The following is a 55,859-nucleotide window of genomic DNA, read 5'->3' as shown; positions in this document are numbered from 1 at the left end:
TCGGTGACGTCTCCGACGGGGTGGACGCGTGGACCCAACGCGCGTCCACCCCGGAACCCCGGCCGAACGACGCTCCGCCGGACGACCCGTGGCTGGCGGCCCGCGAGTCCCGGCCGGTCGATGCCTGGCCGGCCGCCCGCGGGTCCCGGCCGGTTGAGGAGGGCGCGCAGCGCCCGTCTCGAAACCCGCCGGGCCAGCGTGGCAAGCGCTCCACCGGCACCCGCCGCGGCCGCGGCCGCCGCGACCCGGACGCCCCGCCGCCCGAGGACACCGTCGCGGCCGGGCCGCCGGCCGACCCGGAGGCAGTGGCCCGCAAGATCCTGCTCGACCAGCTGACCGGCCAGGCGCGCTCGCGCCAGCAGCTCGCCGACAAGCTCGAGGCCAAGGACGTGCCGACCGACCTCGCGAACCGCCTGCTCGACCGGTTCGAGGAGGTCGGGCTGATCGACGACGAGGCCTTCGCCCGGTCGTGGATCGCCAGCCGCGGCTCGGCCGGCTCCAGCGGGGGCCGCCTGCTGGCCAAGCGGGCCCTGGCGCAGGAGCTGCGCCGCAAGGGGGTCGCCGACGAGGTCGCCCGCGAGGCGCTGGACGAGATCGACCCGGCCGACGAGGAGGCCGCGGCCCGCGCGCTGGTGCGCCGCAAGCTCCGCTCGCTGGCCCGCGTCGACGACGTCACGGCCACGCGGCGGCTCGTCGGCATGCTCGCCCGCAAGGGGTACGGCGGCGGGCTGGCGTACGCCGTCGTCCGCGACGAGCTGGCGAACGCCGGCCGGGACGACGCGGACGACCTCGACGGCGTGCCCGACCTCGACTGACCCGGCGTACCGGCATGGGGGCGGGACGCCGAACGGGCCGGGCACCGGCCGGAGCCGGGTGCCCGACCCGTCAGGTCGGTGCTGTGCTGGTGCTCAGGACTGAGGACCAGCGCCGCTCAGTAGCGGTAGGTCGTGCCGGTGATCTTCGTGGCAGCGAAGCCCTTGCTGCCCTTGAAGGTGATCTGCCAGCGGAACTTCGCGCCGCGACGACCCGGCGCCGGCAGGACGACGCGGAAGCGGCCCTTGTTGTTGGAGGCGGCGGTGCGGAACTTCTTCCACTTCTTGCCGACCTTCTTCTTCACGATGATCTTGACCTTCGCCTTGGGGCTGAGCTTGCCCTCGAAGCCGGTCTTGCGGCCGCTGATGCCGTTGATGTCGACGTCGCGCTGGGCCTTGACCGAGCTCTGGGCCGACGCCGGGGCGTACTCGGCGTTGCCGGCGTAGAGGACCCGGTAGGAACCGGTGCCGAGGACCTTGACGGTGTCGTAGAGGTAGGCCGAGGTCGAGGTAGCGATGGTCTTCCAGGACTTCTCGCTCTTCAGCTTCCGCTGGACGGTCAGGCCGCCGTCGTAGACCTGCTCGCCGGCGGCGTCGGCGACGTTGATGGAGAGCGAGATGGTGTCGCTCTTGTAGACCGCGGCGCCCTTCCCGGAGTACTTGTTCACGTGGAGCCAGGAGCGGCCCTCGGAGCCGCTGACGATCTGGGTGGCGGTCGCGGCCGCTGCGGGAGCGGAGGTGGCGACGACGGCGGCGGTCGGAGCGATGAGGCCGGTCGTGACGACGGCGGCGAGGAGGCGACGTACGCGCAAGGGGGAGGTCCTGTTCTGTTCTCGTGCTGGTGAAGGGGGGCAGCGTCCCGAGCCGCCCGCCCCTCCTACCTCCTGCATCCGCCTCCCAAACCCCACCAGCCCACCTGGCCCCACGGCCGACCTCGTCGTCTACGCTGCGCCGGTGCTGCCCGTGGTCCCCGTGACGCGCTACGTCACGCCGTTGCGCGAGGGCGGGAGCCTGCCCGGCATCGTGGAGGCCGAGGACCTCGGCACCTACGTCATCAAGTTCCGCGGCGCCGGCCAGGGCGTGCGCGTCCTCGTCGCCGAGGTGGTCGTCGCCGAGATCGCCCGCCGCATCGGACTGCGGACACCCCGGCTCGTGGTGCTCGACCTGGACGCCGAGATCGCCCGCTACGAGGCCGACGAGGAGGTCCAGGACCTGCTCGTGGCCAGCGTCGGGCTCAACCTGGGCGTCGACTTCCTGCCCGGGTCGTTCGGCTTCGACGGCGAGGTGGGCGGCGCGGGCGTGGACGACGCCGCCAAGGTGCTCTGGCTCGACGCGTTCTGCGCGAACGTCGACCGCAGCTGGCGCAACCCCAACCTGCTGGTCTGGCACGGCGACCTGTGGGTCATCGACCACGGCGCGTCGCTGTACTTCCACCACGGCTGGCCCGGTGGCGCCCTCGAGAAGGAGGGCGCGGCCGAGCGGTTCGCCGTCCAGCCCTGGCGGATGGACGACCACGTCCTGTCCGCGCACGCCGACCGGCTGCCGGCCGCGGACGCCGAGATCGCCGGGCTGCTCGGTCCCGAGGACCTGCCCGAGGTGCTGGCGCTGGTGCCGGACGCCTGGCTGGAGCCGGTGCCGGGGGCCGAGACGCCCGAGCAGGTGCGGGCGGCGTACGTCGCGTTCCTCACCGCCCGGCTCGGCACGCGCGCGTGGCTCCCGGGTGCGGCGGGGGTGGACCGGTGACCCGGCTCGCCTACCAGTACGTCGTGCTGCGCTGCGTCCCGCGCGTGGACCGCGAGGAGTTCCTCAACGTCGGCGTCGTCGTCTACTGCCAGGCCCAGGACTTCCTCCAGGTCGCCTGGGACGTCGACGCCGACCGGCTGCGGGCGCTGGACGCGCGCATCGACGTCGACCAGGTGCGCGACGCCCTGCGGTTCGTCGAGGGCGTCTGCGCCGGGGACGAGCGCGGGGGAGCGGCGGGCGCCCACCCGATCGGCCAGCGCTTCGGCTTCCTCAAGGCGCCGAAGAGCACGGTGATCCAGCCCGGGCCGGTGCACGGCGGCGTCACCACCGACCCGGCCCGCCAGCTCGAGCACCTCCTGGACTGCCTCGTCGGCTGACCCGCCCTGCTCAGGCGGTGAGCGTCGTCCAGGCCCGCTCGAGCTCCGCGAGGTACGGCGCGGGGTCGAGGCCCTGGGCGAGCAGCCAGCCGTCGTCGGCGAAGGTCGAGGCGTAGCGGTCCGACCGGTCGCACATGAGCGTGACCACGCTGCCCCGGCCGCGCTCGGCCCGCACCTCGAGCGCCAGCTGGAGGGCGCCGTAGAGGTTGGTCCCGGTCGACGGGCCGGCCCGCATGCCGAAGCGCTCGGCCAGGAAGCGCATCCCGGCCGCGGAGGCGGCGTCGGGGACGCCGAGCATCCGGTCGACCACCCCCGGCACGAACGACGGCTCGACGCGCGGCCGCCCGATGCCCTCGACGCGTGAGCCGACGGCCTCGACCGAGCCGGCCGGCTCCCCGGCGTACGACGGCAGGAACGCCGACCCCTCCGGGTCGACGACCGCCACCCGCGTCGGCAGCCCGCGGTAGCGGACGTAGCGACCGATCGTCGCGCTGGTGCCGCCGGTGCCGGCCCCGACGACGATCCAGTCCGGGACGGGACGCTCCTCCTTGGCGAGCTGGGAGAAGACCGACTCGGCGATGTTGTTGTTGCCCCGCCAGTCGGTGGCCCGCTCGGCGTTGGTGAACTGGTCGAGGTAGTGCCCGTCGCACTCGTCGGCGAGCCGCTGCGCGGTGGCGTACACCTGGCCCGCGTCGGCCACGAGCTCGCAGCGACCGCCCTCGCGCTCGATCAGGGCGATCTTGCTCGGGCTGGTCGAGCGGGTCATGACGGCGACGAACGGCAGGCCGAGCAGGCGGGCGAAGTACGCCTCGCTGATCGCGGTCGACCCGCTCGAGGCGTCGACCAGCGTGGTGCGCGGGCCGATGTCGCCGTTGCACAGCCCGTAGAGCACCAGCGACCGGGCCAGCCGGTGCTTGAGGCTGCCGGTCGGGTGGGTCGACTCGTCCTTGAGGTAGACCCCGACCGGCGCGGCCGCCGGCGCCGGCAGCCGCAGCAGGTGGGTGTCCGCGCTGCGGTGCGCGTCGGCGTCCAGTCGCCCCACCGCCCAGCTGACCCACTCCCGCGCAGAGGTGTCGCAGCGGACGACGCTGTGCAGACCGGGCAAACCGGGCAGACCGGGCAGACCGGGCAGACCGGGCAGCCCGGTCAGGGAGGGGCTGTCGGCCGGCGGGGTGGCGTCCATGCCCCCGAGGGTAGGGCCGACCCCGGCCCGTCGGGTCAGACGGGGACGAGCTCGACGGCCCCGACGGCGTAGCGGGCCAGGACGGTGCGCGCGACCTCGGGGTGGGCGCCGAGCGGCTCGGAGACGGCGACGGCGCCGGCCTCGAGGGCGAGCTCGGAGACCCGGTCGGGCAGGAAGCCCGGCGCGAGGAACAGCGAGGCGACCGCGATGTGGCGGCGGCCCTCCGCACGGAACGCGCGGACGGCCTCGCCGGCGGCCGGCGGGGCGGCCGAGGCGAAGGCGGCGGTCACGGGCAGCTTGTGGTGGGCGCCCCACAGGCGGGCCAGGCGCGCGACCGACTGGTTGGCGAGCGCGTCGGAGGTGCCGGCGGCGGCCAGCACCAGCGCGTCGAGCTCGCGGACCCGGGCGGCGCGGAGCGCCTCGCGCATCCGCTCGTCGAGGACCTCGAGGAAGCGCGGCTCCAGGCCGAGGACGTCGGTCGCGCGGACCTTCAGGCCCGGGTGCCGCTCGGTGACCTCGGCGATCGCGCGGGGTACGTCGACGGTGGCGTGGTGGGCCTCGGTCAGCAGCAGCGGGACCACGACGATCTCGTCGTGACCGGCGCGCACCAGCTTGTCGACGACCTTGCCGAACGTCGGCTTGGACAGCTCCAGGAACGCCGGCTCGATCCGCAGGTCCGGTCGCATGGCCCGGACCTCGGCGACGAGCGCGGTGATGGTGGCGGCGGAGCGCGGGTCACGGCTGCCGTGAGCGAGCGCGACCAGGGCGGGAGCGGTCATGACGACGGCCTCCTTCGAGACGGTGCGGCGACGATCGGACGGCCGACGGCGCTGTCGGGGGTCCAGGGGTGGAGGGAGCGGCGGCGGGTGGTCACGTGTGGATCCCGCACTCGGTCTTGTTCGTGCCGGCCCAGCGGCCGCTGCGCGGGTCCTCGCCGGGGGCGACCCGGCGGGTGCACGGCGCGCAGCCGATCGAGGGGTAGCCGTCGTAGACGAGCGGGTTGACGAGCACGCCGTTCTCGGCGATGTAGCGCTCCATCTGCTCGTCGCTCCAGCGCGCGAGGGGGGAGACCTTGACCTTCCCCTTCTTCGCGTCCCACCCGATGACCGGCGCGATGACCCGGTTGTGGGTCTCCGCCCGGCGCAGGCCGGTCGCCCACGCGTCGTACCCCGAGAGGGCGTCGGCGAGCGGCTGGACCTTGCGCAGCTTGCAGCACAGGTCGGGGTCCGTCTTGTAGAGGTCCTTGCCGTGCACCGCGTCCTGCTCGGCCACGGTCTGCTTCGGTGTGATCGTCAGCAGGTCGACGTCCATCGTCGCGGCCACGGCGTCACGGGTGCCGATGGTCTCGACGAAGTGGTAGCCGGTGTCGAGGAAGACCACGTCGATGCCGGGCACGACCCGCGAGGCCAGGTGCGCCAGCGCGGCGTCGCCCATCGAGGAGGTGATGCAGAACCGCTCGCCGAAGGTCGCGGCGGCCCACTCGATGATCACCTCGGCCGGAGCCAGCTCGAGCTCGGCACCCCAGTGGGAGACCAGCTCGCGCAGCTCCTCGGGGGTGCGGCCCTCGGTCTGGATGCCCCGGGAGTTGCGGGCGGTGGTGGTCGTGAAGCTCACGAGACCACCCCCGGGGTGCCGGGACGGACCAGGCCGAGCATCTTCAGCGAGAAGGCGCGCAGGCAGCCGCGGCACTCCCAGGTGCCGTGCGGGCTGCTCACCTCGCCGGTCTCGGAGACCACCTCGTGCGGGCGCAGGTCCTCCTCGCCGCAGAACGGGCAGTGGTACGGCGTTCCTGCGCGCTCGCTCATGACGCGCTCGCCGCCAGCTGCCGCTCGCCGCGCAGCAGCTCTTCGTCCGCGCGGTGCACCCAGGCCGAGAAGGTCTCGCCCTCGGTGCGCTCGGCGAGGAAGTTGGTGACCACCACGGTGATGTAGTCGTCGAGCCCGGCGCTGGTGACCTTGTGGGCGCGCAGCTTGCGGCCGAAGTTGGCCTCCAGGCCGGTCGCGCCGCCCAGGTGCACCTGGAACCCCTCGACCTGCTCGCCGTCGTGCATGACCAGCTGGCCCTTGAGCCCGATGTCGCCGACCTGGGTGCGGGCGCAGGCGTTGGGGCAGCCGTTGACGTTGACCGTGATCGGGGTGTCCAGGTCGGGGAAGCGCTCCTCGAGGGAGTCGACCAGGCGGCGCGCGCGCTCCTTGGTGTCGACGATCGCGAGCTTGCAGAACTCGATGCCGGTGCAGGCCATCGTGTTGCGGCGCCAGCCCGAGGGCCGGGCCGAGAGTCCGATGACGTCGAGGGCCTCGACGACGGCCTCGACGGCGGCCGGCTCCACGCCGATGAGCACGATCTTCTGGTACGGCGTCAGGCGGGCGCCCGCGATGCCGTGGGCGTCCATGAGGTCGGCCAGCTGCACCAGCATCGTGCCGGAGACCCGGCCGGCGGTGGGCGCGACGCCGACGTACTTCTTGCCGTCCTTCTGGTCGTGCACGCCGATGTGGTCGCGGTGGCCGACCGGCGAGACCGGGGACGGGTTCGAGACGAGCTCGCGCTCGAGGTACTCGGTCTCGAGCACCTCGCGGAACTTCTCCACGCCCCAGTCGGCGACGAGGAACTTCAGCCGCGCCCGCGAGCGGAGCCGGCGGTAGCCGTAGTCGCGGAAGATCGAGGCCACGCCCTCCCACACGTCCGGGACGTCGGCGAGCGGGATCCAGACGCCGAGCTTCTGGGCGAGCATCGGGTTGGTCGAGAGGCCGCCGCCGACCCACAGGTCGAAGCCGGGGCCGTGCTCGGGGTGGACGGTGCCGACGAACGAGACGTCGTTGGTCTCCGGCGACACGTCGTGGGAGGGGTGGCCGGTGACGGCGGTCTTGAACTTGCGCGGCAGGTTCGAGAAGTCGGGGTTGCCGATGTAGCGGTGGAAGATCTCGTCGAGGGCGGGGGAGCCGTCGATGATCTCGTCGGTGGCGACGCCGGCGACCGGCGAGCCGAGGAACGGCCGCGGCGAGTCGCCGCACGCCTCGAGCGAGCTCAGGCCGGCCTCGTCGAGCCGATCCCAGATCGTCGGGACGTCCTCGACGCGGATCCAGTGGTACTGGATGTTGGCCCGGTCGGTGACGTCGGCGGTGTTGCGGGCGAAGTCCTGCCCGATGGTGCCGAGCGCGCGGACGGCGGCGGGGGAGAGCAGCTTGCCGTCGGAGCGGACCCGCAGCATGAAGTAGCGGTCGTCGAGCTCCTCCTCGGGCACTGACGCGGTCTTGCCGCCGTCGAAGCCCGGCGCGCGCTGGGTGTAGAGGCCCATCCAGCGGAAGCGGCCGCGGAGGTCGGCGGGGTCGATCGAGTCGAAGCCGCGCTTGGAGTAGATGTTGATGATCCGCCCGCGGACGTTCAGCGGGTTGTCGTCCTTCTTGGACTGCTCGTTCTTGTTGAGCGGCTCCCGGTAGCCCAGGGCCCACTGGCCCTCACCACGCTTGGGGCGGGGCTTGGGGGCAGGGCGGGTGGGGGTCTCGGTCACGGGTGTGTCCTTCGCGCTGGGGTGCGGCGCGGCCCGAGGAGGGCGGCGCGGCGGGCGGTCGTTCGGCTTCGGTGTCGTCAGCGCTGGCGACACATCGAGCTGCGCGTACGGCCGAGGTCCACGTGGCGGCGGACCACGAGGAAGGCGTGCGTTGCAGCGGAGACCATGTCAAGGAGTCTCAGTGGACGGACGGGCGTCCCACAAGGCGGATTCTCATGATGTGAGACTCCTGTTCAGGATGTGGAACGAGCGCCCCCTGTTGCCGCGGGGCGAGCGGCTCGGGTGCGTCCCACGTCACACGGTCCGCGCAGCTCGGTCGCTCGCGCGCCCCTGCGGCGACGTCACTAGGGTGGACCGCATGAGCGCCGACCACTCCCGCCTGACCAGCAGCGCGTACTCCCAGGCCCTCGAGGTGATCGCCTCGGTCGAGCCGCGGATCGCCGAGGCCACCCGGCAGGAGCTCGCCGACCAGCGTGCCTCGCTGAAGCTGATCGCCAGCGAGAACTACGCCTCGCCCGCCGTGCTGATGACGATGGGCACCTGGTTCAGCGACAAGTACGCCGAGGGCACGGTCGGCCACCGCTTCTACGCCGGCTGCCAGAACGTCGACACCGTCGAGTCGCTCGCCGCCGAGCACGCCCGCGAGCTCTTCGGCGCGGAGTACGCCTACGTGCAGCCGCACTCCGGCATCGACGCCAACCTCGTCGCCTTCTGGTCGATCCTCGCCCACCGGGTCGAGTCGCCCGCGCTGCAGAAGATCGGCGCCAAGAACGTCAGCGAGCTGACCGAGGCCGACTGGGAGTCGCTGCGCAAGGAGCTCGGCAACCAGCGGCTGCTCGGCATGTCGCTCGACGCCGGCGGTCACCTCACCCACGGCTTCCGCCCCAACATCAGCGGCAAGATGTTCCACCAGCAGCAGTACGGCACCGACCCCGAGACCGGCCTGCTCGACTACGACGCGGTCGCGGCGAAGGCGCGCGAGTTCAAGCCGCTCGTGCTGGTCGCCGGCTACTCGGCGTACCCCCGCCGCGTGGACTTCGCCACGATGCGCGAGATCGCCGACGAGGTCGGCGCGACGCTCATGGTCGACATGGCCCACTTCGCCGGTCTCGTCGCCGGCAAGGTCTTCACGGGCGACGAGGACCCGGTCCCGCACGCCCACGTCGTCACCACGACCACGCACAAGTCGCTGCGCGGCCCGCGCGGCGGCATGGTGCTCGCGACCGAGGAGTACGCCCCGAGCGTCGACCGCGGCTGCCCGATGGTGCTCGGCGGCCCGCTCTCCCACGTGATGGCCGCCAAGGCGGTCGCGCTGGCCGAGGCCCGCCAGGACTCGTTCCGGACCTACGCCCAGCAGGTCGCCGACAACGCCAAGTCGCTCGCCGACGGCTTCCTCTCCCGCGGCGCGAACCTCGTCACCGGCGGCACCGACAACCACCTCGTCCTGCTCGACGTCTCCTCCTTCGGCCTCACCGGCCGCCAGGCGGAGTCGGCGCTGCTCGACGCCGGCGTGGTCACCAACCGCAACTCGGTGCCGAACGACCCGAACGGCGCCTGGTACACCTCCGGCATCCGCCTCGGCACCCCCGCGCTGACCACCCGCGGCTTCGGCCACGACGAGTTCGACCGCGTCGCCGAGCTCATCGTCGACGTCCTCGGCCAGACCCAGCCGGGCACCACCAAGGCCGGTGGCCCCTCGAAGGCGTCGTACGCCCTGGGTGACGGCGTGGCCGACCGCGTCAAGGCCGCCTCCGCCGAGATGCTCGACAAGCACCCGCTCTACCCGGGCCTCGAGCTGTCCTGAGGCGGGATGGTGCCTGCCCGGGCCGGCGGGCGGGTGCTGGTTCATCAAGGTATGTCGGTGAACCGTCACGTCCCAGGGTGTGTTCAGCCAGGGGAGTGACGGTTCGTCCGCATACCTGGGGGAAGCGACACGACCCGCGACGACCCCCGACGACACGCGGCCGAGCGGCGCTAGACCAACCCGACGGCGGCTGCCATCACCGGCACGACCAGCACGATGAGGACCGCGCCGAGGACGTCGAAGGACACCCCGGTGCGGATCATCGTGGTGATGGGGACGGTGCCGGAGCCGTAGACGATGGCGTTCTGCGGCGTGGAGACCGGCAGCATGAAGCCGAACGATGCCGCGAACGTGGCCGCGAGTGCGGGCACGAACGGGTTGACGTCTGCGGCCATCGCGATCGGGATGATGATCGGCACGACCACTGCCGCGGACGCGGTGTTGCTGGTCGTCTCGGAGACGATGATCGCGAGCACGACCGCGAAGACGGTGATCAGCAGGACGCTGGAGAGGCCGAGCAGGTCGGACGCGCCGGTGCCGAGGGTCTCGGCGAGGCCGGTGGACTCCAGGAGGCTGCCGAAGACGATGCCGGTCCCGAAGAGCACGACGGTGCCCCAGTCGATCTTGGCCGCGTCGCTCCACCGCAGGGTGAACTCGCGGTCCTCCCACTTGGTCGGGAGCAGGAAGAGCAGCGAGGCGCCGAGGATCGCCACGATGCCCTCGTCGAGCCGGCCGCTGACGGTCTCGTAGGTGCTCGACTCGGTGCCGGTCACCAGCGCCACCACGCCGGGCAGGATCCACAGGGTCACGGTGACGGCGAAGGCGATGAGCGTGTTCCGCTCGGCCACCGAGAACTTCCCGAGCGCTGCCTTCTCCTCGCGGACGTAGTCGGCCACGCCCTCCAGCCGGCGGGTCTCGGGCCGGTTGAGCAGCAGGATCACCACCGCCAGCGCCACGAACATGAGCGCGCAGATCGGCAGCGCCATCAGGACCCAGTCGAGGAACGAGATCCGCTCGCCGGTGGCCTCCTCGATCAGGCCGCGCCCGATGAGGTTCGGCGGCGAGCCGACCGGGGTCAGCAGGCCGCCGACGCTGGCGCCGTACGCCAGCATGAGCATCAGCGCGGCGCCGACCCGCAGCCGCAGCGGGTCGAAGTCCTCGGCGACCTCGCCGCGCGACTGCAGCAGCTTCGCGATGACCGCCAGGATGCCGATGGCGGTCGGCAGCAGCATCGCCACCGTCGCGGTGTTGGAGACGAAGGCCGACAGCAGGCACGTGATGGCGCCGAACGCGACCACCACCCGCACCGTCGAGGTGCCGACACCGCGCAGGTTGAGCACGAACATCGCGAACCGCCGGGCCAGCCCGTGCTTGAGCATCGCCTGGGCGAGGATGAACGCCCCGATGAACGTGAAGACGGTCGAGGACCCGAACGGCACCAACGCCTCGTCGGCGCTGACGACACCGAGCATGACGATCGCTGCGATGCCGATGAACCCGCCGACGGGGATCGGCACCGGCTCGGTCACCCACAGGACGATGACGCCGAGCAGCACCGCGGCGAGCTTGTGCTGCTGGTCCTCCAGCCCGACCGGCAGCAGCAGGAAGACGATCGTCACCAGCGGCGCGAGCACCAGGCCGGTCGTGCGGCGGACCTTCTCGAACCGCTCCTCGCGCTCGGAGAGCTGCTGCTCGCCGAGGCTGCGGTAGGTCGCGTTGTCGAGGAACGCGCGGTCGACGTCGGTGCGTCCCGCCCCGCCGGTCCGCCCGCCGGCTCCCTCCCCGGACTGCTCGCCGGGTCGTCCCTGCTCTGTCGTCATCGCGCACCTCCGGACGGGAGGCCGGACGGGATGTGGTCACGGCCACATCCCGGGTGCCCGCCTCGGGGCGGCGGGTAACGCGAGGTGTCGGAGCGGGTCAGACGACGGGCGTCGTCCGCTCGACGATGGCGCGGAGGTCGCCGCCGGCGAGGGCGCCGTAGGTGCCGTCGTACGACGAGCCGAGGCGCGAGGCGCAGAAGACGTCGGCGACCTCGGGCGGGCCGAAGCGGACGAGCAGCGAGCCCTGGAGCACCGCCGCCATCCGGCCGGCCAGGCGTCGGGCGCCGACCTCGAGCTGGGCGGGGTCGCCCATGAGCGAGCCGAGCAGGGCGAGCACGTCGTCGATCGCGCGGTCGAGGCGGGCGTCGCCGCCGCGGGCGCGGCCGACCTCGGTGATCCAGGCGTCGAGGACCTCCGGCTCGCGGCCGAGCGCGCGCAGGACGTCGAGGGCGTTGACGTTGCCCGAGCCCTCCCAGACCGAGTTCAGCGGGGCCTCGCGGTAGAGCAGCGGCATGACCGACTCCTCGACGTAGCCGTTGCCGCCGAGGCACTCCAGGGCCTCACCGACCATGGCGGGGGCGCGCTTGCAGACCCAGAACTTCGCGAGCGGCAGCGCGATCCGGCGCAGCGCGGCCTCGTGCGGGTCGTGCAGGCGGTCGACAGCGGTGGCCAGGCGGAGGGCCAGGGCGGTCGCGGCCTCGGTCTCGACGGCGAGGTCGGCCAGCACGTTCTGCATCAGCGGCTTGTCGGCCAGGGTCGAGCCGAACGCCGAGCGGTGGGCGGCGTGCCACGACGCCTCGGAGACCGCGCGGCGCATCAGGCCGGTGGAGCCGAGCACGCAGTCCAGGCGCGTCGCGGCGACCATCTCGATGATCGTGCGGACCCCACGGCCCTCGTCGCCGAGTCGCTGGGCGACGGTCCCGTCGAGCTCGAGCTCGGAGGAGGCGTTGGACCGGTTGCCGAGCTTGTCCTTGAGCCGGACCACGTCGAGCTGGTTGCGGGTGCCGTCGGGCAGCACGCGGGGCACCACGAAGCAGGTCACGCCGCCCTCGGCCTGGGCCAGCACGAGGAAGACGTCGTTCATCGGCGCGGAGGTGAACCACTTGTGGCCGTGCAGCGTGTAGGTGCCGTCGGTCGAGGTGGGGCGGGCCTCGGTGATGTTGGCCCGCACGTCGGAGCCGCCCTGCTTCTCGGTCATCCCCATGCCGGCCAGCGCGCCGAGCTTCTCCGAGGGCGCCCGCACGCCCGGGTCGTAGGTCGTGGAGGCGAGCAGCGGCGTCCACTCCTTGGCGATCGCGTCGTCCGCGCGGAGCGCCGGCACGGCGGCGTACGTCATCGAGACGGGGCAGCCGTGGCCGGGCTCGGTGTGCGACCACGCCATGAAGCCGGCCGCACGGCGCAGGTGGGCGTGCGGGGCGCCGGCGTCCTGCTGCTCCCACGGGGTCGCGGCCAGGCCGTGGCCGACGGCGCGCTCCATCAGCCAGTGCCAGGACGGATGGAAGACGACCTCGTCGATGCGGTGGCCGTAGCGGTCGTACGGCGTCAGCCGCGGGTGGTGCTCGTTGGCGAGCTGGCCGTGCTCGCGGGCCTCGGCCGAGCCGGCCTCCGCACCGAGCGCCGCGAGGTCCTCGAGCACCTCGGGCGCACCGTGCCGGAGGACCGCCTCGGACAGCGCGCGGTCGGTCGTGACGACGTTGTGACCGACGAGCGGCGGCGCCTGGTTGGTGGTGACCCGGATCTCGGTGCGCATGCGGATACCGTAAGACCATGAGCCCGGCGTCCGGGCCCCGGTCGGCGGGGCAGCGGGAGGGCCGGACGGGACCGGACCCGGTGGCCGCGGTCCGCGCCTGGCTGGCCCGGTTCCGGCACACCGTGTGGCGGTTGATCGTCACCACCGTCGGGTCGTGCATGCGCTACCGCGTGACCGGCCTGGCTGCCGAGGGCGCTTTCTTCGCGGTGCTGTCGGTGCCGCCGCTGATCTTCGCGCTGGCCGGTGCGATCGGCTACGTCAGCGACCAGTTCAGTCCGGCCCAGGTCGAGGACGTGCGGCAGGCGGTCGTCGACCTGTCCTCGCGGCTGCTGACCGACCGGGCCGTCGACGGCGTGATCGTGCCGACGATGAACGACGTGCTGCGCGGCGGCCGCTTCGACGTCATCTCGCTCGGCTTCGTGCTCGCGCTGTGGTCCGGCTCCCGCGCGCTCAACGTCTTCGTCGACACCATCACGATCATGCACGGGCTCGGTGGCCACCGCGGGATCATCAAGACCCGTGCGCTCTCGTTCGTGCTCTACGTCCTGGCGCTGGTGACCGGGGTCTTCTCGATCCCGCTCATGGTCGCCGGGCCGTCGCTGGTGCGTGACGCGCTGCCCGACTCGCTGGACTTCCTGCTGACCTTCTACTGGCCGGCCGTCTCGATCGTGTGCATCTGCTTCCTCGCGACGCTCTACCACGTGTCGGTGCCGGTGCGGACCAACTGGAGCTTCAACCTCCCCGGCGCGACGTTCTCCCTCGTCGCGTGGATCCTCGGCTCCTACGTGCTGCGCTGGGTGCTCACCGTCACCGCGGCGGACTCCAAGTCGATCTACGGCCCGCTGGCCGCGCCGATCGCGGTGCTGCTGTGGCTCTACATCGTGGCGATCGCGGTGCTCATCGGCGCGGCGGTCAACGCGGCGTTCGACACCGTCTTCCCGCAGAGCGCCACCGCCCGGGCGCGCGTGGAGCTCGTGGCCCGGCTGCGCCACCTGGGTGGGAGGGACCGGTAGGTTCCTCGCGTGCCGACCGACGTCGACCCGAGCTCCGGGCAGCCCCTGCCGGTGCAGGGGCGCGGGCTGGTCTCGCTCCCCGAGCGGGCGCGTTCGCCGTGGTGGGAGCTGGGCCGCCGGCTGCTCGCCGCGATGGCGATCCTGGTCGGCACGGTGCTGCTGGTCTACCTCGACCGGAAGGGCTACCGCGACGGCAACGACGCGACGAACACGATCAGCCTGACCGACGCGATCTACTACACGACCGTCACGCTGTCGACGACCGGGTACGGCGACATCGCCCCGGTCACCGACGGGGCGCGGCTGGTCAACGCGTTCGTCATCACCCCCGCCCGCATCGCGTTCCTGGTGCTGCTCATCGGCACCACCCTGGAGGTCCTCGCCTCGCAGGGTCGCGAGATGTTCCGCGTCGCCCGTTGGAGGAAGCACATGGGTCACCACGTCGTCGTCGTCGGCTACGGCACCAAGGGACGCAGCGCGGTCGACACGCTCGTCAACAACGGCCTCGCCCGGGAGAGCATCGTGGTCGTCGACCCGAGCCCGGTCGCGCTGCAGGACGCGCATGCCGACGGGCTCGCGGTCGTCACCGGCGACGCCACCCGTCGCGACGTGCTCCGGCGCGCCGGCGCGGGGGAGGCCGACCAGGTCATCATCACCAGCGACAGCGACGCCTCCAACGTGCTCGCCACGCTCACCGTGCGCCAGCTCAACCCGGACTGCTGGATCGTGGTCTCGGCCCGCGAGCAGGAGAACGCGCCGCTGATGAAGCAGTCCGGCGCCAACTCGGTCATCACCTCCTCCGACGCGGTCGGCCGGCTGCTCGGGCTCTCGTCGCTGTCGCCGTCGCTCGGGTCGGTGATGGAGGACCTGCTGACCTACGGCGAGGGGCTCGAGGTGGCCGAGCGCGACCTGCTCGTCACCGAGGTCGGCAAGCAGCCGCAGTCGCTGCCCGACCAGGTCATCGCGGTCGTGCGCGACGAGAAGGTCTACCGCTACTTCGACCCGGTGGTCACGCTGCTGGCCCGGGGCGACCGCCTGGTCGTCGTCCGGCCCGCGCGCGAGCTGCCCTGGGCGCCCCGACCCGGCACGCACAACGAGGACGTCGCCGAGGCGGACTGAGCGTCTCCGGTCGCCACCACTCCCGGTCGAACACGTGTTCGATCCTGGCCTATCATCGGGCCATGACCGCTCCGTCGCGCCACTGCTGGGTCGCCGACGGCTCAGGCGGCGGCGCGAAGCGCCCGGGGCTGCTCGTGGAGTGGCGGCAGACGCCGTCGGGCTGGGAGGGCCGGGTCGTGTACGGCGCGCTGCTCCGCCCGGGCGTCTGGGGGCTGGTGGAGGAGTGGCTGCCGGCGGCGCAGCTGACGCCGCTGTGAGCGGGCGGTGCGCCGGGCCGGGCTGAACGCCCTGACGTGCCCTGGGAACGAAAAAGCCGAGCCGCTGGCGTCTCGGGTCGCCAGCGGCTCGGCGAGACCGACTCTACTCCGGTCGGCCGCGCCCGTCCCCGGATCACGCGAGAAAACCGGTCGGACCGTCGGGATAGTCCGTTCGGGCCATGCGGGGACCGGCCGGACACCCGTGGGCGGGGGTGCGGCGCGCCGCCACGATGGACGAGCAGCTCCGGTAGTCATGGGGAGGGCGGGGCCGTGGGTCCCGGGACGCCATCATCACGTGAATGGCGTCCCGGGGAACCCGCGTCGGTCCAGACCACCCGCACCCGTCGAGCGCGTCGCGGCAGGACGGCGTACCCCTCCTGCGTGCCCGTCGTTGGACCGGCAGCAGACCGCGCGTTCCATGGGGGACGGGCGGCAAGCAGCTCTGGTGAGCGGCACCGACGCAGCAGGATCCCGGACGTCCCCGGCCACGGAAACGGGGGTGTCCGAGCTGCTGCTCCGCGGTGCTGCGCGTCGCGCCGGTGGTCGCTCAACCACCTGCGCGTCATCGTTGGAGACGGGCCGACCCGGGAACGCCGCTGCTCCCGGGTCGGTTCCGTTTTGCGGCGCCCCGCGGCGGGCACTGCCCGGGCATGGCCATCTACAACTCCGACCTCCAGGCTGCCGTCGACGCGACCTCGGTCGCCAAGGACGCCGGCATCAGCGAAGACCTGGCGACCTACCTCCGCGAGCAGCTCGCCGAGCGCGAGATCGAGACCTCCGACGACGACTGGATCGCGCGGACCGTCGCCGCGATCGAGAAGGACCCCAACTACATGATCGAGGACGAGCCGTCGGACTTCGACGCGCCCGACCTGCCGCAGGACGAGTGAGCGCGGCGGTCCCGGCCGCCAGCACACAGACGAACGCCCCGACGCCGTGACGGCGTCGGGGCGTTCGTGCGTCAGGCGAGGGTCAGCGCAGGGCGGGGTAGCGGCGGACGAGGCCGGTGCGGGCCCAGGTCCTGCCGAGGCCCCAGGTGTCGCCGGCGGCGAGGGCGCCGAGGACGACGAGGGTGGCGGCGGCGAGGAGGTGGTCGTCGAGGACCGGGTGGTTCTCCGGGGGCAGGACGACGGTCCACATCAGCACGTAGAGCAGGGCGCCGGCGGCTGCGGCGACGCGCATGCCGATGCCGAGGGTGAGGGCGAGGCCGATGCCGAGGAGGCCGACCATGAAGAGGGTGTCGGCCCACCAGGCGCCGGCGATGTTGTTGTAGAGGTCCTTGAAGGGGCCGTCGGCGCCGAAGGCGAGGAAGCCCTCGGTGGGGCTGCCTCCGTTGACCCAGGCGGCGTCGCCGAAGCGGTCCACGGCGCCGGTCTCGTCGCGGCCGGTGCCGAAGCCGAGGGCGAGGAGCTTGTCGAGGAAGGCCCACAGGAAGGTGAGGCCGAAGCCGATGCGGGTCACGGCCAGGGCGCGGGCGGCGAAGGTCGTCACGACCCGGCCCTCCTGCTCCGGCGCGACGGCTCGGCGGGTGGTCGGGGTGGGTGCGGCGGTGGTCATGTCGTGACCTCCTTCTGTGGGTGTGACGCTGGCTGGTGCTGGGCGGACGGTGGTGCTGGGACTGAGCTGGTTGTTCGGGGCTGGTTGTTCGGGGCTGGTGGGTGCCGGGCTCAGACCGGGTCGGGGACGACGAGGACGGGGCAGTCGGCGTGCTCGACGACGGCGGTGCTGACCGAGCCGCGCAGCAGCGAGGTCACGGCGCCCGGGCGCTGGCGGTGGCCGACGACGACCAGGTCGCGGGCGGCGGACTCGCGGCCGAGGACCTCCTCAGCGAGGCCGCGGGCCAGCTCGACGGTGGCGTCGACGTCGGGGAACTTCTCCGACAGGCCGGCGATGCTCTCGGCGACCAGCCGGCGGACGTCGTCGAGGCCGTCGGCGGTGAGGGACACCACGTGGGGGCCGGCGGTGGCGGCGACGACGTCCCAGAAGCAGTGGACGACCGTCAGTGACAGGCCGCGCACCGAGGCGTGGCGGTACGCCGCCTCGAGGGCCGGCAGCGAGCGCTCGGTGCCGTCCACGCCGACCAGCACCCCGTGGCGTTCGGCCCCGGACCGGGCGGGCCGGACCACGACGACCGGGCCGTGCGCCTGGCGGCTCAGCGCGACGCCTACCGAGCCGAGCACCAGGCTGCCGACCGGTCCGCGCCCGTGCGAGCCGACGACGACGAGCGCCGCGTGGGCGGACGCCTCGAGGAGCGCCTCGCGCGGGTCGACGAGCCGGAGCAGCTCGACGACCTCGACCGCGGGGTGGGTGCTCCGCACCGCGGCGGCGGTGCGCCCGAGCAGGTCGCGGCCGGTGGTCTCGATGTCGTGGCGCACCGCGGTCGGGTCGACGGCCATCGAGGTCAGCCACATGCTGTTCTGGGTGCTCAGCGGGTCCGCGGCGTGCAGGAGCACGAGCCGGCGGCCCTCTGCGGCGGCCTGGTCGGCGGCCCAGGTGACGGCCTCCGCGGCGTGGGTGGAGCCGTCGACACCGACGACCACGCTGCCGGCGGGGATCTGGGTGGTGGTCTTGTCCATGGCTCCACGCTCCCGCGGGCCGCGGGGTCCCGCCCACGGGCGGAGGGCCCGACCTGCTCGGGACCAAAGGCCCGTGGAGGCCCCGCCGGAGCGCGGTGTCGGGCACCATCGGGCCATGAGGTCGGAGCAGGAGCTGGACCCGGACGAGTGCCGCACGCTGCTCGGGCGCGGGGTGGTGGGGCGGATCGCGTTCTGGGGGCACGACGGGCCCCGGCTGCACCCGGTGAACTACAGCGTGCTCGACGACGCGGTGCTGGTGCGGACCCTGCCGACCGCCGCACTGGCCCGGTTCGTCCACGACCAGCCCGGCGGCCAGGTCGCCTTCGAGGTCGACGGCCTCGACCACGCCGACCAGCGCGGGTGGAGCGTGCTCGCGCGCGGCCCGCTGCACGAGCTCACCGACCCCGACGCGCTCGCCGACCTGGAGCGCACCCGCCCGCCGCGCACCTGGGCGCCGGGTGAGCGCGCCGTCGTCGTACGCCTCGCCTGGACCGAGCTCACCGGCCGCAGCCTCGGCACCGGCTGGGACCCGGTCCGCGCCCAGGAGCACCGCCGACTCCAGTGAGGCCCGCGGCCCGCGGGACCGGCGGAGGTCGCGCTGGACCCGTGAACCTTCCCGGTCAGGCGTGGGCTCCGCCGGCCGGTCGGCTGACCTGACCCGGGCCGGCGCCCGCACCGGCCCCCAGGTCGACGACGGTGTCGACGAGGTCGAGCCCGTTGCCGTCGTGGGTGATCCACACCAGGCTCCGCTCCCGCGGACCGGTCAGGAGCTCGGTGACCAGCTCGGTGGCTGTGGCGGTGTCGAGGTGGGCGGTCGGCTCGTCGAGCACCAGCACCGGGTGGGCGGCCAGCAGCGACCGGGCGACCGCGATCCGGGCGCGCTCGCCGCCGGAGACCTGCGCGTGGCCCTCGCCGACCCAGGTGTGCAGGCCGTCGGGCAGCGAGTCGAGCCAGCGGCCGAGCCGCGCGCGCCGCAGCGCGTCCTCGACGTCGGCGTCGGTGGCGCCGGGCCGGGCGAGCCGGACGTTCTCCACGAGCGTGCTCGCGAAGACGTGCGGGTCGTCGTCGACGAGCCCCACCAGGCGGCGTACGTCGTCGGGCAGGACGTCGGTGGTGCGTGCGCCCCCGAGCCGGACCGCGCCCGCGGCCGGGTCGAGGAAGCGGAGCAGCAGCGCGGCCAGGGTGCTCTTCCCCGACCCCGAGGGCCCGACCACGCCGACCCGGTCGCCGGGCGCGACGTCGAAGGCCGTCGTGCGCAGGCCGGTGCGGGCGCCGTCCCAGCCACCGCGGACGTGGTCGACCTCGACGCGGTGCCCGTCGGGCTCGGCCGTCGCGACGGTCGCCCGCACGGCGGGGGCGCGGTGCTGGAGGTCGCGCAGCCGGGCGGCTGCCGCGGTGGTGCGCGAGGAGAGCGCACCGGCGTCGGCGAGCGGCAGCAGCACGTCGGCCAGCGCGAGGGGGAGCAGCACGAGCAGCGCGGCCATCGGCGCCGAGAGCCCGCCGCCGGCCACCGCACCGGAGGCCAGCGCGGCGGTCAGCGCGATCGAGCCGCCGGTCGCGGCGAGCACGACCGCGCGGGCCCCGCCGGTCCAGGCACCGGAGCGCACCGTCGAGCGGCCGAGCCGGTCGCTGAGCCCGCCGACACGGTCGGCGGCGCGGTCGCCGGCCTGCCACATCACCAGCTCCGGCAGGACCGAGGTGACCTCGACGGCCGCCTCGGACAGCGCTGCCCGGTGGTCGACGGCGGCGCGCTCCGCACCGTCCGCGCCGAGCCGGGCGAGGAGGAACGCCGCGGCGCCGGCCAAGGCCGCGACGGCGGCGACCACCGGCCCGGCCGCCGGGGCCAGCCAGGTCGCCACCGCGCCGGCCAGCAGGACCACGAGGGCCGCCTGGCGCACGGGCACCCGCACGCGCAGCTCGCGGTCGACCACGCCGTCGACGTCGTCGACGACCGACGCGAGCAGGTCTCCGCGACGGCGGCCGAGACGACCCGGCACCAGCGGCACCAGCGCGTCGTAAACCTCGACGCGGCGGCGGGCCAGCAGCCGCAGCGCGACGTCGTGGGAGCGCAGCCGCTCGGCGTACCGCAGCACCGGACGGGCGAGCCCGAACGCGCGCACCCCGACGACGGCGACCATCAGGGTCAGCACGGCGGGCCGGGTGGAGGCCTGCACGATGAGCCAGCCAGCGGTCGCGGTCAGCGCGACGCCCGAGGCCGAGGCGAGCGCGCCGACGAGGGTCGCGGGCCACAGGCTGCCGGCCGGCGCGGGCTCGTCGGCGCCGTCGTCCGGCCGTCCCGGGGCGGCCGGAGCGGCGTCCCGGCGCGCCGGTACGGGCTCGCCAGGTGCAGGTACGGGCGCAGGTGTAGGCGGGGGAGCGGGCAGGGCGAGGTGGTGGTCGGCGACGGCGAGGAGGGCCGGGCGGTGGGCGACCACGACGACGCCACTGGTCCGGCCGAGCTCGGCGACGGTGTCGACGATGACCCGCTCGGTCAGCTCGTCGAGGTGGGCGGTCGGCTCGTCGAGCAGCACCCACGGTCGCTCGGCCACGAGCACCCGGGCCAGCGCGAGCCGGGCACGCTCGCCGGCGGAGAGGGTCAGGCCGTCCTCGCCGAGCGGGGTGGCGAGGCCGTCGGGCAGCGCGAGCACGCGCTCCTCGAGCGCGACGCGGCGCAGCGCGGACCGGAGCCGGTCGTCGGTGGCGTCGGGGGTCCCGAGGCGGAGGTTGTCGGCGACGGTGCCGGCGACGAAGACCGGGCGCTGCGGGAGCCAGGCGACCTGCGCCTGCCAGTCGCAGCCGGTGGCGGGGCGGCCGCCGACGGTGACCGTGCCCGGCTCGTGCGTGAGCAGGTCGGCCAGGGCGGCGAGCAGCGTGGACTTCCCGCACCCGGACGGGCCGGTGACGACGGTGACCCCGCGGGCCGGGAGCGTGGTGGACAGCGCGGCGACCGCGGGCACGGTGCGGCCGGGGTGGGTGACGGCGAGGTTGCGGACCACCAGGTCGCCGGCACCTGACACAGCTGACACAGCGGACTCGGCGGGCTCGGCGGGCTCGGCGGGCACGGCGGGCACGGCGGCGGGCTCGAGGGCCGGGGCCGAGGTCACCAGCGCGTCGACCGCCTCGAACGTCGCGACGCCCTCGGCGGCGGCGTGGAACTCCGCGCCGACGCGCCGCAGCGGCCAGTACGCCTCGGGCGCGAGCAGGAGGACGAACAGCGCGGTGGTCAGGCCGAGGTCGGCCTGGGCGAGCCGCACGCCGACGGTGACCGCGACGAGCGCGACCGACAGCGTCGCGACCAGCTCGAGCACCGCGGAGGAGGCGAAGGCCAGGCGCAGCGTGCCGAGCGAGGCGCGGCGGTAGCGGTCGGTGACCTCGCCGATGGTGCGCGACTGGGCGCGCGCCCGGCGGTAGGCGACCAGGGTCGGCAGCCCGCGGACGACGTCGAGGAAATGGCCCGACAGCGTCGACATCGCGCGCCACTGCTCCTCGGCCTTGTCGCGGGTCGCGAGCCCGACCAGCGCGCCGAAGACCGGCACCAGCGGCAGGGTCGCGGCGACGATGACAGCCGAGAGCAGGTCCTCGGTCGCGATGACGGCCAGGGTCAGCAGCGGGAGGACGCCGGCGAGGACGAGCGCGGGCAGGTAGCGGGTGAGGTACGGCTCGGCGGCCGCGACCCCGCGGGTCAGCAGCACGGCGTCACCGGGCTCGGCCGCGCCCCGCCGCAGCAGGGCGCCGACGACCTGGCGGCGCAGGTGGGTGCCGACGCGCGCGGCCGCCCGGGCGGCCAGCACGTCGCCGGTCCAGCCGGTGAGGGCGCGCAGGCCGAGGACGACGGCCACGGCGAGCGCCCAGCCGCCGAGCGGCTCCTGGCGCACGACCGCCACCACGAGGCCGGTGACCACCCAGGCCTGCGCGACGACGAGCACCGCCCCGGCCAGCCCCGCCGCCAGCACGCCGCCCAGCGGCCCCCGGGCGGGGGCCAGCTGGCGGCGCAGGCGCGGGTCGGTCGGCCTCACGAGCCCTGGCCGGCGAGCACCGGCTCCGGGATGTGGTGCACGGCGATCCGCTTGCGGAAGACCCAGTAGGTCCACGCCTGGTACATCAGCACCAGCGGGGTGAAGATCGCGGCGACGACCGTCATGATCTTGAGCGTGTACGCCGTCGCCGCGGCGTTCGTCGTCGTCAGGCCCGTGCCGTCGGCCAGGGTCGTGGGCATCACGTCGGGGAACAGCGCGAGGAAGAGCCCGGCGACGCCGAGGGCGATCGCGACGAACGTGCCGAGGAAGGCCCAGCCCTCGCGACCGGCGAGCAGCGCGACCAGACCGGCGACCAGCGCGACCGCGGCCACGCCGAAGGCGACCAGCGAGGCGGCGGTGCCGGTCTCGAGCTGGGTCCAGGCGAGGAAGACGACGGTCACCGCGGCGGCGGCCACGCCGGTCCGGACCGCCAGTGCCCGGGCCTCGTGGCGGATGGGCCCGTCGGTCTTGAGCGAGACGAAGACCGCCCCGTGGGTGAGGAAGAGCAGCAGGGTCATCGCGCCGCCGAGCAGGGCGTAGGGGTTGAGCAGCTCGAGGAGGCCGCCGACGTACTCCATGTCCGCGTCGATCCGCACCCCGCGCAGGATGTTGGCGAAGGCCACGCCCCACAGGAAGGCCGGCACGAACGAGCCGACGATGATCGCGCCGTCCCAGCGGGACTTCCAGGTGGCGTCGTCGCGCTTGTGGCGGTACTCGAACGCCAGGCCGCGCACGATCAGCGCGACCAGGATGAGCAGCAGCGGCAGGTAGAAGCCACTGAACAGCGTGGCGTACCACTCCGGGAAGGCCGCGAAGGTCGCGCCGCCGGCCACGAGCAGCCAGACCTCGTTGCCGTCCCAGACCGGGCCGATGGTGTTGATGAGGACGCGGCGCTCGCGGTCGCTGCGGCCGAGGACAGGCAGCAGCATGCCGACGCCGAAGTCGAAGCCCTCGAGGGCGAAGTAGCCCATCCAGAGGATCGCGATGAGCGCGAACCAGACGGTGGTCAGTTCCATGGTGGTCTCAGGTCTCCCGTGCGAGCCGTCGGCTCAGTAGGCGAAGGCGAGGGGCTTGTCGGCGTCGTCGTCGGTGCGCACCGAGGGCAGGTCGGCCTCGGTCACCGGGTCGGCGCCCTTGCGGATATAGGTCAGCAGCAGCCGGATCTCGACGACGGCCAGGACGCCGTAGACGAGGGTCAGGGTGACCAGCGAGATGAGCATCTCGGTGGCGCTGACACCGGGGGAGACCGACGCCGCGGTCGTCATCAGGCCGAAGACGGCCCACGGCTGACGGCCGATCTCGGTGAAGATCCAGCCCATCGAGTTGGCGAACAGCGGCATGAAGGGGAGCAGCACCACGGCGACGTACAGGAGCCGTCCGGCGGGGGCCCGACCTCGGCGGGTCGCCCACAGCAGCCAGGTCGCCACGCCCATGGCGAGGAAGCCCAAGCCCATCATGAAGCGGAAGGTCCAGTACGTCGTGGGGATGTTGGGCGTGTAGTCGCCGGCGGAGTAGTACGTCGCACCCGGGTCCTGCCCGTAGGTCTCGCGGTAGGTCTCCCGCAGCTCGCGGATGCCCTTCACCTCGCCGTCGGTGGTGCCGGTGGCGAGGAACGACAGCAGCCGCGGGACGGTGATCGCGAGCTTCTCCTGCTCGCCGTCGGGCGTGCCGATCGTCAGCAGCGAGAACGACGCCGGCTGCTCGGTCTCGTAGAGCGCCTCGGCCGCCGCCATCTTCATCGGCTGCACCTCGGTCATCACCTTGCCCTGCACGTCCCCGACCGCAGCCACGCCGAGGCCGGTGACCAGCACGATCCACGCGCCGGTGCGGGTGGCCTTGCGCCACATGCCCGACTCCTCGCTGGTGGCGTCGACGGCCTGGTGGCGGCGCAGGTGCCAGAACGCGATGCCGACGACGAACGCGGCGGCGGTCATGTATGCCGCCAGCACCACGTGCGGGAAGGTCACCAGCTGGACCTTGTTGAACATCACCGCGGCGAAGTCGGTCATCTCCGCGCGACCCGTCTCCGGGTTGTAGTCGTAGCCGACCGGGTGCTGCATCCAGGAGTTGGCGGCGAGGATGAAGTACGCCGAGAACAGCGTCCCGAGGTGCACCAGCCACATGCAGGCGTTGTGCAGCCGGGCCGGCAGCCGGTCCCAGCCGAAGATCCACAGGCCGAGGAAGGTCGACTCGAGGAAGAACGCGAGCAGGCCCTCGATGGCCAGCGGGGCACCGAAGACGTCGCCGACGAAGCGGCTGTAGTCGCTCCAGTTCATGCCGAACTGGAACTCCTGGACGATGCCGGTCACGACGCCGATGGCGAAGTTGATGAGGAAGAGCTTGCCGAAGAAGCGGGTCAGCCGCAGCCACTGGGTGTTGCCGGTGCGCAGCCACGCGAGCTGGTAGCCGGCGACCATCGCCGAGAGGCCGATGCTGATCGGCACGAACATGAAGTGGTAGACGGTCGTGATGGCGAACTGCCACCGGGCGATGTCGAGCGGGTCCACGGTCCCTCTTCCTGACGTGGTTGCGGTGCCGGTGCTCCGGCGCCGACCACGCTAGGAATCCGGACCGGTCGTCCGGCACGGGCGACGGTCCCCAAGCCGACGGGACCTTGGTCCCGAGGTCCCGGGCCCTCCGGCCCGGCCGGGCCGGTCGGCTGGTCGTGGAAGGCGCGCAGCGCTGGTCCGGCTGGTTGAGGAAGGCGCGCAGCGCTGGTCCGGCTGGTTGAGGAAGGCGCGCAGCGCTGGTCCGGCCGGTTGAGGAAGGCGCGCAGCGCCGGTCCGGCCGGTTGAGGAAGGCGCGCAGCGCTGGTCCGGCTGGTTGAGGAAGGCGCGCAGCGCTGGTCCGGCCGGTTGAGGAAGGCGCGCAGCGCCTGTCTCGAAACCCGCCGGACCTCAGCCCAGCAGCACGTCGTCGAGGTCGCGCCGCGGGGTGCGCGGCAGCGTGCTGCGGGCGATCTCCTGCCACCCGATCCGCACCACCAGCTGGGGGTGCAGCCCGCCGTCGAGCACCTCGTGGCGCAGCGCCGCACGCGTCTCGGGCACCTCGACCACCTGGCTCAGCGGCACCACCGAGAGCCGGTCGGTCGTCGCGCGCAGCCACAGCGCGCTGAGCGCCTCGCCGGCACGCAGGTGGTCCAGCGGCGCGTCGTCCGCGGTGCCGATCATGAGCACGCCGTCGGTGCTCTCGACACCGGCCTCGACACCCGCCTCGACGGGCGGGGCGTCCTCGAACCGGCTCCCGCCGCCGACCGGCACGAGCGCGCCGGGCACGCCGTCGCGCGCGCCGTGGTCGACCCAGGCGCGCTGCTCGGCGTGCAGCAGCCGGTCCTCGGCCTGGCGGGTGCGGGCGCGGGAGAACAGCAGCTCGGTGCGGTGCCGCCGGGCCAGGTCGAGCAGCGCGACCACGGTCGCGCCCTCCTCCGAGCCGGTCGCGGCGAGGTGCTCGAGCCGGGTGTCCGGCACCGGCCAGGAGGTGAACCGCCGGCGGTCGGTGACCCGGCCGGCGATCGCCGCGAGGTCGCGTGCCGCGGTCTCCGCGACCTCGCCCCGCCGCAGCGCGACGCGCGCCAGCAGGTCGGGACGGCGTACGTCGGGGAGCCGGTCGACCACGGGCTGCCAACCGTGCGCGGCCGCGCCGACCCGCAGGTGGTGCAGCGCGGCGCCGCAGCTGACCAGCAGGTTGCGCCCCGCCGGGTCGGCGGCCGGTAGCCGGCGCGAGGTGTCGGCGTACAGCTCGACGACCGGCTGCTCGTCGCTGCCGTCGACACGCCAGAGCCAGGGCTGGGTGTTGTGCACGCTGGGCGCCCGGCAGGCGAGCCCGACGAGCGCGGCGAGCTCGGTGCGGGTGGCGTGGGTCAGCATGGTCGGCTCCTGGGACGAGGTGTGTCCTCCCAGCGTGCGTGCCGGGCCGGCCGGGCGGGAGGGACCAAGGTCCCGACCTGCTCGGGGCGAAGACCCTCGTTCGCGGACGCCGCTGGGCGCTAGGTTCGACGGCATGAGCGAGGAGACCACCGCCCCGATCCGGGTGTACCTGCTCGACGACCACGAGATCGTCCGCCGAGGCATCCGTGAGCTGCTCGAGAGCGAGGGCGACATCGAGGTCGTGGGGGAGTCCGGGCTCGCCGAGGAGGCCGCGCGCCGCATCCCGGCGCTGCGCCCCGACGTCGCGATCCTCGACGGCCGCCTGCCGGACGGGTCCGGCATCGACGTGTGCCGCGAGGTGCGCTCGCGCGACGCGTCGATCAAGGCGCTGATCCTGACGTCGTACGACGACGACGACGCGCTGTTCGCCGCGATCATGGCCGGGGCGGCCGGCTACCTGCTCAAGCAGGTGCGCGGCGCGGACCTGCTGGAGACGGTGCGCCGGGTGGCCGACGGCCAGTCGATGCTGGACCCGGCGGTCACCGCCCAGGTGCTCGACCGGCTGCGCAGCGGCCCGCCGACCGACGAGGGTCGCGACCGGCTCACCGGCCAGGAGCAGAAGATCCTCGACCTCATCGCCGAGGGGCTCACCAACCGGCAGATCGGCGAGCGGCTCTTCCTCGCGGAGAAGACGGTGAAGAACTACGTCTCCTCGCTGCTGGCCAAGCTCGGCCTGGAGAGCCGCACGCAGGCGGCGATCTACGCCACCAAGCACCGGCGCCAGGAGTAGGTCCCACTCAGCGGGCCGGCCCCAGCCGGCGGCCGGTGACCTCGCGCGGGTCGACGACCACCCACAGCGGCCGCGGTCCCGCCGGCCAGGTCTCGACCTCCGGCGGGGTGGCGCGGCCGTCGCGGGGGAAGCGCACGTGCGCGGTGCCGCGCACCAGCACGCTCCAGCCGGTGCGGGTGGCCTCGTCGACCAGGTCGACCTCGACGGCGACGCGGCTCTGGTCGGCCTCCCGGACGAGCGCGGAGTACGCCGACGTGCGGATCCAGACCGTCTCGCCCGCCAGGCCGTAGTTGACCGGCAGCACGACCGGTCCGTCGGCGGTGGTCCAGGCGATCCGGCCCAGCGTGCGGGTGCCGAGCAGCGTCCAGCACTCCTCGACGGACAGGTCGCGCAGCTCGTGGCGGTCGGTGGTGGTCATGGTCCGAGCGTGGCCTGCCCGTCCGGCGGGGGACAGGGGAGGACGTCCCGGCGCCAGCGGGACCAACGGCCCGGCCGCTACGGTGCCGCTCATGGACGAGGACGCACGCGACCTGCGCACGGCGGGCTTCGACGAGCTGCTGCGCGAGGTGCTCGGCCGCGTGCAGGGCGTCATCGACGAGCAGGAGCGGCTCCGGCTGCTGCTCGACGCGGTCGTGACGATGGCCGCCGACCTCTCCCTCGACGGCGTGCTGTCGCGGATCGTCGGGGTGGCCAGCCGGCTGGTCGGTGCGCGGTACGCCGCCCTCGGCGTCATCGGCGGCGGGCCGAACCGTCCCCTGAGCACCTTCGTGCACCACGGCATGGACACCGAGGTCGTCCACACGATCGGCGAGCTGCCCCGCGGCCACGGCATCCTCGGGCTGATCATCGACCGGCCCGAGCCGCTGCGCCTGCACGACCTGGCCGAGCACCCGGCGTCCTACGGCTTCCCGGCCGGACACCCGCCGATGAGCTCGTTCCTGGGCGTGCCGGTGCGGATCCGCGACCGCGTCTTCGGCAACCTCTACCTCACCGAGAAGGAGGGGGGCGTCGACTTCACCGAGACCGACGAGGAGGTCGTGGTCGCCCTCGCCGCCGCGGCCGGCGTCGCGATCGAGAACGCCCGGCTCTACGAGGAGGCCGAGGTGCGCCAGCGGTGGCTGGCCGCCACCGCCGAGGTCACCTCCCTGCTGTCGGGTGCCGACCCGCGCGGGGTGCCCGTCGACGAGGTCACCGCCGACGCGGTCCGCGCCGTGGTCGGCCTGGCCCGTGAGGCCGCCGGCGCCGACCTCGCCTGGGTGGTGGACGGGTCCGGCGACAGCCCGGTCGCCGTGGCCGTCTCCGGCACGGAGGTGGTCGTGCCCGCCGTGGTCGGGGCGCACCCGGACCTCGACGTGCCGTCGTCGGTACCCGACGCGACGGAGGCGGGGTACGCCGCCGCCGACTGGCCCCCGCTCGGCCCCGCCGTCACCGTCCCGCTGCGCACTGCCGACGAGTCCCACGGGGTGCTCGTCCTCGCCTGGACCGCCGAGCACGCTCACCGGCACCGCGAGGTCGACCTCGCCCAGCCGGCCGCCTTCGCCGAGCAGGCCGCGCTCGCGCTGCAGGTCGCCCGGGCGCGGGCCGACCAGCAGCGGCTGGCCGTCTTCGAGGACCGCGACCGGATCGGCCGCGACCTCCACGACCTGGTCATCCAGCGGCTCTTCGCCGTGGGCCTCGGCCTGCAGGGGACCGCCCGCCAGCTCCAGCAGCCCGAGCTCGCCGCCCGCGTCGAGCAGGCCGTCGACGAGCTCGACGCCACCATCAGGGACATCCGGCGCTCGATCTTCGCCCTCGGCTCGACCGACGTCCGCTCCGACCTCCAGGCCGAGGTCGAGCGGCTCGTCGACCGCGCCGCGCAGACCCTCAAGGTGCGTCCCGCCCTCCACCTCGAGGGCCCGGTCCGCACGCTCGTCCCCGCCGAGGTCGCCCCGCACCTGCTGGCCGTGCTCGGCGAGGCGCTGTCCAACGCCGGCCGCCACGCCGACGCCGACGCCGTCTCCGTGCACCTCGCCGTCGGCCGCGAGGTCGTCCTCACCGTCACCGACGACGGGCGTGGCCTGCCCCCGGACGCACGCGAGTCCGGGCTGCGGAACCTGCGCCAGCGCGCCGAGGAGCTCGGCGGTTCGTGCGACATCACCTCCGCCCCCGGCCAGGGCACCACGGTCCGCTGGGCGGTGCCCACGCGGCGTACGCCGTGAGGAGGCGGGAGCTCGGCCCCCGCGCCTGGCGGTGGGTCGCCGGGGCGTTGCTCGTGGTGATCGCCCTGGTGGGCCTGGTGATGCTCGTCGTCGGGGGCGTCCTGCGCACGGTCGGCGGGTCGGCCGCCCTCGGCACGGTGGCTGCCCTGCTGGTTGTCATGCGGCCGGGGCGCAGCGCCCGCGCGGGTGTGCGGCTGACCCCGGTGCCGGGCGGCCTCGCGCTGCCCCGCCGTCCCGGCCACCTGGCCGCGCTCGCTGCGGCCACGCTGCTGGGCGGGCTCGCGGCGTTCTGCCTGGGCGCGGCCGCCGCCCTGGACGGCGATCCCGATCGACGCGCGGGCACCGCGCTGCTGGGCTCCGTCCCCTTCATGGGCCTCGGGCTGTGGCTCGCCGTCGCGCCGCTGCTCGGCCGCGGGCGGATGCTGCTCACGCAGGACGCCCTGGTCCACCGCTCGCTCCTGGGTCGCACGCGGACCTGCCCGTGGCCCGAGCTGCGCGGGGTCCGCGCCGACCGCCGCGCCGGCGGCGGCCTCCGCCTCGCCCGCGACGACCGGCCGCCCCTCGGCGTCGGCTCGCAGGCGGTCGACCCCGACCGGCTCGCGGCCGTCCTCGACCACCTCGCCGGGGCCCGGCCCCGCCGCGACGTGCTCGTCGCACCCGACGGCCCCGACGTCGTGGCCGGGTGGCTGGCGGGGGAGCGTCCGCTGCCGCGTCGCTGACCGTCCTTCGATGCCGGCGCCGGCGCGTGCGGCCGACCCGGGCGACACTTCCGCGCAATTGCGCGGTTGTGGACCGGTCCCGGGCGTCGCGGGCCGATATCCCGGCGCAATTGCGCCGTTGTCGACCGGCGCAGCAGGAAAGCCCGGCCCGGACCAGCCCGGAAACCAGCCCGGAAACAGGCCAGGAGAAACAGCCCGAGAACCAGCGAACCCCCCGGCCGACGGCCGGGGGGTTCGATCTGGTGGGCGATACTGGGTTTGAACCAGTGACCTCTTCCGTGTCAAGGAAGCGCGCTACCACTGCGCCAATCGCCCAAGTCTGCAGTTTGTGCTCGAGGTGGGTACGGGATTTGAACCCGTGTAGACGGATTTGCAGTCCGTTGCCTCGCCTCTCGGCCAACCCACCATGCTGGTCCTTCCATGGAAGGACCGGTGGAAAGACCTCTGCGAGCGGACGACGAGGCTCGAACTCGCGACCTCAACCTTGGCAAGGTTGCGCTCTACCAACTGAGCTACGTCCGCTTGCTTCCGGCCGGGGCCGGCGTGCGAGAAGAACATTAGCCGAACGCCTGGGGGGCGCAAAATCGGGGTCCGGTCGGCGTTGCGGAGCCGTGTGGCACGCCGGTCTCCGGGCCCGTCGCGTCCCTAGAGTGGCGCCATGCACGCCTGGATGGACGGCCGTCTCCTGCCCGACGCGAGCGCCCCCGCGGTGGTGGTGAGCGACCACGGCTTCACGGTGGGTGACGGGGTCTTCGAGGCGGTGAAGGTCGTCGAGGGCCAGCCGTTCGCCCTCGGCCGCCACCTCGAGCGGCTCGAGCGCAGCGCCGCCGGCCTGGGGCTGCCGGCGCTCGACACCGACGACGTACGTCGAGGGGTGGCGGCCGTCCTCGGGGCAGAGCACCTGCCGCTCGGCCGGCTGCGCATCACCTACACCGGGGGGCCGGCGCCGCTCGGCTCCGGACGAGGGGACTCCGCGCCGACGCTGGTCGTCGTCGCCGACGGGATGGGTCCGGCCGAGCCGGCGACCCGGGTCGCGACCGTGCCCTGGCCCCGCAACGAGCGGGGGGCGCTCGCCGGCCTCAAGACCACGTCGTACGCCGAGAACGTGGTGGCGCTCGCGGAGGCGAAGCGTCGCGGGGCCAGCGAGGCGATCTTCGCCAACCTCGCCGGGCACCTGTGCGAGGGCACCGGCTCCAACGTCTTCTACGTCGTCGAGGGGGAGCTGCGGACCCCGACGCTCGCGAGCGGCTGCCTGGCCGGCGTGACCCGCGGGCTGGTGCTCGAGTGGTTCGGCGGTCGCGAGGTCGACGAGCCGATCGAGGTCGTCGAGCAGGCGAGCGAGGTCTTCCTCGTCTCCACCACGCGCGACGTCCAGGCCGTCAGCCGCTGGGACGACCGCGAGCTGCCCACGCCGGGCCCGGTCACCCGCGACGCCGCGCGCGTGTGGCGCGAGCGCGAGCCGGAGCTGCTCGGCGCCTGACCCGCTCGGCGCCGCGGGCCGGTCGTGTGCCTGCGGACGCGTGCGCGCGTGCTGAGGCACACGACCCCCGGGCGGGACGCGCCGAGGAGCGCCGGTTGGGAGCGCGCGCGAGGCATGGGCTATGGTTTCGGCCGCACCGCAGGGTGCGAGACGGGCGATTGGCGCAGTGGTAGCGCGCTTCGTTCACACCGAAGAGGTCACTGGTTCGAACCCAGTATCGCCCACCGTCACCGAGACCCCGGGCCGCGACAGCGGCGCCGGGGTCTTCTGCTTCCCGGGCCGACCCGGCGGGGCCGATATCGGGGCGAGCCACCGGGGGAGCGGTCGATAGCATCGAGCGTCCGGCCGGACGGCCGGGTGCACCCCAACCCTCCAGGAGAGATCGTGTCCGACATGAGAGTCGTCCTCGTCCACGCCGATGATCGGCAGGACCGGATGACCACGACGGGCACCAAGGCCTGGGAGCTCTTCGCCGAGGACCCGAGCGTCATCGCCGCACGCGTCAACGGCGAGCTGCGCGACCTCTCCCACGAGCTCGCCGACGGCGACGAGGTCGAGGGCGTCGCGATCGACAGCCCCGACGGTCTCGACGTGCTGCGCCACTCCACCGCGCACGTGATGGCCCAGGCCGTCCAGGAGCTCTTCCCGGAGGCGAAGCTCGGCATCGGCCCGCCGGTGACCGACGGCTTCTACTACGACTTCGACGTCGAGACCCCCTTCGTGCCGGAGGACCTGGACAAGATCGAGTCGCGGATGCGCAAGATCGTCAAGGAGGGCCAGAAGTTCTCCCGCCGGGTCACCACCGACCACGACGCGATCGCCGAGCTGAAGGACGAGCCCTACAAGATCGAGCTGATCGGCCTCAAGGGGTCCGGCAAGTCCGACGACGCCGCCCAGGAGATAGCAGAGGGCGCGAGCGTCGAGGTCGGTGCCGGCGAGCTGACGATCTACGACAACATCCGCCGCAACGGCGACGTGGCCTGGAGCGACCTGTGCCGCGGGCCGCACCTGCCGACCACCAAGCGGATCCCGGCCTTCAAGCTGATGCGCACCGCCGCGGCGTACTGGCGCGGCGACGAGAAGAACAAGCAGCTCCAGCGCGTCTACGGCACCGCCTGGCCCTCGAAGGAGGACCTCGAGGCCCACCTCCACCGCATCGAGGAGGCCGAGCGCCGCGACCACCGCAAGCTCGGGCGCGAGCTCGACCTGTTCAGCTTCCCCGACGAGCTCGGCTCCGGCCTGCCGGTCTTCCACCCGCGGGGCGGCGTGATCAAGCGGGAGATGGAGGACTACGTCCGCCGCCGGCACATCGAGGAGGGCTTCGAGTACGTCGGCACCCCGCACATCAGCAAGGACGGGCTGTTCCACACCTCGGGTCACCTGCCGTACTACGCCGACACGATGTTCCCGCCGATGGAGCTCGAGGGCGCGAAGTACCAGCTCAAGGCGATGAACTGCCCGATGCACAACCTCATCTACGCCTCGCGCGGCCGGTCCTACCGCGAGCTGCCGCTGCGGCTCTTCGAGTTCGGCCACGTCTACCGCTACGAGAAGTCCGGCGTCGTGCACGGCCTGACCCGCGTCCGCGGCTTCGCGCAGGACGACTCGCACTCCTACGTCACCCCCGAGCAGGCGCCAGGCGAGATCAAGCACCTGCTCGACTTCGTCCTCGGCCTGCTGCGTGACTTCGGGCTCGACGACTTCTACCTGGAGATGTCGACCCGCGACGACTCCAAGCCCGACAAGTTCATCGGCTCCGACGAGCAGTGGGAGACCGCGACCCGCGTGCTGCGCGAGGTCTGCGAGGAGTCCGGCCTCGAGTTGGTCCCCGACCCGGGCGGCGCCGCGTTCTACGGCCCCAAGGTGTCGGTGCAGGCGCGAGACGCGATCGGCCGGACCTGGCAGATGTCGACGATCCAGTACGACTTCAACCAGCCGCACCGCTTCGGTCTCGAGTACAACGGTGCCGACGGCCAGAAGCACGAGCCGGTGATGATCCACTCGGCGAAGTTCGGCTCGATCGAGCGGTTCCTCGGCGTGCTCGTCGAGCACTACGCCGGCGCGTTCCCCCCGTGGCTCGCCCCCGTCCAGGTGCAGGCGATCCCGATCGCCGAGCGGCACGAGGACTACCTGTGGGACGTCGCCAAGCGGATGCGCAAGGAAGGCCTGCGCGTCGACGTCGACGACTCGACCGACCGGATGCAGAAGAAGATCCGCAACGCGCAGCTGCAGAAGGTGCCGTTCATGATGATCGCCGGCGACGACGACCTCGCCGCGGGGGCTGTCTCCTTCCGCTACCGCGACGGCCGCCAGGACAACGGCGTGCCGATCGAGGAGGCGATCGCCCGCGTCCGCGAGGCCGTCGCCGCCCGCACGCAGGTCTGACGGGGCCGGCGGCGTACCGCCGCTCCGCCCGCGAGGCCCGTCCCCGCTCGTCCGGGGGCGGGCCTCGGTCGTCCTTGCCGCAGCATCGTCCGTGCCGCGCGTCGGAGCCGCTACCCGCGACACGCGTCGCACACACCTGTTTACATCGGACGTGGTGTCGCACTAACGTGCCGGCATGACCGCGACGGACCAGCACACCGCCCCCACCGGCAGCTCGTACGCCGACACCCTCCGCACGCTGTCGGAGGCCTCGGTGCACCAGCACTTCGACGCGTTCCTCGACATCGCCTGGGACGACCCGGCGTACGTCGTGGACCCGGCCGACCCGCGCTGGGTGCTGCCGACGAGCGACGTGCTGGGCCGGCACCCGTGGTACCGCGGCCTCCCGCTCGAGCGCCAGGTGGAGATCGGTCTCTACCGGCAGGCCAACGTCACCAAGGTGGGGCTGCAGTTCGAGCAGGTCCTGATCAGCGGGCTGATGACCTACGCGTTCGGCCTGCGCAACGGCAGCCCCGAGTTCCGGTACTCCACCCACGAGGCGACCGAGGAGTGCCACCACACCCAGATGTTCCAGGAGTTCGTGAACCGCTCCGGGCAGGACGTCGCGGGCGGCACGTGGGCCTTCCGGGCGGTGGCGCCGTTCCTCCCGCTGTTCGCGAAGTGGGCGCCGTTCGCCTTCTTCTACGGCGTGCTCGCCGGCGAGGAGCCGATCGACCACGTGCAGAAGGCGGTGCTGCGGGCGGGGGAGGACACCCACCCGCTGCTGCGCCGGATCATGCAGATCCACGTGGCCGAGGAGGCGCGGCACATCGGCTTCGCGCACCAGTACCTCGAGCACCGCGCCCCGCGCCTGGGCCGGGTCGAGCGGTTCGCGCTCTCGATCATCGTGCCGCTGGTGATGCGCTGGCTGGGCGACCAGATCCTCCGCCCGGGTCGCCAGGCGCGCCGCGACATGGGCATCCCGCGGTCGGTCGCGCGTGAGGTGTGGTGGCGCGACGCGGAGTCGCGGAAGTTCCTGCGCGACCTCTTCGCCGACGTGCGGATGCTCGCCGACCGCACCGGACTGCGGAACCCGGTCTCCCGCGTGCTCTGGCGGGCACTCGGCATCGACGGCCGCAGCTCGCGCTTCCGCAGCCAGCCGGCCTCGGCCGCTTCCTGACCGGCCCGGCCACCCCGCGCCCCGGACCGCCCCGAGCGACGATCCCGTGCCCTACGTCGTCACCCAGTCCTGCTGCGCCGATGCCTCCTGCGTCGTCGCGTGCCCGGTCAACTGCATCCACCCCGCGCCCGGCGAGCCCGGCTTCGCCACCGCCGAGATGCTGTACGTCGACCCGCGCTCGTGCGTGGGCTGCGGCGCGTGCACCACGGCGTGCCCGGTGGGCGCGGTCGTGCCGGACACCGCGCTGACGCCGGAGCAGGAGCCGTTCCGCGAGGTCAACGCCGCCTACTACGACGTCTTCCCCCACGCCGACCGCACGCCGCTCGCGCTGGTCCCCCCGCAGCGCCGCCTGGGTCGGCCCCGGCCGGTCCGCGTCGCCGTCGTCGGCGCCGGGCCGGCCGGGCTCTACACGGCCGACGAGCTGCTGCGCCACCCAGAGGTCACCGTCGACGTGCTCGACCGGCTGCCGACCCCGCACGGCCTGCTCCGCGCCGGCGTCGCCCCCGACCACCGGCACACCAAGGAGGCCGAGCGGCTGTTCCGCGCCATCGAGGAGCAACCCGGGTTCCGCTACCTGCTCGGCGTCGAGGTCGGTCGCGACGTCACGCGGGCCGAGCTCGACGAGCGGTACGACGCCGTGGTCTGGGCCGTGGGCGCCTCGGCCGACCGGCGGATGGAGGTGCCGGGGGAGGACCTGCCCGGGTCGTGCTCGGCGACCGCGCTCGTCGGTTGGTACAACGGCCACCCCGACCACCGGCACCTCGACGTCGACCTGTCGACCGAGCGGGTCGTGGTCGTCGGCAACGGCAACGTCGCGCTCGACGTCGCCCGGGTGCTGACCGCCGACCCGGAGGCGCTCGCGGCCACCGACGTCGCGGACCACGCGCTCGCCGCGCTGCGCACCAGCGCCGTGCGGGAGGTCGTCGTCCTCGGGCGGCGCGGCCCGGCGCAGGCGTCGTTCACCACGCCGGAGCTGATCGGCCTCGCCGGGCTGCGCGACGTCGACGTGCTCGCCGACCTGGGCGGTGCCGAGGTGGTCGGGGACGACGTCCGGTCCCGGGTGCTCCGCGAGCTGGCCGGGCGGCGCCCCGACCCGGCCCGCCGACGGATCGTGCTGCGCTTCCTCACCTCACCGGTGCGCGTCCTCGGTGACGACCGCGTCGACGGCGTCGAGCTCGTGCGCAACGAGCTGGTCCCGGACGCGGCCGGCGTGCCCCGGGCGAGGGCCACCGGCGCAACCGAGGTGCTCGAGGCCGGGCTGGTGCTCCGGTCCGTCGGCCACCGCGGCGTGCCGGTCGCGGGGCTCCCGCACGAGCCGGTCGCCGGCACCGTCCCGCACGCGGGCGGCCGCGTCGAGCCGGGGACGTACGTCGCCGGGTGGGCCAAGCGCGGGCCGACCGGGTTCCTCGGCACCAACAAGTCGTGCGCCCAGGAGACCGTCGAGGCGCTGCTCGACGACCTCGACGCCGGGCTGCTCGACGGGCTGATCGACGGTCGACCCACCGAGGCCGGCGACCTGTCCGCCCTGCTGGCGGCACGCGGCGTACCCGTCGTGGACCTGGCGGGCTGGCGCGCGATCGAGCGCGAGGAGCGGCGGCGCGGCGAGGCCGCGGGCCGTCCCCGCGTGAAGATCACCGACCCCGACGAGGCACGCGCGGTGGCGTTGCGCCCCGCCCGGAGGGGTCGGCGGTCGCTCAGCGCTTCTTCGCGTTGAGCGTCTCCATGGAGCCTGCCTGGTCGGAGGCGGCCTTGGCGCGCTTCTCGCCCCGCTTCTCCTTGATGGACTTGCCGGACTTCTTCGACATTCCTTGGCGCGGCGACTTGTCGCTCATGGGAGATCCCTCGATGGAGGGCCTGGATGGCCCCGTTCGTCGACACTACCCCTCCGGGGACCGGGGTGCCTCCGGATACCCTGAGCGTCGCCGAGCGGGGACGCGGCGCGGCGACCGGGACCGGAACGAGGGACGAGATGGCGACGAGTGGGGAGGGCCGCCCGGACGGGCGGCAGGCGCGCTGGGACCGCCACAACAAGCAGCGGCGCCAGCAGATCCTCGACGCCGCCATCGCGGTCATCGAGGACGGTGAGCCGGGTGCGGAGTTCCACGTCCAGCAGATCGCCGAGCGCGCCGGGCTGAACCGCACGGTCGTCTACCGCCACTTCGCCGACCGCTCCGACCTCGACCGCGCGGTGCAGGCGGAGATCCTCGACGGCCTGTGGGCCGCGCTGCTGCCCGAGATCGGGCTCGACGGCACGATCCCGGAGATCGTCGAGCGGATCGTGGCGACGTACGTCGGCTGGGCGGTCGCCCACCCCGCGCTGCACCGCGTCGCCGAGCAGGGCGAGGGCACCGGCCCGCTCCAGGAGGGGCTGACCCAGATCGCCGGCCAGGTCTGCGAGGTCATCACCACCGCGGTCGAGATGCTCGGCCTGGACATGGGCGACGACGAGCGCGCCGCGATCGACCCGCTGGTCTTCGGGCTGGTCGGCGCGGTCTTCGGTGCGGTGCGCCGGTGGATGGCCCGGCCGGAGCGCGTGCCGGCGGCGCCGAAGCTCGTCGAGCTGGTCACCGGCTCGGTCTGGTACATCCTCGCCGGCCACGCCCGCGCCCTCGGCTTCGAGCTCGACCCGCACCAGCGGGTCGAGGACCTGGTCGCCGCCACCCGGGCGCAGGCGACCCCGTGAGCGAGGAGGAGCAGGCCGACGTGGACACGCTGCACCAGGACGGCATCGGCCGGTCCGACGAGCTGGACCGGCTCTGGACCCCGCACCGGATGGCCTACATCCGCGGGGAGAACAAGCCGGCCGACGCGTCGTCGGGGGAGTGCCCCTTCTGCCGCATCCCGTCGATGGCCGACGACGAGGGCCTCGTGGTCCACCGCGGTCGGCTCTCCTTCGTCGTGCTCAACCTCTACCCCTACGCGCCGGGCCACCTGATGGTCTGCCCCTACCGCCACATCGCGGACTACACCGAGACCACCGACGAGGAGGCCGCCGAGATCGCCGACCTCACCCGCGACGCGATGCGGGTCGTGCGGGGCGTCTCCGGCGCGGGCGGGTTCAACATCGGCATGAACCAGGGCCACATCGCGGGTGCCGGCATCGCCGCCCACCTGCACCAGCACGTCGTGCCGCGCTGGCCCGGCGACCAGAACTTCATGCCGATCATCGGCCGCACCAAGACCCTCCCCGAGCTGCTCGGCGACACCCGCGAGCTGCTTGCCGAGGCGTGGCCGACCGCGTGAGCGCCGGCAGCCCGTCGCCGACGCTCGAGGACGACGCCCGGCTCGCCGCCGACCTGGTCCGCGAGGCCGGCACGCTGGCGCGGCGGATGCGCGCGGAGGGGCTGAGCCTGGACTACAAGACGTCGATCTCCGACGTGGTCACCGCCGCCGACCGGGCCGCGGAGGAGCTCGTGACCGGCCGGTTGCGCGCGGAGCGGCCCGGCGACGCCGTGCTCGGCGAGGAGCACGGGCACGCCGCCGCGGGCACGACCGGCCGCTCCTGGGTGGTCGACCCGGTCGACGGCACCTACAACTTCGTCAACGACCTGCCCTGGTGGTGCTCCGCGGTGGGGCTGCGCGACGCCGAGGACCTGCTGGTCGGGGCGGTCCACGACCCGATGGGCGACGCGACGTACGTCGGCGGGCCGGCGCTGCCCAGCACCTGCGACGGCCGGCCGCTGACCCCGCTGGTGGACCGGCCGCTCGCCGAGATCAGCATCGCGACGTACCTCCACCCGCCGTTCCTCGAGGGCGAGGTCGGCGCCGCGTGGCGCCGGGCGGCCGGGGGCGCGGCGACCCTGCGCTGGCTGGGGTCGATGAGCATGGACCAGGTGGCCGTGGCGACCGGACGGGTCGGGCTGGTCTTCCAGCACTCCGTCGCGCCGTGGGACGAGCTCCCGGGCGCCGCGATCGTCCGCGGGGTCGGGGGAGCGATGCGCCACGTCGAGGTCGCCGGCAAGGACTGGTACGTCGCCGGGCCGCCGACCGCCGTGGCCGAGGTCTGCGACCGGCTGCTCGACCGCTAGCCTGCTCCCGCCATGCTGGATCGTTTCCGTGCCTTCTGGACGAAGGTCGTCGCCCCCGTCGCCCACCTGCTCATCAGGCTCGGCGTCAGCGCCGACGTCGTGACCCTCGTCGGGACGCTGGGGGTGAGCGCCGGCGCGCTGGTGTTCTACCCGCAGGGGGAGCTGCTCATCGGCACGCTCGTGATCACCGCCTTCGTCTTCAGCGACCTCGTCGACGGCTACATGGCGCGCACGACCGGCCGCTCGAGCAGCTTCGGGGCGTTCCTCGACTCCACGCTCGACCGCATCGGCGACGGCGCGATCTTCGCCGGGCTGGCGCTCTACTTCGCGTGGGAGGGCGACAGTCGGCTCTACCTCGTGCTGTCCCTCGTCTGCCTGGTCATGGGCAGCGTCACCTCCTACGCCCGCTCGCGCGCCGAGGGCCTGGGCTACACCGCCAAGGTGGGCATCGCCGAGCGCGCCGACCGGCTCGTGGCGATCCTGGTGATGACGGGCCTCGGCGCGATCTTCGACCTGCCCGTCCTGATGCACGTCGCGCTGTGGGCGCTCGCGATCGCCTCGACGATCACCGTCGTGCAGCGGATCTGGGTCGTGCGCCAGCAGGCGCTGGCCGCCCTCGCGGACGGGAATCCGTCCGTCGGGTAAAGCGGCCTACGCTCCTTCCATGACCGAGAGCACCCTGACGAGCACCGGCACCACCCGCGTCAAGCGCGGCATGGCCGAGATGCTCAAGGGCGGCGTCATCATGGACGTCGTCACCGCCGAGCAGGCCAAGATCGCCGAGGACGCCGGAGCCGTCGCCGTCATGGCGCTCGAGCGGGTGCCCGCCGACATCCGGGCCCAGGGCGGCGTCTCGCGCATGTCCGACCCGGACATGATCGACGGCATCATCGAGGCCGTCTCGATCCCGGTGATGGCCAAGGCGCGCATCGGTCACTTCGCCGAGGCGCAGGTGCTGCAGTCGCTCGGTGTCGACTACGTCGACGAGTCCGAGGTGCTCACCCCCGCCGACTACGCCAACCACATCGACAAGTGGGCTTTCACGGTGCCGTTCGTGTGCGGTGCGACCAACCTGGGCGAGGCGCTGCGGCGGATCACCGAGGGCGCGGCGATGATCCGCTCCAAGGGCGAGGCCGGCACCGGCGACGTGTCCAACGCGGTCACCCACATGCGCACGATCCGCGGCGAGATCCGCCGGCTCGCGGCGCTGGAGGGCGACGAGCTGTACGTCGCGGCCAAGGAGCTCCAGGCGCCGTACGACCTGGTCAAGGAGGTCGCCGAGACCGGCAAGCTGCCCGTCGTGCTGTTCACCGCCGGCGGCATCGCGACCCCTGCGGACGCGGCGATGATGATGCAGCTCGGCGCCGAGGGCGTCTTCGTCGGCTCGGGCATCTTCAAGTCCGGCAACCCCGCCCAGCGCGCCGAGGCGATCGTCAAGGCCACCACGTTCCACGACGACCCCGACATGGTCGCCAAGGTCTCCCGCGGTCTGGGCGAGGCCATGGTCGGCATCAACGTCGAGGACATCCCGCAGCCGCACCGCCTCGCCGAGCGCGGCTGGTGACCTGCTGAACGACCTCCAGGACTCCTGGCTCGGCCAGGTGCTCGGCGTCGTCTCGCTCGTCCTGCTCCTCGCGCTGGTCGCCTGGTGGGCGCGCTGGCTGCACCGGCGCCTGGCCGTCGTCAACGGTGCCCCGCGGTGGGCGCGGCGGCTCTCGCTCGTCGTGGTCGTCGGCGGGCTGCTGCTGTTCGTGGCGTCGAACGTCGCCTACCGCACGATCGACCCCGCCCCGCTACGCCCGGTGCTGTGGATCGGGCTGGCCTGGCTCGGGCTGTCCTGGTACCTCACGGCCGGCTGCCTCCTGCTCGCGCTCCTCGCCCTGGCCCTCCGGCTGTTGCGACGGCCGGCCGCCCGTGAGCGGCTGCTGCGCGTCGGCACCCCGGTGGTCGTCGTCCTCGCGCTGGTCGTGATGACCGTCGGCGCCGTCGTGGCGCAGCGGCCCCGTGCAACGGCGTACGACGTGGGGTCGGGGGCGCTGCCCACCGGCTGGGACGGCGCCCGGGTCGTGCTGCTGACCGACCTGCACGTCGGCGTCGTCCACGGCGAGGCGTGGACCCGTCGCGCGGTCGATCTGGTCAACGAGCAGGACCCGGACCTCGTCGTCCTCGGCGGCGACCTCGTCGACGGCCGCGAGCGCTTCACCGGCCCCGACCTCGCGCCGCTGGCCGACCTCGACGCCCCACTCGGCGTCGTGGCTGTCTCGGGCAACCACGAGATCGAGTCCGGTGACGCGCCGGCGTACCTCGAACGGCTCGAGACCCTCGGCGTCGACGTGCTCCGCAACGAGCACGTCGTGCTGGAGCGCGGGGGAGACCCGCTCGTCGTCGCCGGCGTCCAGGACGAGATCGGCACCGGCGACCTCGCGCCCGACCCCGACGCCGCCCTCGCCGGCACCCGGCCCGAGGACTTCGTCGTGTACGTCGCCCACGAGCCGCGCCAGCTCGTCGACGCCGTCGTCTCCGTGGGCGTGGACCTGCAGCTCTCCGGCCACACCCACGGCGGCCAGATCTGGCCGTTCGGCTGGTTCGTGCCGCTCCAGCAGCCCACCCTCGCCGGCGTGGACGTCGTCGACGGTGTCACCGTCGTCACCTCCCGCGGCATCGGCACCTCCGGCCCGCCCGTCCGCACCGGCGCCGCCCCCGAGATCACCGTCCTCACCCTCCGCTCGACGGCTGGTTGAGGAAGGCGCGCAGCGCCTGTCTCGAAACCCGCCGCCGCCCTCGCTCCGCACCCGGGTCGTGTGCCCCAGGACGCGGCAACCCGCGACGTGGACCACACGACCCGGGCCTCGGCGACCCTTGCTCAAGCAACTTGAGGATTCCCTGCGCGGCCCTTCGGCCTGACCAGCCGTGTCCTTCAGGTTGCTGACGTGGGATGGGGTCATCGCCGGAACTCCGGCTCCTCCCTCACGAAGGAACGATCATGAACAAGACCGCCAAGGGCGCCCTCGCCGCCGGCACCGCCGCCGTCCTCCTCATGGGCGGCGCCGGCTCGCTCGCCTACTGGAACGCCACGGACACGAACGACCCCGACATCTTCGGCTCCGGCCACCTCAAGCTCGTCGAGGAGACCGGCGCCTGGACGCTCAACGGCGCCCCGGTGGCGGACCTCGCGAACGTCTTGGTCGTGCCGGGCGACGAGCTGGTGTACGCCGGCTCGTACATCGTCGACGCCGCGGGTGACAACGTCGCGGCGACCGTGTCCGTCGTCGGCGGTGCGGAGAGCGGGACCCTCGCCCCGTTCGTGGAGACGACGACCGTGTTCGAGCTCGCCGGCGAGGTCATCACGCCGACCACTGCCATCAGCGGCGCCGACGACAACGCTCCGCTGACAGTCGACATCACCGTCGACTTCCCCTTCGGTGCGAGCGTCGACAACGACTCGCAGGAGCAGGTCCTGGACCTGACGGCGATCACGACGACGCTGACCCAGACCGACGCGTCGGCCTGAGCGGCTGAGTCCAGGGGTCGTCGATGAGCACCCACGTGTGGGACGCCGCGCTCCTACGCGTCGCGCCGTCGCGACCGGGGCGCCGGCCCGGTGCGTCGGCCGACGGCACGCGGACCTCCACTGGGAAGCCGGGTCGTGGGCGGCGCTGGCGGTCCGCGCTGGGTTTCGTCGCCCGGGTCCTCAGCTGGGTGCTCATCCTGGGACTGCTCGCCGTGCTGACCGTGGCGGTGCTGGTCCCGCGCGTGGCCGGGGCGACGCCGTTCACGGTGCTGACCGGCTCCATGCAGCCCGGCCTGCCGCCAGGCACGCTGATCGTCACCCGGCCCACGCCGGCGGAGGACATCGAGATCGGTGAGGTCGTCACCTTCCAGATCGAGTCCGGCCGGCCGCAGGTCGTCACGCACCGGGTGATCGCGGTCCGCGCCGGGCAGGACGGCGAGCCGGAGTTCCTCACCCAGGGCGACGCCAACCAGACGCCCGACGACGGCTGGCGGCCGGCCGGGTCCGTGCGCGGCGTGCTCTGGTACGCCGTGCCGAAGCTCGGCTACGCCAACAACGTCCTGACCGGCGACCAGCGGCAGCTGGCCGTGTACGTCGTCGCCGGCGGACTCGTGCTCTACGCACTCGGCCTCTTCGGCAGCGACGCCCGCGACCGGCGCAGCAGCAAGCGTCAGCCGCAGCACCCCGCAGCACGCCACGCCTCGCGCTGACCGCCTGCACCCCACCGCCAGCCCGGCACCCCGAGAGGAGCGACACCATGAAGCACGCAGCCCACCGGGCCCAGCGGCAGCCCCGCCGCGGCCGCACCGCTGTAGCGATCGCGTCGCTCCTCGCCGGCGTCCTCGTCCTTGTCGGCGGGCAAGGGACCTTCGCGTTCTGGACCGATGAGGCATCGGTGGGCGGGGCGACCATCCAGGCGGGCACCATCGACCTGAAGGTGAACGGCAAGGACAGCCACATCACGACCACCCTTGGCATGGCCGCCATGGTGCCTGGAGATTCGGTTGCAGAGGTCATCACCCTTCGCAACAGCGGTTCGGCAGGTTTGACCTACACGCTCACCGGGGGCTTGTCCGGCGCCGACGCGTTGGCGTTCGCCACGCCAGGGGCACTCCGCCTGAGGATCGTCGAGAACGGCGTGCGGAGCGTCAGTGGGTCCACGGCGACCTGTTCGGGAGGTAACGAGATCCTGTCCCGGGTCCTGCAGCTGAGCGGAGCCTCGCTGTTGGGAGGTCCAAGAGGTCCGGTGGCTGCCGGTCAGGAAGCAGCCACGCTGTGCTTCGAGGTGAGCATGGCGACCTCTCTCACGGCCGCTCCGTCGTCCCTCCAGGGCAAGTCGACGACCCTGACCCTCACCTTCACCGCGTCCTCGGCCCTGTCGTGACGTGGTCGAAGCCCGACGCCGGTGTCTCGACCTCGCCTCGCAGGTCGAGGGGATCCTGGACCCTGGTCAGTCTTCTCCTCAGCGTCTCCCTGGCGGTGGCGACGATATGGGGGCTCCCAGGGACCCGTGCGGCGTGGGTCGACGCCGCCGCGGTGAGCGGTTCCGCATTCTCCGGTCGCACGATCCCGTCAGCGCAGGAGATCAGCTGCAGCGGCGGCGGCCTGACCCGCACCGTCACCCTCACCTGGAAGTATTCGGCGGATGCCACGCGGTTCGTCGTCACCGTGACCAAGATCGACGGTGAGAACCCCCGGGTGCTCGCCACCTTCGAGCTGCCGGCAGTGCCCGCCAACACTCGTTCGGCGACGCCATCGTCCCGGACGCCACCATCAGGGACCGCTACGCGATCATCTGGTCCTTCTACAGGTACCGGGTCGACATCGAGGCGGTGCACGCATCGGGTTGGATCGCGGCGGCGGCGTCCCGCGTGCAGGAGCGTCGCAACGTCACGAACCACTGCTGAGGGACGACGTCCCTACGAGGTCGTGCGACCCCGACGCGTCGGGTGTCCCTTGGCACGCGACTGGTCCCGGAGCTGGAGGGCCGGGTCCGTCCGGTGCGGAGTCCGCGGCAAGCACGTGCGGGTCGTAGCCTCCAGCCCGTGCCACTCACCATCGGCGTCCTCGCCCTGCAGGGCGACGTGCGCGAGCACGTCCGCACCCTGACCGACCTCGGCGTGGGGGCGACGACGGTCCGCCGGGCGAGCGAGCTCGAGGCGGTCGACGCGATCGTCCTGCCCGGTGGTGAGTCGACGACGATGGCCAAGCTGCTGCGCACCTTCGAGCTCCTGGACCCGCTCAGGAAGCGCATCCAGGGCGGCATGCCGGCGTTCGGCACGTGCGCAGGGATGATCCTGCTCGCCGACCACGTCCGCGACGGCGCCGAGGGGCAGGAGACGGTCGGCGGGCTGGACGTGACGGTGCGGCGCAACGCGTTCGGCCGGCAGGTCGACTCGTTCGAGACCGACCTGCCCGTGACCGGGATCGACGCGCCGGTGCACGCGGTGTTCATCCGGGCGCCGTGGGTCGAGGAGGTCGGGCCGGGCGTCGAGGTGCTCGCCGAGGCGGCGGGCCACCCCGTCGCGGTGCGCCAGGGCCACCTGCTGGCCACGAGCTTCCACCCCGAGGTGGGCGGCGACGGCCGGGTGCACGAGCTCTTCGTCGACCTGGTGCGCTGACCTCGTCGGCCACCGGGGGTGGTCGCCGCTAGGATCGACGGTCGGTGCAGGGGACTGCACCAGCACACGACCGGCGCGGGAAGAGGGACGCATGTCTGGCCACTCGAAGTGGGCGACCACCAAGCACAAGAAGGCCGCGATCGACGCCAAGCGCGGCAAGATGTTCGCCAAGCTGATCAAGAACGTCGAGGTCGCGGCCCGCATGGGCGGCGGCGACCCCTCCGGCAACCCGACGCTCTACGACGCGATCCAGAAGGCCAAGAAGTCCTCGGTCCCCAACGACAACATCGACCGCGCGGTCAAGCGCGGCTCCGGTGCCGAGACCGGCGGCGCGGACTACACGACGATCACCTACGAGGTCTACGGCGCGTCCGGCGTCGGCCTGCTGGTCGAGTGCCTCACCGACAACAAGAACCGCGCCGCGATGGAGGTCCGCACCGCGGTCACCCGCAACGGCGGCACCATGGCCGACCCCGGCTCGGTCTCGCGGCTCTTCAACCGCAAGGGCGTCGTGCTGGTCGCCAAGGCGCAAGAGGGCGGCAAGGAGGTCTCCGAGGACGACGTCCTCGAGGCCACGCTCGACGCCGGCGCCGAGGAGGTCAACGACCTCGGCGACCAGTTCCAGGTCATCTCCGAGGCCACCGACCTCGTCGCGGTCCGCACGGCGCTGCAGGCCGCCGGCATCGACTACGACTCCGCGGACATCCAGTTCGTCGCGACGATGGACATCCCGGTCGACGCGGCCGCCGCGGGCAAGGTCTTCAAGCTCGTCGACGCCCTCGAGGACCTCGACGACGTGCAGGACGTCTTCAGCAACGTCGACGTCCCCGCCGACGTGATGGCCGAGCTCGAGGCCGCCGACGCCTGAGCGAGGTACGCCGCGGGCGTGTCGTGACGGCGTACGTCCGGGCCGACGGCTAGCGTTCCTCCCGAACAGACGTTCGACGGAAGGCTGGCCATGCGCGTGCTCGGGATCGATCCCGGCCTGACCCGCTGCGGGATGGGCGTGGTCGACGGGTCGGTCGGCCGTCCGCTCACGCTCGTCGACGTCAACGTCCTGCGCACCAGCGCGGACCGGCCCGTGGCCGAGCGGCTGGTGACCATCGAGAAGGGCGTCGACGCCTGGCTCGACGAGCACCGGCCGGACGCGGTCGCGATCGAGCGGGTCTTCGCCCGCTCCGACGTCAGCACGGTCATGGGCACCGCCCAGGCCAGCGGCATCGCCATGGTCTGCGCCGCCCGTCGCGGGCTGCCGGTCGCGCTGCACACCCCCAGCGAGGTCAAGGCCGCGGTGTCCGGCAACGGCCGGGCCGACAAGGCGCAGGTGGGCGCGATGGTGACGCGCATCCTGCGGCTGGACGCGATGCCCAAGCCGGCGGACGCCGCCGACGCGCTGGCGCTCGCGATCACCCACATCTGGCGCGGGGGAGCGCAGGCGCGCATCGACCAGGCCCTCGCGGCCGCCACCGCACGAGCAAGGAGCAGACGTTGATCGCCTTCGTCCGCGGCCAGGTCGCCGGGGTCTCCCTCACCAGCGCGGTGCTCGAGGTCGGCGGGGTCGGCCTCGAGCTGATGTGCACCCCCGGCACGATCGCCGGGCTGCGCACCGGCCAGAGCGCGACGCTCGCGACCAGCATGATCGTGCGCGAGGACTCGATGACCCTCTACGGCTTCGCCGACGAGGACGAGAAGAGCATCTTCGAGCTCGTGCAGACCGCCTCGGGCGTCGGCCCGAAGGTCGCCCAGGCGATGGTCGCGGTGCTCAGCCCCGACGACGTGCGCCGCGCGATCACCAGCGACGACGTCAAGACCCTGACCCGGGTGCCCGGCATCGGGCAGAAGGGCGCGCAGCGCATCATCCTCGAGCTCAAGGACCGCATCGGCCCGCCGACCGGCACGACCACCGCGCCCGCCGCGGCCGGTGCCGAGCCGTGGCGCGAGCAGGTGCACCAGGGCCTCGTCGGGCTCGGCTGGTCGGCCAAGGAGGCCGAGAAGGCCGTCGAGGTCGTTGCTCCCGAGGCCGGCGAGCTGCCCGACGTCGCGATGCTGCTCCGCGCGGCCCTCCGCACCCTCAGCAAGGCCTGAGCCCGGTGCCCTTCCACGAGGACGAGCTCGCCGCCGCCGAGGAGACCCACCTGCGGTCGATCACCGCGGCCGAGGCCGACGGCGACGAGCGGGCCGTCGAGGCGGCGCTGCGGCCCCGCACCCTGGACGAGGTGGTCGGCCAGTCCCGCGTCCGCGACCAGCTGGGGCTGGTGCTCGAGGCCGCCCGCCGGCGCGGCCGGGCGCCGGACCACGTGCTGCTCAGCGGGCCCCCGGGGCTGGGCAAGACGACGCTGGCGATGATCATCGCGGCCGAGATGTCGGTGCCGCTGCGCCTGACGAGCGGCCCCGCCATCACCCACGCCGGCGACCTGGCCGCGATCCTCTCGGGGATGAACGAGGGCGAGGTCCTCTTCGTCGACGAGATCCACCGCATGTCCCGGCCGGCCGAGGAGATGCTCTACATGGCGATGGAGGACTTCCGGGTCGACGTCGTCATCGGCAAGGGGCCGGGCGCGACCGCGATCCCGCTCGACCTGCCGCCGTTCACCCTGGTCGGCGCCACGACGCGGGCTGGCCTGCTGCCCGGGCCGCTGCGCGACCGGTTCGGGTTCACCGCCCACCTCGAGTTCTACGAGCCCCACGAGCTGGACCTCATCGTCCACCGCTCGGCAGGGCTGCTGGGCGTGGAGCTGACCGACGACGGCAGCGCCGAGATCGCCTCCCGCTCGCGGGGCACCCCGCGCATCGCCAACCGGCTGCTGCGCCGGGTCCGTGACTACGCCCAGGTCCGCGCCGACGGCGTCGTCACCCGCACGGTCGCCGAGGCCGCGCTCGAGCTCTACGAGGTCGACCAGCTGGGGCTCGACCGGCTCGACAGAGCCGTGCTCGACGCCCTGTGCCGCCGCTTCGCCGGTGGACCGGTGGGGGTCTCCACCCTCGCGGTCGCCGTGGGGGAGGAGCGCGAGACGGTCGAGGAGGTCGCCGAGCCGTTCCTGGTCCGCAACGGCTTCCTGGCGCGTACGCCGCGTGGCCGCGTCGCGACGCCGGCCGCCTGGGAGCACCTCGGGCTGAGCGCCCCGCCTGCCGTGGAGCCGACCCTGTTCGAGGAGTGACGTGCCGGGTCCCTGGGATTCGTCCGGGCGGCCGAGCCCGTAGGTATGCTTGCCCGTCGGTCGCCCCGGGAGTCGCTCGGGTGCGCGGCCTCCCCGTCATCGCTCGAGAGGTTCGTCCGTGGAGCTCGCCTCCCTGTTGCCGCTGGTCGGCATCGCCCTCCTCTTCTGGCTCCTGATCATCAGGCCGGCTTCCCGGCGCCAGAAGGAACTCACCCGCATGCAGTCGTCGTTGGGGGTGGGTGACGAGGTCGTCCTGACCTCGGGCTTCCTCGGCACGATCCGCGAGCTCACCGACGACACCGCGCGTGTCGAGATCGCCGAGGGCGTCGTCGTGACCGTCGCTCGTGGCGCGATCGGCACCGTCGCACAGCCAAGGCCCGCCGAGCTCGGCGAGCCGGAGGAGATCTGACATGGCACGCAAGCCCCGTCCCGGGCGGACCCTGGGGGTCTTCTTCCTCGGCATGGTGCTGATCTACGGGCTGGTGGCCATGGCCGGCAGCTGGAAGCCCGAGCTCGGCCTGGACCTCCAGGGCGGCACGCGCATCACGCTGATCGCCACCGACGACGACCCGGCCGACGACAGCCTCGAGCAGGCTCGCCAGATCATCGACGACCGCGTCAACGGCTCCGGTGTCGCCGAGGCCGACGTGGTCACCGAGGGCTCCAACATCATCGTCGTCGAGGTCCCCGGCAGCTCGCGGCGCGACCTCCTCGAGACCGTCAAGCGCCAGGCGCAGCTGCGCTTCCGCCTGGTGGCCTGCTCCGACTTCGACCCAGGCCCGTGCGCCGCGGGCGGCGGCGGCCCGACGATCGACCCGAACGCCACGGGCGGCCTGCCCGGCGGCTCGGTCGAGGTCGACCCCGGCACCGGCGGTGCCGGTGACGGTGGCCAGGGCGGCGACCAGGGCAACGGCGGCCAGGGCAACGGCGGTCAGGGCGGCGACCAGGGCGACGGGGACCAGCAGGGCACCAACAACCGCCCGCCGGTCGGCTTCGCAGCCAAGAACCTCGCCACCGCCGAGGAGAGCGAGTCTCCCGACGCCCAGCCCAGCGACGACGCCAGCGACGGCGCCGGCGACGGCGCCGGCGACGGTGCGAGCGACGAGCCCAGCGACGAGCAGTCGAACGCGCCGACGCCGGCCCCCGAGGGCGGCAAGCTGGCCGACGACCCGCTCGCCTGGGCCGACGCCCCGAACGAGGCCGCGATCAGGGCCTTCAACGAGTTCACCTGCCCGCCCGACGGTTCCTCGCCCAACGTCGTGGACGACCCGGCCAAGCCGCTGGTCAGCTGCGACACCGGCGAGCGCGGCCAGGTCGTGAAGTACCTCCTCTCGCCGTCGGCGATCGAGGGCACCCAGCTGACCGACGCCTCCGCCCAGATCCCGCAGGGCACGGTGCAGTGGGTCGTCGCGCTGGAGTTCAACGGCTCCGGCACCGAGACCTTCGCCAACATCTCCCGCAAGCTGCTGGACAACGGCAAGCAGTTCGCCGTCGTCCTCGACGGCCAGGTGCTCTCCGCGCCGACCATGGAGGGCCTGATCACCAACGGCCAGGCCCAGATCTCCGGTGACTTCACCGAGGCGTCCGCGCAGAGCCTGGCGACCAGCCTGAAGTTCGGCGCGCTCCCGATCGCCTTCGAGGACGACGTGTCGTCGGAGACGATCGGCCCCTCGCTCGCCGGCGACCAGCTCTCCGCGGGCCTGTGGGCCGGCGGCTTCGGCCTCGGCCTGGTGATGCTCTACTGCCTCGTCTACTACCGCGGCCTGGGCATCGTCGTCCTCGGCTCGCTCGGGGTCGCAGCGCTCATCACCTACGCGATGGTGCTGCTGCTCAGCGAGACGGCCGGCTTCACGCTGACCCTGCCCGGCATCGCCGGTCTGATCATCGCGGTGGGTGTCACCGCCGACTCCTTCATCCTGTTCTTCGAGCGCATCCGTGACGAGATGCGCGAGGGCAAGTCGATGCGGGTCGCGGTCGAGACCGGCTGGCGGCGCGCGAAGGTGACCCGCCTGGCGGCCAACACCGTCTCGCTGCTCTCGGCCGCGGTGCTCTACATCTTCGCGACCGGCGCGGTGAAGGGCTTCGGCTTCGCGCTCGGCCTGTCCACGCTCATCGACCTCGCGGTGCTGTTCTGGTTCACCAAGCCCGCGGTGTCCTACCTCGCGCGGTACAAGTTCTTCAACGGCGGCGGCCGCCTCTCCGGCCTCAGCCCCGAGACGCTCGGCATGGACCGGGTCCCCGCTGGAGGTAACGCCTGATGGGCAAGTTCTCCCGGCTCGGCAACGAGCTCTACAACGGCCGCCGGTCGATCGACTTCGTCGGTCGCAAGCCGCTCTGGTACGCCATCTCGCTGGTCCTCGTGGGCCTCGCGATCGGTGTCGTGCTGATCAAGGGCCTCAACTTCGGCATCGAGTTCACCGGCGGAACGCAGTACCGCGTCGCCGTGGGCGCCTCCGAGGCCACCCAGGACAACGCCGACGCCCTGCGCGCGGCGGTCGCCGACGCCGGCGTCGAGGGTGCGGAGTCGCCGGTCGTCACGACCGCCGGCGAGTCCCTGCTCATCCAGGTCGAGGACCTGACCGCGGAGGAGAACGACCAGGTCGTCGCGGCCATCACCGACACGATCGCGGTCGACGATCCTCTCAACGACATCTCCCAGGACGAGATCGGCGCGAGCTGGGGCCAGCGCGTCGCCGAGCGTGCCGCCATCGGCGTCGCGGTCTTCCTCGCGCTGACGATGGTCTTCATCTGGATCTACTTCCGCGAGTGGAAGATGTCGATCGCCGCGATGGTGGCGCTGGCCCACGACATCGCGATCACCGTCGGCATCTACGCGCTGTCCGGGTTCCCGGTGACGCCGTCCGCGGTGACCGGCCTCCTGGCGATCCTAGGCTTCTCGCTCTACGACACCGTCGTCGTCTTCGACAAGGTCCGCGAGAACACCAACGAGTACCTCCAGCCGGGCCAGTCCTACTCCGACGCGGCGAACCTCGCGGTCAACCAGACCCTGGTCCGGTCGATCAACACCGGCATCGTCGCGCTGATCCCGATCGGCGCGATCCTGTGGGTCAGCGCGATCCAGCTCGGCGCGAGCTCGCTGCAGGACCTGGCGCTCTCGCAGTTCGTCGGCATGGCGGCGGGTGTCTACTCCTCGGTTGTCATCGCCCCGCGCGTCCTGGTGCACCTCAAGGGCACCGAGACCGAGGTCAAGCTGCAGGAGCGGCACGCCAAGGCCAAGGCGCGCGCCCAGGCCGACCGGTACGCCATGGTCCCGGCCGTCACCTCCGACACCCCGGCGACCGACGAGGTCTGGGACCCCGAGGCCGACCCGGAGCTGGTCGACGACGCGACGCCCGAGGTGCAGCAGCCCGCGGCGCCGACCCCCGAGCGCCGGCCCGAGGCCAGCGGCCGCGGTCGGGTCGTGCCGCAGACCAAGGGCGAGGTCCGTCCGAGCGGTGCCGCCGGCCGGCAGCAGCCCTCGCGGGTCACGCGCTCCAAGCGCGGCAAGAAGTAGCCGGGTGACCTCCACGCAGCGCGGGCCGCGCCTCGACGCGGCCCGCGAGGCGCTCGAGCGCCTGGTGGTCGACGTCCCCGACTTCCCCGAGCCCGGGGTCGTCTTCAAGGACATCACGCCGCTCCTGGCCGACCACGCCGGTCTGTCCGCGGTGGTCGAGGCGATCGCCGACGCCGGCCGCGACGCCGACGGTGCGACCGTCGTCGACAAGGTGGTCGGCATGGAGGCCCGCGGCTTCATCCTCGCGGCGCCGGTCGCGCTGGCCCTGGGCGCCGGCTTCGTGCCGGTGCGCAAGGCCGGCAAGCTGCCGCGCGGTGCGCACGCGGTCTCCTACGCCCTGGAGTACGGCGAGGCGACGCTCGAGCTGCACCACGACGCCGTGGCACCGGGGGAGCGGGTGCTGCTGGTCGACGACGTGCTCGCCACCGGCGGCACGGTCCGGGCGGCCCGCGAGCTGGTCGAGGCCTGCGGCGCGACGCCGGTCGGCGTCGCCGTGCTCCTCGAGCTCGGCTTCCTCGCCGGGCGCGACGCGGTCGGCGATCTGCCGATCCACAGCATCGCCGTCATCTGAGGTCCTCCTGACGGCCTAGACTGGGTCGTGTGACCGAGGACCGCACGCCCGCCCGGACCGGCGGCGGTCGTCCGCCCGCCCGGCCACGGCCCGCTCGCCCGACACCGGCCGGGTCGACCACGTCGCCGCCCTCGAGCACGCGGGGGATGCGCGCCCGCCTCGCGCGGATGGGCACGCGCAGCCAGCCGACCAACCCGGTCCTCGAGCCGCTCTTCCGCTCGGTGCGCGCCAACCACCCCAAGGCCGACCTGGCCCTGCTCGAGCGCGCCTACGACGTGGCCGAGAAGATGCACGGCACGCAGATGCGCAAGAGCGGCGACCCCTACATCACCCACCCGCTCGCGGTCACCACCATCCTCGCCGGCATCGGCATGACCGAGCCGACCCTGGTCGCCTCGCTGCTCCACGACACGGTCGAGGACACGCCGTACACCCTCGACCAGCTGCGCAAGGACTTCGGCGACGAGGTCGCCCAGCTCGTCGACGGCGTCACCAAGCTCGACAAGGTCGTCTACGGCGACACCGCCGAGGCCGAGACGATCCGCAAGATGATCGTCGCGATGTCGCGCGACATCCGCGTGCTCGTCATCAAGCTCGCCGACCGGCTGCACAACATGCGGACCCTGCGCTACGTCAAGCAGGAGACCCAGGAGCGCAAGGCCCGCGAGACGCTCGACATCTACGCGCCGCTGGCCCACCGGCTCGGCATGAACACCCTCAAGTGGGAGCTGGAGGACCTCGCGTTCGCGACCCTGCACCCCAAGATCTACGACGAGATCGTGCGGATGGTGGCCGAGCGCGCACCCTCGCGCGACCAGTTCCTCGCCGAGGTCATCAGCCAGGTCGAGAACGACCTGCGCGAGGCGAAGGTCAAGGCGACCGTCACCGGCCGACCCAAGCACTACTACTCGATCTACCAGAAGATGATCGTCGGCGGCCGCGAGTTCACCGACATCTACGACCTGGTCGGCATCCGGATCCTCGTCGACGAGGACCGCGACTGCTACTCCGTCCTCGGCGTGCTGCACTCGCGCTGGAACCCGGTCCTCGGCCGGTTCAAGGACTACGTCGCGATGCCGAAGTTCAACATGTACCAGTCGCTCCACACCACCGTCATCGGTCCCGCGGGCAAGCCGGTCGAGGTGCAGATCCGCACCTTCTCGATGCACCGCCGCGCGGAGTACGGCGTCGCGGCGCACTGGAAGTACAAGGAGGACGGCCGGGCCGGCCTCGACACCGACCGGCTCGCCGACGGCGACGACATGACCTGGGTCCGGCAGCTGCTGGACTGGCAGAGCGAGGTCGAGGACCCGGGGGAGTTCCTGGAGTCCCTGCGCTTCGAGATCAACCGCGCCGAGACCTACGTCTTCACCCCGCGCGGCGACGTCATCGCCCTGCCGGCCGGCTCGACCCCGGTGGACTTCGCGTACGCCGTCCACACCGAGGTCGGCCACCACACGATCGGCGCGCGGGTCAACGGGCGCCTGGTGCCGCTGGAGTCGACCCTCGAGAACGGCGACGTGGTCGAGGTCTTCACCTCCAAGTCCGAGAACGCCGGCCCCTCACGTGACTGGCTCACCTTCGTCCGGTCCCCGCGGGCCCGCTCCAAGATCCGCCAGTGGTTCTCCAAGGAGCGCCGCGAGGAGGCGATCGAGCAGGGCAAGGAGCAGATCGCCAAGCTCATGCGCAAGGAGGGCCTGCCCCTCAAGCGGCTCATGTCGCACGAGTCGCTCACGCTGGCGGCCCGGCACTTCACGATCACCGACGTCTCCGCGCTGTACGCCGCCGTCGGCGAGGGCAACCTGTCGGCTCAGGCCGTCGTCAGGCGCGTCATCGAGGAGCACGGCGGCAGCGAGGCCGCCCAGGAGGACCTCGCCGAGGCCGTCACGATCACCGGCCGGCGCGGCCGCTCGAAGGTCGCGCCGAGCGGCGGCGACGCGGGCGTCATCGTCAAAGGTGCGCCCGACGTGTGGGTCAAGCTCGCCAAGTGCTGCACCCCGGTGCCGCCCGACGACATCCTCGGCTTCGTCACCAAGGGCGGGGGCGTCTCGGTGCACCGCCAGGACTGCACCAACGCCACCTCGCTGAAGTCCCAGCCGGAGAAGCTGCTCGAGGTCGAGTGGGCGCCGACCGGGTCCTCCTCGTTCCTGGTCAACATCCAGGTCGAGGCGCTGGACCGGGCCCGGCTGCTCTCCGACATCACGATGGCGCTCTCCGACGCCCACGTGAACATCCTCAGCGCCAACCTCTCCACCACCCGTGACCGCGTCGCCAAGAGCCGCTTCACCTTCGAGATGGCCGAGGCCAAGCACCTCGACCAGGTGCTCAAGGCCGTGCGCGGCGTCCCCGGCGTCTTCGACGCCTACCGCGTCACCTCCTGACCCCACCCACCCGCAGGTCGAGCAGCGAGCCTCCGCTGGTTGAGCCGCGAAGGCGTGCAGCGCCAAGCGTGTCGAAACCCCCGGCAGATGCGCAGGGCGGCGACCGAGGGGTCACCGCCGCAGGCACGTCACCGGGTCCCGACACGCTCGGGCCTGGCGACCCTCCCGGCTCAACCAGCGGGAGGCCCCCGCAGGGATGAGGTCGAACGGGTCAGCCGGAGAAGTCCGCGGACGCCTTCCGGGCCATGTCGAGGAACTGCTGGCGGGAGGCGAGGTTCTCCTCCAGCTCGCGGACCAACTTGTCGTTGCCGGCGGCGCGGGCCTGATCGAGCTCGGCCTGCACCTGGGCGATCGCGGCCTCGAGCTTGAGGACCATGTCGCCGGCGCGGGCGGACTTCTCGGGGTCCGAGCGCTTCCACTGCTCGTCCTCGACGGCGCGGATCGCCTGCTCGACCTTGCGGATGCGGCCCTCGAGCTCCTTCATCCGGTCGCGCGGGACCTTGCCGGCGGCGTCCCAGCGGTCGGCGATGTCGCGGAAGGCGCGCTTGGCGTTCTCCACGTCGGTGACCGGCACGAGCGCCTCGGCCTCGACGAGCAGCTGCTCCTTGACATCGGCGTTCGCGGCGAACTCCTGGTCCTGCTCGGCGGCAGCGGCGTCGCGGTTGCCGAAGAACGTGTCCTGCGCGCCCCGGAACCGCTTCCAGAGCGCGTCGTCGACCTCCTTGGGGGCCGGGCCGGCGGCCTTCCAGTCGCGCATCAGGTCGCGGTAGCGCCCGGCGGTCGGGCCCCACTCGGTGGAGTCGGCGAGCTTCTCGGCCTCGACGACGAGGCGCTCCTTGACCGCGCGGGCCGCGTCACGCTTCTCGTTCTGCTCCGCGAAGTGCGCCTTGCGGCGCCGGGTGTACGCCGTGCGGGCCGACGAGAACCGCCGCCACAGGGCGTCGTCGGAGGCCCGGTCGATGCGGGGGAGCGCCTTCCACTCGTCGAGCAGCTCGCGGAGCCGGTTGGCGCCGTGGCGCCAGTCCGAGCCCTGGGCGAGCTTCTCGGCCTCGCCGACGAGCTTCTCCTTGGCGGCCTTGGCCTCGGCCGACCGGGCGGCCTTCTCGGCCTTGCGGGCCTCGCGCTGGGTGGCGATGACCGGGCCGAGCGCGTCGAGGCGGGCGCCGAGGGCCGCGAGGTCGCCGACGGCGTTGGCGTCGGTCACCTGGGCCCGCACGGTCTTCACCGACTCGGCCGCCTCCTCGGGGGACAGCACGGCGGAGCGCACCCGTTGCTCGAGCAGCTCGACCTCGAAGGACAACGCGGCGTACCGCTCGGTGAAGAAGGCCAACGCCTCCTCCGGCGTGCCCTCGGGGTACTGACCGACGGGGCGTTCCCCGTCCGCGGTCCGGACGTAGACGGTGCCGTCGTCGTCGACTCGGCCCCACTCATGGCTCGTCACTGCTGGTCCCTCGCATCGGTGGTGCGCGGCGGCTCGCTCACGCAGGCGGCAATCCTAGT

At 73.1% G+C, this 55,859-nt stretch carries 53 protein-coding genes and 4 tRNA genes (1 of these 57 running past the window's edge); 36 read left to right on the top strand and 21 right to left on the bottom strand.

Going from position 1 to position 55,859, the window contains the following annotated elements:
- Positions 1–815, top strand: the 3' portion of a protein-coding gene (locus QWY29_RS09850) for a regulatory protein RecX (protein ID WP_300960552.1). The gene continues 40 nt to the left of window position 1, outside the view; only the last 815 of its 855 coding nucleotides appear in the window; the start codon falls outside the window, past its left edge; its stop codon occupies positions 813–815.
- 116 nt (positions 816–931) lie between these two features.
- Here the strand turns inward: QWY29_RS09850 and QWY29_RS09845 are convergent, their stop codons facing one another.
- Positions 932–1,624: a hypothetical protein gene (locus QWY29_RS09845; protein WP_300960551.1), complete on the bottom strand. Its 693-nt coding sequence runs from the start codon at positions 1,622–1,624 to the stop codon at positions 932–934.
- 142 nt (positions 1,625–1,766) lie between these two features.
- Between QWY29_RS09845 and QWY29_RS09840 the strand changes: the two genes are divergently transcribed.
- The gene (locus QWY29_RS09840) at positions 1,767–2,555 is read left to right on the top strand and encodes a HipA family kinase (RefSeq protein ID WP_300960550.1); all 789 of its coding nucleotides are present in this window, start codon (positions 1,767–1,769) and stop codon (positions 2,553–2,555) included.
- Entirely contained in the window at positions 2,552–2,932 is a 381-nt protein-coding gene (locus QWY29_RS09835; protein WP_300960549.1) for a DUF3037 domain-containing protein, read from the top strand. The genes QWY29_RS09840 and QWY29_RS09835 overlap by 4 nt, the downstream gene beginning before the upstream one ends.
- A 10-nt stretch (positions 2,933–2,942) precedes the next feature.
- On the opposite strand, the gene QWY29_RS09830 is transcribed toward QWY29_RS09835, so the two are convergent.
- The 5 genes from QWY29_RS09830 to QWY29_RS09810 form a co-directional block, all read right to left on the bottom strand.
- Positions 2,943–4,115: a PLP-dependent cysteine synthase family protein gene (locus tag QWY29_RS09830; RefSeq protein ID WP_300960548.1), complete on the bottom strand. Its 1,173-nt coding sequence runs from the start codon at positions 4,113–4,115 to the stop codon at positions 2,943–2,945.
- 35 nt (positions 4,116–4,150) lie between these two features.
- On the bottom strand, positions 4,151–4,894 hold the full coding sequence (locus tag QWY29_RS09825) for a sirohydrochlorin chelatase (protein WP_300960547.1): 744 nt from the start codon (positions 4,892–4,894) through the stop codon (positions 4,151–4,153).
- A gap of 91 nt (positions 4,895–4,985) precedes the next feature.
- Positions 4,986–5,729, bottom strand: a complete 744-nt coding sequence (locus tag QWY29_RS09820) for a phosphoadenylyl-sulfate reductase (RefSeq protein WP_300960546.1) — start codon at positions 5,727–5,729, stop codon at positions 4,986–4,988.
- Positions 5,726–5,920, bottom strand: a complete 195-nt coding sequence (locus tag QWY29_RS09815; RefSeq protein ID WP_300960545.1) for an eL43 family ribosomal protein — start codon at positions 5,918–5,920, stop codon at positions 5,726–5,728. Before QWY29_RS09815 ends, QWY29_RS09820 begins: the two co-directional genes overlap by 4 nt.
- On the bottom strand, positions 5,917–7,623 hold the full coding sequence (locus QWY29_RS09810) for a nitrite/sulfite reductase (RefSeq protein ID WP_300960544.1): 1,707 nt from the start codon (positions 7,621–7,623) through the stop codon (positions 5,917–5,919). The genes QWY29_RS09815 and QWY29_RS09810 overlap by 4 nt, the downstream gene beginning before the upstream one ends.
- A gap of 358 nt (positions 7,624–7,981) precedes the next feature.
- Here QWY29_RS09810 and QWY29_RS09805 point away from each other — a divergent pair, with 358 nt between their 5' ends.
- Positions 7,982–9,427, top strand: coding sequence for a glycine hydroxymethyltransferase (locus tag QWY29_RS09805; protein WP_300960543.1), 1,446 nt, complete (start codon positions 7,982–7,984; stop codon positions 9,425–9,427).
- A gap of 170 nt (positions 9,428–9,597) precedes the next feature.
- Here the strand turns inward: QWY29_RS09805 and QWY29_RS09800 are convergent, their stop codons facing one another.
- Positions 9,598–11,247, bottom strand: coding sequence for an SLC13 family permease (locus tag QWY29_RS09800; RefSeq protein WP_300960542.1), 1,650 nt, complete (start codon positions 11,245–11,247; stop codon positions 9,598–9,600).
- A 97-nt stretch (positions 11,248–11,344) separates the two neighbouring features.
- Positions 11,345–12,997, bottom strand: coding sequence for an acyl-CoA dehydrogenase family protein (locus QWY29_RS09795; protein WP_300960541.1), 1,653 nt, complete (start codon positions 12,995–12,997; stop codon positions 11,345–11,347).
- Between the two features lie 17 nt (positions 12,998–13,014).
- Here QWY29_RS09795 and QWY29_RS09790 point away from each other — a divergent pair, with 17 nt between their 5' ends.
- From QWY29_RS09790 to QWY29_RS09775, 4 genes are all read left to right on the top strand, one after another.
- The gene (locus QWY29_RS09790; protein ID WP_300960540.1) at positions 13,015–14,010 is read left to right on the top strand and encodes a YihY/virulence factor BrkB family protein; all 996 of its coding nucleotides are present in this window, start codon (positions 13,015–13,017) and stop codon (positions 14,008–14,010) included.
- A 9-nt stretch (positions 14,011–14,019) separates the two neighbouring features.
- Entirely contained in the window at positions 14,020–15,129 is a 1,110-nt protein-coding gene (locus QWY29_RS09785; protein WP_300960539.1) for a potassium channel family protein, read from the top strand.
- 62 nt (positions 15,130–15,191) lie between these two features.
- Positions 15,192–15,386: a hypothetical protein gene (locus tag QWY29_RS09780; RefSeq protein WP_300960538.1), complete on the top strand. Its 195-nt coding sequence runs from the start codon at positions 15,192–15,194 to the stop codon at positions 15,384–15,386.
- 650 nt (positions 15,387–16,036) lie between these two features.
- Entirely contained in the window at positions 16,037–16,276 is a 240-nt protein-coding gene (locus tag QWY29_RS09775) for a hypothetical protein (RefSeq protein WP_300960537.1), read from the top strand.
- Between the two features lie 82 nt (positions 16,277–16,358).
- Here the strand turns inward: QWY29_RS09775 and QWY29_RS09770 are convergent, their stop codons facing one another.
- Entirely contained in the window at positions 16,359–16,943 is a 585-nt protein-coding gene (locus tag QWY29_RS09770) for a hypothetical protein (RefSeq protein ID WP_300960536.1), read from the bottom strand.
- Between the two features lie 110 nt (positions 16,944–17,053).
- Positions 17,054–17,962, bottom strand: a complete 909-nt coding sequence (locus QWY29_RS09765) for a universal stress protein (RefSeq protein WP_300960535.1) — start codon at positions 17,960–17,962, stop codon at positions 17,054–17,056.
- Between the two features lie 115 nt (positions 17,963–18,077).
- On the opposite strand from QWY29_RS09765, the gene QWY29_RS09760 reads away from it, so the two are divergent.
- Positions 18,078–18,527 carry a pyridoxamine 5'-phosphate oxidase family protein gene (locus QWY29_RS09760; RefSeq protein ID WP_300960534.1) on the top strand — a complete coding sequence of 150 codons (450 nt, stop codon included), beginning with the start codon at positions 18,078–18,080 and terminating at the stop codon, positions 18,525–18,527.
- A 55-nt stretch (positions 18,528–18,582) separates the two neighbouring features.
- Here QWY29_RS09760 and cydD read toward each other — a convergent pair whose 3' ends face one another.
- From cydD to QWY29_RS09740, 4 genes are all read right to left on the bottom strand, one after another.
- Positions 18,583–21,978 carry a thiol reductant ABC exporter subunit CydD gene (gene cydD / locus QWY29_RS09755; RefSeq protein ID WP_300960533.1) on the bottom strand — a complete coding sequence of 1,132 codons (3,396 nt, stop codon included), beginning with the start codon at positions 21,976–21,978 and terminating at the stop codon, positions 18,583–18,585.
- On the bottom strand, positions 21,975–22,994 hold the full coding sequence (cydB, locus tag QWY29_RS09750) for a cytochrome d ubiquinol oxidase subunit II (RefSeq protein WP_300960532.1): 1,020 nt from the start codon (positions 22,992–22,994) through the stop codon (positions 21,975–21,977). Before cydB ends, cydD begins: the two co-directional genes overlap by 4 nt.
- Before the next feature lie 33 nt (positions 22,995–23,027).
- Positions 23,028–24,485, bottom strand: a complete 1,458-nt coding sequence (locus tag QWY29_RS09745) for a cytochrome ubiquinol oxidase subunit I (protein ID WP_300960531.1) — start codon at positions 24,483–24,485, stop codon at positions 23,028–23,030.
- Positions 24,486–24,875: 390 nt separating this feature from the next.
- Entirely contained in the window at positions 24,876–25,844 is a 969-nt protein-coding gene (locus QWY29_RS09740; protein WP_300960530.1) for an Acg family FMN-binding oxidoreductase, read from the bottom strand.
- Positions 25,845–25,977: 133 nt separating this feature from the next.
- Here QWY29_RS09740 and QWY29_RS09735 point away from each other — a divergent pair, with 133 nt between their 5' ends.
- Complete coding sequence (locus tag QWY29_RS09735) at positions 25,978–26,634, top strand: response regulator (RefSeq protein WP_300960529.1); 657 nt, start codon at positions 25,978–25,980, stop codon at positions 26,632–26,634.
- Between the two features lie 7 nt (positions 26,635–26,641).
- Here the strand turns inward: QWY29_RS09735 and QWY29_RS09730 are convergent, their stop codons facing one another.
- Entirely contained in the window at positions 26,642–27,052 is a 411-nt protein-coding gene (locus QWY29_RS09730) for a pyridoxamine 5'-phosphate oxidase family protein (RefSeq protein ID WP_300960528.1), read from the bottom strand.
- 91 nt (positions 27,053–27,143) lie between these two features.
- Between QWY29_RS09730 and QWY29_RS09725 the strand changes: the two genes are divergently transcribed.
- Both QWY29_RS09725 and QWY29_RS09720 read left to right on the top strand, forming a co-directional pair.
- Entirely contained in the window at positions 27,144–28,832 is a 1,689-nt protein-coding gene (locus QWY29_RS09725; protein WP_300960527.1) for a GAF domain-containing sensor histidine kinase, read from the top strand.
- Positions 28,829–29,551, top strand: coding sequence for a hypothetical protein (locus QWY29_RS09720; RefSeq protein ID WP_300960526.1), 723 nt, complete (start codon positions 28,829–28,831; stop codon positions 29,549–29,551). The genes QWY29_RS09725 and QWY29_RS09720 overlap by 4 nt, the downstream gene beginning before the upstream one ends.
- A 240-nt stretch (positions 29,552–29,791) precedes the next feature.
- On the opposite strand, the gene QWY29_RS09715 is transcribed toward QWY29_RS09720, so the two are convergent.
- The 3 genes from QWY29_RS09715 to QWY29_RS09705 all read right to left on the bottom strand — a co-directional run bounded on the left by QWY29_RS09715 (position 29,792) and on the right by QWY29_RS09705 (position 30,073).
- Positions 29,792–29,866 (bottom strand) — tRNA-Val (locus QWY29_RS09715).
- A gap of 20 nt (positions 29,867–29,886) precedes the next feature.
- Positions 29,887–29,957, bottom strand: a tRNA-Cys gene (locus tag QWY29_RS09710).
- A gap of 43 nt (positions 29,958–30,000) precedes the next feature.
- Positions 30,001–30,073: transfer RNA gene (locus QWY29_RS09705), tRNA-Gly, on the bottom strand.
- A gap of 136 nt (positions 30,074–30,209) precedes the next feature.
- Here QWY29_RS09705 and QWY29_RS09700 point away from each other — a divergent pair.
- The 5 genes from QWY29_RS09700 (at position 30,210) to QWY29_RS09680 (ending at position 36,289) form a co-directional block, all read left to right on the top strand.
- A complete protein-coding gene (locus QWY29_RS09700) occupies positions 30,210–31,031 on the top strand; it encodes an aminotransferase class IV (RefSeq protein ID WP_300960525.1) in 822 nt (273 codons plus the stop codon).
- Positions 31,032–31,183: 152 nt separating this feature from the next.
- A tRNA-Val gene (locus QWY29_RS09695) sits at positions 31,184–31,255 on the top strand.
- A gap of 169 nt (positions 31,256–31,424) precedes the next feature.
- Positions 31,425–33,416: a threonine--tRNA ligase gene (thrS, locus tag QWY29_RS09690; RefSeq protein WP_439117418.1), complete on the top strand. Its 1,992-nt coding sequence runs from the start codon at positions 31,425–31,427 to the stop codon at positions 33,414–33,416.
- Positions 33,417–33,591: 175 nt separating this feature from the next.
- Positions 33,592–34,575: an AurF N-oxygenase family protein gene (locus QWY29_RS09685; protein WP_300960524.1), complete on the top strand. Its 984-nt coding sequence runs from the start codon at positions 33,592–33,594 to the stop codon at positions 34,573–34,575.
- A 46-nt stretch (positions 34,576–34,621) separates the two neighbouring features.
- A complete protein-coding gene (locus QWY29_RS09680) occupies positions 34,622–36,289 on the top strand; it encodes an FAD-dependent oxidoreductase (RefSeq protein WP_300960523.1) in 1,668 nt (555 codons plus the stop codon).
- Here QWY29_RS09680 and QWY29_RS09675 read toward each other — a convergent pair.
- Entirely contained in the window at positions 36,270–36,407 is a 138-nt protein-coding gene (locus QWY29_RS09675; RefSeq protein WP_300960522.1) for a hypothetical protein, read from the bottom strand. The genes QWY29_RS09680 and QWY29_RS09675 overlap by 20 nt on opposite strands.
- 137 nt (positions 36,408–36,544) lie before the next feature.
- Between QWY29_RS09675 and QWY29_RS09670 the strand changes: the two genes are divergently transcribed.
- From QWY29_RS09670 to QWY29_RS09630, 9 genes are all read left to right on the top strand, one after another.
- Complete coding sequence (locus QWY29_RS09670) at positions 36,545–37,258, top strand: TetR/AcrR family transcriptional regulator (RefSeq protein ID WP_300960521.1); 714 nt, start codon at positions 36,545–36,547, stop codon at positions 37,256–37,258.
- Positions 37,255–37,818, top strand: coding sequence for an HIT family protein (locus tag QWY29_RS09665; RefSeq protein ID WP_300960520.1), 564 nt, complete (start codon positions 37,255–37,257; stop codon positions 37,816–37,818). Before QWY29_RS09670 ends, QWY29_RS09665 begins: the two co-directional genes overlap by 4 nt.
- Entirely contained in the window at positions 37,815–38,603 is a 789-nt protein-coding gene (locus QWY29_RS09660; RefSeq protein ID WP_300960519.1) for an inositol monophosphatase family protein, read from the top strand. Before QWY29_RS09665 ends, QWY29_RS09660 begins: the two co-directional genes overlap by 4 nt.
- Before the next feature lie 12 nt (positions 38,604–38,615).
- Positions 38,616–39,248, top strand: coding sequence for a phosphatidylinositol phosphate synthase (gene pgsA / locus QWY29_RS09655; protein ID WP_300960518.1), 633 nt, complete (start codon positions 38,616–38,618; stop codon positions 39,246–39,248).
- A gap of 19 nt (positions 39,249–39,267) precedes the next feature.
- On the top strand, positions 39,268–40,167 hold the full coding sequence (gene pdxS, locus QWY29_RS09650) for a pyridoxal 5'-phosphate synthase lyase subunit PdxS (protein WP_300960517.1): 900 nt from the start codon (positions 39,268–39,270) through the stop codon (positions 40,165–40,167).
- 37 nt (positions 40,168–40,204) lie between these two features.
- Positions 40,205–41,344: a metallophosphoesterase gene (locus QWY29_RS09645; protein ID WP_300960516.1), complete on the top strand. Its 1,140-nt coding sequence runs from the start codon at positions 40,205–40,207 to the stop codon at positions 41,342–41,344.
- Positions 41,345–41,586: 242 nt separating this feature from the next.
- Positions 41,587–42,114 (top strand): alternate-type signal peptide domain-containing protein, encoded by a 528-nt coding sequence (locus QWY29_RS09640; protein WP_300960515.1) that lies wholly within the window; start codon positions 41,587–41,589, stop codon positions 42,112–42,114.
- Between the two features lie 23 nt (positions 42,115–42,137).
- Complete coding sequence (locus QWY29_RS09635) at positions 42,138–42,824, top strand: signal peptidase I (RefSeq protein ID WP_300960514.1); 687 nt, start codon at positions 42,138–42,140, stop codon at positions 42,822–42,824.
- Positions 42,825–42,871: 47 nt separating this feature from the next.
- Complete coding sequence (locus QWY29_RS09630) at positions 42,872–43,498, top strand: TasA family protein (protein WP_300960513.1); 627 nt, start codon at positions 42,872–42,874, stop codon at positions 43,496–43,498.
- Here QWY29_RS09630 and QWY29_RS09625 read toward each other — a convergent pair.
- Entirely contained in the window at positions 43,473–43,952 is a 480-nt protein-coding gene (locus tag QWY29_RS09625) for a hypothetical protein (RefSeq protein WP_300960512.1), read from the bottom strand. The genes QWY29_RS09630 and QWY29_RS09625 overlap by 26 nt on opposite strands.
- A gap of 207 nt (positions 43,953–44,159) precedes the next feature.
- On the opposite strand from QWY29_RS09625, the gene pdxT reads away from it, so the two are divergent.
- The 10 genes from pdxT to QWY29_RS09575 all read left to right on the top strand — a co-directional run bounded on the left by pdxT (position 44,160) and on the right by QWY29_RS09575 (position 54,359).
- Positions 44,160–44,735: a pyridoxal 5'-phosphate synthase glutaminase subunit PdxT gene (pdxT, locus tag QWY29_RS09620; protein ID WP_300960511.1), complete on the top strand. Its 576-nt coding sequence runs from the start codon at positions 44,160–44,162 to the stop codon at positions 44,733–44,735.
- Between the two features lie 91 nt (positions 44,736–44,826).
- Positions 44,827–45,603 (top strand): YebC/PmpR family DNA-binding transcriptional regulator, encoded by a 777-nt coding sequence (locus QWY29_RS09615; protein WP_300960510.1) that lies wholly within the window; start codon positions 44,827–44,829, stop codon positions 45,601–45,603.
- 90 nt (positions 45,604–45,693) lie between these two features.
- Positions 45,694–46,227, top strand: coding sequence for a crossover junction endodeoxyribonuclease RuvC (ruvC, locus tag QWY29_RS09610; RefSeq protein WP_300960509.1), 534 nt, complete (start codon positions 45,694–45,696; stop codon positions 46,225–46,227).
- The gene (gene ruvA, locus QWY29_RS09605; RefSeq protein WP_300960508.1) at positions 46,224–46,820 is read left to right on the top strand and encodes a Holliday junction branch migration protein RuvA; all 597 of its coding nucleotides are present in this window, start codon (positions 46,224–46,226) and stop codon (positions 46,818–46,820) included. Before ruvC ends, ruvA begins: the two co-directional genes overlap by 4 nt.
- A 5-nt stretch (positions 46,821–46,825) precedes the next feature.
- Complete coding sequence (ruvB, locus tag QWY29_RS09600; protein WP_439117416.1) at positions 46,826–47,893, top strand: Holliday junction branch migration DNA helicase RuvB; 1,068 nt, start codon at positions 46,826–46,828, stop codon at positions 47,891–47,893.
- Positions 47,894–48,011: 118 nt separating this feature from the next.
- On the top strand, positions 48,012–48,302 hold the full coding sequence (gene yajC, locus QWY29_RS09595; RefSeq protein WP_300960507.1) for a preprotein translocase subunit YajC: 291 nt from the start codon (positions 48,012–48,014) through the stop codon (positions 48,300–48,302).
- A gap of 1 nt (position 48,303) precedes the next feature.
- Entirely contained in the window at positions 48,304–50,151 is a 1,848-nt protein-coding gene (secD, locus tag QWY29_RS09590) for a protein translocase subunit SecD (protein WP_300960506.1), read from the top strand.
- On the top strand, positions 50,151–51,407 hold the full coding sequence (gene secF, locus QWY29_RS09585) for a protein translocase subunit SecF (protein WP_300960505.1): 1,257 nt from the start codon (positions 50,151–50,153) through the stop codon (positions 51,405–51,407). Before secD ends, secF begins: the two co-directional genes overlap by 1 nt.
- 4 nt (positions 51,408–51,411) lie before the next feature.
- The gene (locus QWY29_RS09580) at positions 51,412–51,978 is read left to right on the top strand and encodes an adenine phosphoribosyltransferase (protein ID WP_300960504.1); all 567 of its coding nucleotides are present in this window, start codon (positions 51,412–51,414) and stop codon (positions 51,976–51,978) included.
- Between the two features lie 146 nt (positions 51,979–52,124).
- Positions 52,125–54,359 (top strand): RelA/SpoT family protein, encoded by a 2,235-nt coding sequence (locus tag QWY29_RS09575; protein WP_300960503.1) that lies wholly within the window; start codon positions 52,125–52,127, stop codon positions 54,357–54,359.
- Between the two features lie 211 nt (positions 54,360–54,570).
- Here QWY29_RS09575 and QWY29_RS09570 read toward each other — a convergent pair whose 3' ends face one another.
- Positions 54,571–55,800 carry a DUF349 domain-containing protein gene (locus QWY29_RS09570; protein ID WP_300960502.1) on the bottom strand — a complete coding sequence of 410 codons (1,230 nt, stop codon included), beginning with the start codon at positions 55,798–55,800 and terminating at the stop codon, positions 54,571–54,573.
- Positions 55,801–55,859 lie beyond the last annotated feature (59 nt).

The organism is Nocardioides abyssi (assembly GCF_030412915.1).
GTDB classification, from domain to species: Bacteria; Actinomycetota; Actinomycetes; order Propionibacteriales; family Nocardioidaceae; genus Nocardioides; species Nocardioides abyssi.
Note: the sequence above shows the minus strand (reverse complement) of the source record. Positions and strands in the feature narration are given on the sequence as shown.

Bases quoted from the DNA above. Each gene is read 5' to 3' on its own strand.
- QWY29_RS09830 (WP_300960548.1), bottom strand. From the start codon at position 4,115: ATGGACGCCACCCCGCCGGCCGACAGCCCCTCCCTGACCGGGCTGCCC.
- QWY29_RS09825 (WP_300960547.1), bottom strand. From the start codon at position 4,894: ATGACCGCTCCCGCCCTGGTCGCGCTCGCTCACGGCAGCCGTGACCCG.
- QWY29_RS09815 (WP_300960545.1), bottom strand. From the start codon at position 5,920: ATGAGCGAGCGCGCAGGAACGCCGTACCACTGCCCGTTCTGCGGCGAG.
- QWY29_RS09805 (WP_300960543.1), top strand. From the start codon at position 7,982: ATGAGCGCCGACCACTCCCGCCTGACCAGCAGCGCGTACTCCCAGGCC.
- QWY29_RS09800 (WP_300960542.1), bottom strand. From the start codon at position 11,247: ATGACGACAGAGCAGGGACGACCCGGCGAGCAGTCCGGGGAGGGAGCC.
- QWY29_RS09795 (WP_300960541.1), bottom strand. From the start codon at position 12,997: ATGCGCACCGAGATCCGGGTCACCACCAACCAGGCGCCGCCGCTCGTC.
- QWY29_RS09790 (WP_300960540.1), top strand. From the start codon at position 13,015: ATGAGCCCGGCGTCCGGGCCCCGGTCGGCGGGGCAGCGGGAGGGCCGG.
- QWY29_RS09780 (WP_300960538.1), top strand. From the start codon at position 15,192: ATGACCGCTCCGTCGCGCCACTGCTGGGTCGCCGACGGCTCAGGCGGC.
- QWY29_RS09775 (WP_300960537.1), top strand. From the start codon at position 16,037: ATGGCCATCTACAACTCCGACCTCCAGGCTGCCGTCGACGCGACCTCG.
- QWY29_RS09770 (WP_300960536.1), bottom strand. From the start codon at position 16,943: ATGACCACCGCCGCACCCACCCCGACCACCCGCCGAGCCGTCGCGCCG.
- QWY29_RS09765 (WP_300960535.1), bottom strand. From the start codon at position 17,962: ATGGACAAGACCACCACCCAGATCCCCGCCGGCAGCGTGGTCGTCGGT.
- QWY29_RS09760 (WP_300960534.1), top strand. From the start codon at position 18,078: ATGAGGTCGGAGCAGGAGCTGGACCCGGACGAGTGCCGCACGCTGCTC.
- cydB (WP_300960532.1), bottom strand. From the start codon at position 22,994: ATGGAACTGACCACCGTCTGGTTCGCGCTCATCGCGATCCTCTGGATG.
- QWY29_RS09740 (WP_300960530.1), bottom strand. From the start codon at position 25,844: ATGCTGACCCACGCCACCCGCACCGAGCTCGCCGCGCTCGTCGGGCTC.
- QWY29_RS09735 (WP_300960529.1), top strand. From the start codon at position 25,978: ATGAGCGAGGAGACCACCGCCCCGATCCGGGTGTACCTGCTCGACGAC.
- QWY29_RS09730 (WP_300960528.1), bottom strand. From the start codon at position 27,052: ATGACCACCACCGACCGCCACGAGCTGCGCGACCTGTCCGTCGAGGAG.
- QWY29_RS09725 (WP_300960527.1), top strand. From the start codon at position 27,144: ATGGACGAGGACGCACGCGACCTGCGCACGGCGGGCTTCGACGAGCTG.
- QWY29_RS09700 (WP_300960525.1), top strand. From the start codon at position 30,210: ATGCACGCCTGGATGGACGGCCGTCTCCTGCCCGACGCGAGCGCCCCC.
- thrS (WP_439117418.1), top strand. From the start codon at position 31,425: ATGAGAGTCGTCCTCGTCCACGCCGATGATCGGCAGGACCGGATGACC.
- QWY29_RS09685 (WP_300960524.1), top strand. From the start codon at position 33,592: ATGACCGCGACGGACCAGCACACCGCCCCCACCGGCAGCTCGTACGCC.
- QWY29_RS09675 (WP_300960522.1), bottom strand. From the start codon at position 36,407: ATGAGCGACAAGTCGCCGCGCCAAGGAATGTCGAAGAAGTCCGGCAAG.
- QWY29_RS09670 (WP_300960521.1), top strand. From the start codon at position 36,545: ATGGCGACGAGTGGGGAGGGCCGCCCGGACGGGCGGCAGGCGCGCTGG.
- pgsA (WP_300960518.1), top strand. From the start codon at position 38,616: ATGCTGGATCGTTTCCGTGCCTTCTGGACGAAGGTCGTCGCCCCCGTC.
- pdxS (WP_300960517.1), top strand. From the start codon at position 39,268: ATGACCGAGAGCACCCTGACGAGCACCGGCACCACCCGCGTCAAGCGC.
- QWY29_RS09640 (WP_300960515.1), top strand. From the start codon at position 41,587: ATGAACAAGACCGCCAAGGGCGCCCTCGCCGCCGGCACCGCCGCCGTC.
- QWY29_RS09635 (WP_300960514.1), top strand. From the start codon at position 42,138: ATGAGCACCCACGTGTGGGACGCCGCGCTCCTACGCGTCGCGCCGTCG.
- QWY29_RS09630 (WP_300960513.1), top strand. From the start codon at position 42,872: ATGAAGCACGCAGCCCACCGGGCCCAGCGGCAGCCCCGCCGCGGCCGC.
- QWY29_RS09615 (WP_300960510.1), top strand. From the start codon at position 44,827: ATGTCTGGCCACTCGAAGTGGGCGACCACCAAGCACAAGAAGGCCGCG.
- ruvC (WP_300960509.1), top strand. From the start codon at position 45,694: ATGCGCGTGCTCGGGATCGATCCCGGCCTGACCCGCTGCGGGATGGGC.
- secD (WP_300960506.1), top strand. From the start codon at position 48,304: ATGGCACGCAAGCCCCGTCCCGGGCGGACCCTGGGGGTCTTCTTCCTC.
- secF (WP_300960505.1), top strand. From the start codon at position 50,151: ATGGGCAAGTTCTCCCGGCTCGGCAACGAGCTCTACAACGGCCGCCGG.
- QWY29_RS09575 (WP_300960503.1), top strand. From the start codon at position 52,125: ATGCGCGCCCGCCTCGCGCGGATGGGCACGCGCAGCCAGCCGACCAAC.